Origin of the sequence: Streptomyces sp. NPDC006733 (assembly GCF_040636125.1) — a bacterium.
Taxonomy (GTDB): Bacteria; Actinomycetota; Actinomycetes; order Streptomycetales; family Streptomycetaceae; genus Actinacidiphila.
Window position 1 is genome coordinate 1 of the sequence record NZ_JBEYJD010000057.1, and the last position, 49,866, is coordinate 49,866.

General features: G+C 71.6%; 41 protein-coding genes and 9 tRNA genes. 28 read left to right on the forward strand and 22 right to left on the reverse strand.

Features of this window, described 5'->3' with window-relative positions:
• Positions 1–117: 117 nt before the first annotated feature.
• A complete protein-coding gene (locus ABZ721_RS35155; RefSeq protein WP_358792856.1) occupies positions 118–1,767 on the reverse strand; it encodes a serine/threonine-protein kinase in 1,650 nt (549 codons plus the stop codon).
• A gap of 199 nt (positions 1,768–1,966) precedes the next feature.
• On the opposite strand from ABZ721_RS35155, the gene ABZ721_RS35160 reads away from it, so the two are divergent.
• The 3 genes from ABZ721_RS35160 (at position 1,967) to ABZ721_RS35170 (ending at position 4,912) form a co-directional block, all read left to right on the forward strand.
• The gene (locus tag ABZ721_RS35160; protein ID WP_358792857.1) at positions 1,967–3,340 is read left to right on the forward strand and encodes an aspartate aminotransferase family protein; all 1,374 of its coding nucleotides are present in this window, start codon (positions 1,967–1,969) and stop codon (positions 3,338–3,340) included.
• Positions 3,341–3,519: 179 nt separating this feature from the next.
• Entirely contained in the window at positions 3,520–4,176 is a 657-nt protein-coding gene (locus ABZ721_RS35165) for a GntR family transcriptional regulator (protein WP_358792858.1), read from the forward strand.
• 85 nt (positions 4,177–4,261) lie between these two features.
• Positions 4,262–4,912 (forward strand): hypothetical protein, encoded by a 651-nt coding sequence (locus ABZ721_RS35170; RefSeq protein WP_358792859.1) that lies wholly within the window; start codon positions 4,262–4,264, stop codon positions 4,910–4,912.
• A gap of 28 nt (positions 4,913–4,940) precedes the next feature.
• Here the strand turns inward: ABZ721_RS35170 and ABZ721_RS35175 are convergent, their stop codons facing one another.
• Complete coding sequence (locus ABZ721_RS35175; protein ID WP_358792860.1) at positions 4,941–5,684, reverse strand: SLATT domain-containing protein; 744 nt, start codon at positions 5,682–5,684, stop codon at positions 4,941–4,943.
• 224 nt (positions 5,685–5,908) lie between these two features.
• Here ABZ721_RS35175 and purD point away from each other — a divergent pair, with 224 nt between their 5' ends.
• The 4 genes from purD (at position 5,909) to ABZ721_RS35195 (ending at position 11,846) form a co-directional block, all read left to right on the forward strand.
• Complete coding sequence (gene purD / locus ABZ721_RS35180) at positions 5,909–7,168, forward strand: phosphoribosylamine--glycine ligase (RefSeq protein ID WP_358792861.1); 1,260 nt, start codon at positions 5,909–5,911, stop codon at positions 7,166–7,168.
• Between the two features lie 228 nt (positions 7,169–7,396).
• Positions 7,397–9,136, forward strand: coding sequence for a hypothetical protein (locus tag ABZ721_RS35185; protein WP_358792862.1), 1,740 nt, complete (start codon positions 7,397–7,399; stop codon positions 9,134–9,136).
• Between the two features lie 167 nt (positions 9,137–9,303).
• Positions 9,304–10,842 carry a N,N-dimethylformamidase beta subunit family domain-containing protein gene (locus ABZ721_RS35190; protein WP_358792863.1) on the forward strand — a complete coding sequence of 513 codons (1,539 nt, stop codon included), beginning with the start codon at positions 9,304–9,306 and terminating at the stop codon, positions 10,840–10,842.
• Positions 10,843–10,946: 104 nt separating this feature from the next.
• Positions 10,947–11,846, forward strand: a complete 900-nt coding sequence (locus ABZ721_RS35195) for a phosphoribosylaminoimidazolesuccinocarboxamide synthase (RefSeq protein ID WP_358792864.1) — start codon at positions 10,947–10,949, stop codon at positions 11,844–11,846.
• 117 nt (positions 11,847–11,963) lie between these two features.
• Here ABZ721_RS35195 and ABZ721_RS35200 read toward each other — a convergent pair.
• The 8 genes from ABZ721_RS35200 to ABZ721_RS35235 form a co-directional block, all read right to left on the reverse strand.
• Positions 11,964–12,036 (reverse strand) — tRNA-Gly (locus ABZ721_RS35200).
• Positions 12,037–12,069: 33 nt separating this feature from the next.
• Positions 12,070–12,759 (reverse strand): response regulator transcription factor, encoded by a 690-nt coding sequence (locus tag ABZ721_RS35205; protein ID WP_358792865.1) that lies wholly within the window; start codon positions 12,757–12,759, stop codon positions 12,070–12,072.
• A complete protein-coding gene (locus ABZ721_RS35210) occupies positions 12,756–14,045 on the reverse strand; it encodes a histidine kinase (RefSeq protein WP_358792866.1) in 1,290 nt (429 codons plus the stop codon). The genes ABZ721_RS35205 and ABZ721_RS35210 overlap by 4 nt, the downstream gene beginning before the upstream one ends.
• 20 nt (positions 14,046–14,065) lie before the next feature.
• Positions 14,066–14,908, reverse strand: coding sequence for an ABC transporter permease (locus ABZ721_RS35215; RefSeq protein WP_358792867.1), 843 nt, complete (start codon positions 14,906–14,908; stop codon positions 14,066–14,068).
• Positions 14,905–15,831 carry an ABC transporter ATP-binding protein gene (locus tag ABZ721_RS35220; RefSeq protein ID WP_358792868.1) on the reverse strand — a complete coding sequence of 309 codons (927 nt, stop codon included), beginning with the start codon at positions 15,829–15,831 and terminating at the stop codon, positions 14,905–14,907. Before ABZ721_RS35220 ends, ABZ721_RS35215 begins: the two co-directional genes overlap by 4 nt.
• A gap of 151 nt (positions 15,832–15,982) precedes the next feature.
• Positions 15,983–16,055, reverse strand: a tRNA-Gly gene (locus ABZ721_RS35225).
• A gap of 58 nt (positions 16,056–16,113) precedes the next feature.
• A tRNA-Gly gene (locus ABZ721_RS35230) sits at positions 16,114–16,185 on the reverse strand.
• Positions 16,186–16,348: 163 nt separating this feature from the next.
• Positions 16,349–16,666 (reverse strand): Lsr2 family protein, encoded by a 318-nt coding sequence (locus ABZ721_RS35235; RefSeq protein WP_358792869.1) that lies wholly within the window; start codon positions 16,664–16,666, stop codon positions 16,349–16,351.
• Positions 16,667–17,019: 353 nt separating this feature from the next.
• Between ABZ721_RS35235 and purS the strand changes: the two genes are divergently transcribed.
• Genes purS through ABZ721_RS35255 form a run of 4 tightly spaced genes read left to right on the forward strand, consistent with a single transcriptional unit; the run spans position 17,020 to position 20,987 of the window.
• Positions 17,020–17,265: a phosphoribosylformylglycinamidine synthase subunit PurS gene (gene purS / locus ABZ721_RS35240; protein ID WP_358792870.1), complete on the forward strand. Its 246-nt coding sequence runs from the start codon at positions 17,020–17,022 to the stop codon at positions 17,263–17,265.
• On the forward strand, positions 17,262–17,942 hold the full coding sequence (gene purQ / locus ABZ721_RS35245) for a phosphoribosylformylglycinamidine synthase subunit PurQ (RefSeq protein WP_358792871.1): 681 nt from the start codon (positions 17,262–17,264) through the stop codon (positions 17,940–17,942). Before purS ends, purQ begins: the two co-directional genes overlap by 4 nt.
• Positions 17,939–20,188 carry a phosphoribosylformylglycinamidine synthase subunit PurL gene (gene purL / locus ABZ721_RS35250; RefSeq protein WP_358792872.1) on the forward strand — a complete coding sequence of 750 codons (2,250 nt, stop codon included), beginning with the start codon at positions 17,939–17,941 and terminating at the stop codon, positions 20,186–20,188. Before purQ ends, purL begins: the two co-directional genes overlap by 4 nt.
• A gap of 55 nt (positions 20,189–20,243) precedes the next feature.
• Positions 20,244–20,987, forward strand: a complete 744-nt coding sequence (locus ABZ721_RS35255) for a PIG-L family deacetylase (RefSeq protein ID WP_358792873.1) — start codon at positions 20,244–20,246, stop codon at positions 20,985–20,987.
• 209 nt (positions 20,988–21,196) lie between these two features.
• Here ABZ721_RS35255 and ABZ721_RS35260 read toward each other — a convergent pair whose 3' ends face one another.
• Complete coding sequence (locus tag ABZ721_RS35260) at positions 21,197–21,553, reverse strand: hypothetical protein (RefSeq protein ID WP_358792874.1); 357 nt, start codon at positions 21,551–21,553, stop codon at positions 21,197–21,199.
• A gap of 610 nt (positions 21,554–22,163) precedes the next feature.
• Positions 22,164–22,592, reverse strand: a complete 429-nt coding sequence (locus ABZ721_RS35265; protein ID WP_358792875.1) for an ATP-binding protein — start codon at positions 22,590–22,592, stop codon at positions 22,164–22,166.
• A gap of 244 nt (positions 22,593–22,836) precedes the next feature.
• Between ABZ721_RS35265 and ABZ721_RS35270 the strand changes: the two genes are divergently transcribed.
• From ABZ721_RS35270 to purM, 6 genes are all read left to right on the forward strand, one after another.
• Positions 22,837–23,697: a helix-turn-helix transcriptional regulator gene (locus ABZ721_RS35270; protein ID WP_358792876.1), complete on the forward strand. Its 861-nt coding sequence runs from the start codon at positions 22,837–22,839 to the stop codon at positions 23,695–23,697.
• A gap of 5 nt (positions 23,698–23,702) precedes the next feature.
• On the forward strand, positions 23,703–23,903 hold the full coding sequence (locus ABZ721_RS35275; protein WP_358792877.1) for a DUF397 domain-containing protein: 201 nt from the start codon (positions 23,703–23,705) through the stop codon (positions 23,901–23,903).
• A 64-nt stretch (positions 23,904–23,967) separates the two neighbouring features.
• The gene (locus tag ABZ721_RS35280; protein WP_269278912.1) at positions 23,968–24,171 is read left to right on the forward strand and encodes a DUF4177 domain-containing protein; all 204 of its coding nucleotides are present in this window, start codon (positions 23,968–23,970) and stop codon (positions 24,169–24,171) included.
• 50 nt (positions 24,172–24,221) lie between these two features.
• Positions 24,222–25,025 (forward strand): sterol carrier family protein, encoded by an 804-nt coding sequence (locus ABZ721_RS35285; RefSeq protein ID WP_358792878.1) that lies wholly within the window; start codon positions 24,222–24,224, stop codon positions 25,023–25,025.
• A 182-nt stretch (positions 25,026–25,207) separates the two neighbouring features.
• Positions 25,208–26,725 carry an amidophosphoribosyltransferase gene (purF, locus tag ABZ721_RS35290; RefSeq protein ID WP_358792879.1) on the forward strand — a complete coding sequence of 506 codons (1,518 nt, stop codon included), beginning with the start codon at positions 25,208–25,210 and terminating at the stop codon, positions 26,723–26,725.
• A 112-nt stretch (positions 26,726–26,837) separates the two neighbouring features.
• Positions 26,838–27,905, forward strand: a complete 1,068-nt coding sequence (purM, locus tag ABZ721_RS35295) for a phosphoribosylformylglycinamidine cyclo-ligase (protein WP_358792880.1) — start codon at positions 26,838–26,840, stop codon at positions 27,903–27,905.
• A 111-nt stretch (positions 27,906–28,016) separates the two neighbouring features.
• On the opposite strand, the gene ABZ721_RS35300 is transcribed toward purM, so the two are convergent.
• Together ABZ721_RS35300 and ABZ721_RS35305 are read right to left on the reverse strand one after the other, a co-directional pair.
• Positions 28,017–28,274 (reverse strand): DUF3073 domain-containing protein, encoded by a 258-nt coding sequence (locus tag ABZ721_RS35300; RefSeq protein ID WP_358792881.1) that lies wholly within the window; start codon positions 28,272–28,274, stop codon positions 28,017–28,019.
• Between the two features lie 384 nt (positions 28,275–28,658).
• Positions 28,659–29,771: a Glu/Leu/Phe/Val dehydrogenase dimerization domain-containing protein gene (locus tag ABZ721_RS35305; protein WP_358792882.1), complete on the reverse strand. Its 1,113-nt coding sequence runs from the start codon at positions 29,769–29,771 to the stop codon at positions 28,659–28,661.
• 319 nt (positions 29,772–30,090) lie between these two features.
• Here ABZ721_RS35305 and ABZ721_RS35310 point away from each other — a divergent pair, with 319 nt between their 5' ends.
• Positions 30,091–30,936: a hypothetical protein gene (locus ABZ721_RS35310; protein WP_358792883.1), complete on the forward strand. Its 846-nt coding sequence runs from the start codon at positions 30,091–30,093 to the stop codon at positions 30,934–30,936.
• 587 nt (positions 30,937–31,523) lie between these two features.
• The gene (gene bldC / locus ABZ721_RS35315) at positions 31,524–31,730 is read left to right on the forward strand and encodes a developmental transcriptional regulator BldC (protein WP_003949541.1); all 207 of its coding nucleotides are present in this window, start codon (positions 31,524–31,526) and stop codon (positions 31,728–31,730) included.
• 439 nt (positions 31,731–32,169) lie between these two features.
• Here bldC and ABZ721_RS35320 read toward each other — a convergent pair whose 3' ends face one another.
• The 6 genes from ABZ721_RS35320 to ABZ721_RS35345 form a co-directional block, all read right to left on the reverse strand.
• A complete protein-coding gene (locus tag ABZ721_RS35320; RefSeq protein WP_358792884.1) occupies positions 32,170–32,352 on the reverse strand; it encodes a DUF6274 family protein in 183 nt (60 codons plus the stop codon).
• A 166-nt stretch (positions 32,353–32,518) separates the two neighbouring features.
• Positions 32,519–32,593, reverse strand: a tRNA-Asp gene (locus ABZ721_RS35325).
• A gap of 195 nt (positions 32,594–32,788) precedes the next feature.
• On the reverse strand, positions 32,789–36,748 hold the full coding sequence (gene hrpA, locus ABZ721_RS35330; RefSeq protein ID WP_358792885.1) for an ATP-dependent RNA helicase HrpA: 3,960 nt from the start codon (positions 36,746–36,748) through the stop codon (positions 32,789–32,791).
• Between the two features lie 257 nt (positions 36,749–37,005).
• A tRNA-Phe gene (locus ABZ721_RS35335) sits at positions 37,006–37,079 on the reverse strand.
• A gap of 4 nt (positions 37,080–37,083) precedes the next feature.
• A tRNA-Asp gene (locus ABZ721_RS35340) sits at positions 37,084–37,158 on the reverse strand.
• 38 nt (positions 37,159–37,196) lie between these two features.
• Positions 37,197–37,269, reverse strand: a tRNA-Glu gene (locus ABZ721_RS35345).
• A gap of 242 nt (positions 37,270–37,511) precedes the next feature.
• Here ABZ721_RS35345 and ABZ721_RS35350 point away from each other — a divergent pair.
• The 9 genes from ABZ721_RS35350 (at position 37,512) to ABZ721_RS35390 (ending at position 47,680) form a co-directional block, all read left to right on the forward strand.
• The gene (locus tag ABZ721_RS35350) at positions 37,512–37,862 is read left to right on the forward strand and encodes a metallopeptidase family protein (RefSeq protein ID WP_358792894.1); all 351 of its coding nucleotides are present in this window, start codon (positions 37,512–37,514) and stop codon (positions 37,860–37,862) included.
• Positions 37,863–38,115: 253 nt separating this feature from the next.
• On the forward strand, positions 38,116–38,586 hold the full coding sequence (locus tag ABZ721_RS35355; protein ID WP_358792886.1) for a hypothetical protein: 471 nt from the start codon (positions 38,116–38,118) through the stop codon (positions 38,584–38,586).
• A 329-nt stretch (positions 38,587–38,915) separates the two neighbouring features.
• The gene (locus tag ABZ721_RS35360; protein WP_358792887.1) at positions 38,916–41,279 is read left to right on the forward strand and encodes a DEAD/DEAH box helicase; all 2,364 of its coding nucleotides are present in this window, start codon (positions 38,916–38,918) and stop codon (positions 41,277–41,279) included.
• A 215-nt stretch (positions 41,280–41,494) separates the two neighbouring features.
• Positions 41,495–44,533, forward strand: a complete 3,039-nt coding sequence (locus ABZ721_RS35365) for an FG-GAP-like repeat-containing protein (RefSeq protein ID WP_358792888.1) — start codon at positions 41,495–41,497, stop codon at positions 44,531–44,533.
• 83 nt (positions 44,534–44,616) lie between these two features.
• On the forward strand, positions 44,617–46,116 hold the full coding sequence (locus ABZ721_RS35370) for an amino acid permease (protein WP_358792889.1): 1,500 nt from the start codon (positions 44,617–44,619) through the stop codon (positions 46,114–46,116).
• Positions 46,117–46,254: 138 nt separating this feature from the next.
• A tRNA-Lys gene (locus tag ABZ721_RS35375) sits at positions 46,255–46,327 on the forward strand.
• Positions 46,328–46,542: 215 nt separating this feature from the next.
• Positions 46,543–46,615, forward strand: a tRNA-Lys gene (locus ABZ721_RS35380).
• Positions 46,616–46,744: 129 nt separating this feature from the next.
• The gene (locus ABZ721_RS35385) at positions 46,745–47,035 is read left to right on the forward strand and encodes a ribosomal protein L7/L12 (RefSeq protein WP_358792890.1); all 291 of its coding nucleotides are present in this window, start codon (positions 46,745–46,747) and stop codon (positions 47,033–47,035) included.
• A 147-nt stretch (positions 47,036–47,182) separates the two neighbouring features.
• Positions 47,183–47,680: a GtrA family protein gene (locus ABZ721_RS35390; protein WP_358792891.1), complete on the forward strand. Its 498-nt coding sequence runs from the start codon at positions 47,183–47,185 to the stop codon at positions 47,678–47,680.
• 7 nt (positions 47,681–47,687) lie between these two features.
• Here the strand turns inward: ABZ721_RS35390 and ABZ721_RS35395 are convergent, their stop codons facing one another.
• On the reverse strand, positions 47,688–49,136 hold the full coding sequence (locus ABZ721_RS35395; RefSeq protein ID WP_358792892.1) for a DHA2 family efflux MFS transporter permease subunit: 1,449 nt from the start codon (positions 49,134–49,136) through the stop codon (positions 47,688–47,690).
• 76 nt (positions 49,137–49,212) lie between these two features.
• The gene (locus ABZ721_RS35400; RefSeq protein WP_358792893.1) at positions 49,213–49,701 is read right to left on the reverse strand and encodes a MarR family winged helix-turn-helix transcriptional regulator; all 489 of its coding nucleotides are present in this window, start codon (positions 49,699–49,701) and stop codon (positions 49,213–49,215) included.
• Positions 49,702–49,866 lie beyond the last annotated feature (165 nt).

The window sequence follows — 49,866 nt, forward strand, 5'->3', positions numbered from 1 at the left end:
GAGCTCCACGCGTCCTACACCCACTGGCTCGCCCAGTCCGCTGCGATCTTCCTGGTCGGGGTGGTCCTCACCGCGGCCTTCCTGGCGCTGGTGCCACCGGGGCGCGCCGCGTCGTCGTCAGCCGATCTTCGTGTAGGTGAGCGGCGCCTTGCCCGCCTCGCGGGAGTCCCGCAGCAGGTGGGCGTCGTCGATCACGGTGAGGGTCGAGGAGACCCCCGGGTTGCAGGAGGCGGCGGGCACCGCGCTGGTCAGCAGCGAGGGGCTCAGCGCCAGCGGCGGCCCGGCCGACGTCATGTGCATCGTCCACGTGCACTCGTAGGTGGTTCCGGAGCCGGTCAGGGTGACGCTGCCGTTCCGCCGGATCGTCAGCGTCCGGGTGTTGGTGCCGTTGCTGTCGAACCCGGCCTGCCAGGTGCCGACGTACCGTTCCGGCACGTCGCCGGGCGCGGTCCCGGCGTCCTGCGCGGTCGAGGGCGAGGTGGACGGGGTGCCGGTCGCCGTTCCCCGCAGGCCGTCGAGGTTCCTGGTGTCCGTGCCGCTGTCCTTGCCCTTGCCGAAGTCGAGCGCGACGACGGCCGCCCCGGCGCCCGCGAGCACCGCGACCACCACGGCGGCGGCGATCAGCACGCCCTGCCGCCGGCCGCGCGGCGGCGGCCCCGGGTGCTGCGGCGCGGGAGCGTACCCGGGGTGCGGGTAGCCGTAGCCGCCGGGTGCGTACGGGGACGGCACCGGCGTGCCCGGCTCCACCACGGTCGGCCGGGCGGGCGCCGCCTGCGCGACCGGGACGGCAGCCGGGACCGGGACAGGCTGCGGGTCGGCTCCCGGTCGCAGCACGGTGGGCGCCGGGGCGGGGGCCTCGACGTGCGGGTTCTCGGCCTCCAGCAGCCGCACGGCGTGCCGGCCGAGCTGCGCGACGATCGCGCTGGGCAGCCAGGACCTGCCGTCCTGCGGCGGGTGGGCGGCGATCCGCTCCAGCACCGTGTCCAGGTCCGGCCGCTGGGCGGCCTCCTTGGCCAGGCACTCCGCGACCAGTTCGCGCAGCGCCGCCGGCAGTTCGTCCAGGTCCGGCGGCTCCTGCGCGATCCGGAACATCTGGGCGTGCACCCCGCTGCCCGCGGCGCCGAACGGCTGCTTCCCGGTCGCCGCGTACGCCAGCACCGAGCCCAGGCAGAAGATGTCGCAGGCCTGGGTGACGCGGTCGCCGCGCACCTGCTCGGGCGACATGAAGCCGGGGGAGCCGACGAGGGCACCGGTGCCGGTCAGGCCGCCGGTGACGGTCTCCAGGGCGCGCGCGATGCCGAAGTCGATGACCCGGGGGCCGTCGATCGTGATCATGACGTTCGACGGCTTCAGGTCGCGGTGGATCAGCCCGGCCGCGTGGATGTCCTGGAGGGCGTGGGCCAGCCCGGCCGCCAGCACCCACACCGAACGCTCCGGCAGCGGGCCGTGCTCCTTGGCGATGACGTGCTGCAGCGTCGGCCCGGCGATGTAGCCGGTGGCGACCCAGGGGATCTCGGTCTCGGTGTCCGCGTCGAGGACCGGCGCCGTCCACGTGCCGCCGACCCGGCGGGCTGCCTGGACCTCCTGCCGGAAGCGCGCCCGGAACTCGTCCTGCGCGGCCAGCTCGGCCCGCACCAGTTTCACCGCGACGGTCCTGCCGCGCTCCGAACGGGCCAGGTAGACCCGTCCCATGCCGCCGGTGCCGAGTCGGCCCAACAGCCGGTACGCGCCGATCCACTGCGGATCGTCGGATCTGAGTTCGTCCACGCCGCGCGCCTCCTCCCGGCCTGCCGGCCGCCCCGTAGGCGAAGAATAGTCCGACCGTTCGAGGATGATCCCGGCGCGGGCGGCAGCGGCCGATCAGGGGCGGGCGACCGGTCCCCGGTGACAGCCTGTCGGGGAACGTGCCGAGCCCCATACAAGGTGTCCGTGTCCCCGGCCCGCGGCTCTCCTTAGCCTTGGGCGCATGACCCCTCCTCTCGCCGCCGCCGCCGATCCCGCGACCGGAGCCGCCGTCAAGGCCGCCGACCGGGCACACGTCTTCCACTCGTGGTCCGCGCAGGCGGTCATCGATCCGATGGCCGTGGCCGGGGCCGAGGGCTCGTACTTCTGGGACTACGACGGCAACCGCTACCTGGACTTCTCCTCGCAGCTGGTGAACACCAACATCGGGCACCAGCACCCGAAGGTCGTCGCCGCGATCCAGGAGCAGGCCGGCCGGCTCTGCACCATCGCGCCCGGCTTCGCCGTCGACGTCCGCTCCGAGGCGGCCCGGCTGATCGCCGAGGTCACCCCCGGCGACCTCGACCAGGTCTTCTTCACCAACGGCGGCGCCGAGGCGGTCGAGAACGCCGTCCGCATGGCCCGGCTGCACACCGGCCGGCACAAGGTCTTCAGCGCCTACCGCTCGTACCACGGCTCCACCTCCACCGCGATCAACCTCACCGGCGACCCGCGCCGCTGGCCGTCGGACACCGGCTCGGCGGGCGTCGTGCACTTCTGGGGCCCGTACCTGTACCGCTCGCCGTTCCACGCGACGAGCGAGGAGCAGGAGTGCGAGCGCGCGCTGGAGCACCTGGAGCAGCTCGTCGCCTTCGAGGGCCCGCAGTCGGTGGCCGCGATCATCCTGGAGTCGGTGGTCGGCACCGCGGGCATCCTGGTGCCGCCGGCCGGCTACCTCGCCGGCGTCCGGGAGATCTGCGACCGGTACGGGATCGTCTTCATCCTCGACGAGGTCATGTCCGGCTTCGGCCGCACCGGCGCGTGGTTCGCCGCCGACCACTGGGGCGTCGTCCCGGACCTGCTGACCTTCGCCAAGGGCGTCAACTCCGGCTACGTGCCGCTCGGCGGCGTCGCCATCTCCCCGCAGATCGCCGCGACCTTCGCCACCCGCCCCTACCCGGGCGGACTCACCTACTCCGGCCACCCGCTGGCCTGCGCCTCCGCCGTCGCGACCATCACCGCGATGCGCGAGGAGCGGATCGTGGAGAACGCGGCCGCGATCGGCGAGCGGGTCATCGGCCCGGCGCTGCGCGACATCGCCGCCCGGCACGCCTCGGTGGGCGAGGTGCGCGGCCTCGGCGTCTTCTGGGCCCTGGACCTCGTCAAGGACAAGGCGACGCGCGAGCCCCTGGTGCCGTACAACGCGTCCGGCGCGGACAACGCGCCGATGGCCGAGTTCGCGGCGGCGTGCAGGAAGGGCGGCCTGTGGCCGTTCGTCAACATGAACCGCACGCACGTCGTCCCGCCGTGCACGGTGACCGAGGCCGAGGCCAAGGAGGGCTTGGCGGCGCTGGACGAGGCGCTGACCGTGGCCGACCGGTACGCCGTCAACGGATAGCGCTTGCCCCCGGCGGCGCGGGCAGTCCGGGGGGCGCTCGCGAAACGCACATAACCCCCACACGCTTCCCTCCCCGGACGTGCGGTTGATTCCCGAACCTTCGCTTATCGTGTGCGGAGTAATCGGAGTGAAACGTACGTTCGGGCGAGGGGGCGGCAGTGCTGGCGGACACCACACCGGTGAAGCGCAACAGCCTGCGGCAGCAGATCGCCGACGCGCTCCGCGACGAGGTGCTGACCGGCCGGCTCCCGGCCGGGCGGGACTTCACCGTCAAGGAGATAGCCGAGCTGTACGGGGTCTCCGCGACACCCGTGCGCGAGGCGCTGGTCGACCTGGCGGCGCAGGGGCTGCTCGACGTCGAGCAGCACCGCGGCTTCCAGGTCCGGCGCTTCACCCCCGACGACTTCGTCTCCATGGTCGAGGCCCGCAACCTGGTGACCGAGGGGATCTTCCGCCGCGTCGAGGGCGACGAGATGCGCGAGGTGCCGGCCGACGTCATCGCGTCGGTGCGCCGCCGGGGCGAGGCCGCGGCCCGGGCCGCCCGCTCGGGGATGCTCGACGTGCTCATCGGCTGCGACATCCGCTTCTGGCGCGAGGTCGCGGCGCTGTCGGGCAATCCGCACATCTGCGAGTTCCTCGACCGGATCCGCACCCAGACCTGGATGTACTCGATCCCGTACCTGCGCGCCCACCCGACGCTCGCCGGCGTCTGCTGGTCCGACCACGTCGCTCTCGTCGACGCCGTCCGGGACCGCGACCTGGCCGCGGCCCGCCGCGTCATCACCGACTACAACGAGCACACCCTCGCCCTGATGGCGAAACTGGCCCCCCGGTAGGGGCCGCAAACGGCACCACCTCCTGACGCCGACCCCGCCTCGCACTACGCTGGCCCGACGATTCGCTTGACGACTTGGAGCGCCTGTGGCCTGCGACTTGTGGCTGGTTCCGCTGGTGGATGTGCTCTGTCACAGCCCCGAAAACCCCTTCGCCGAGGAACTGGCCCGCTACGACAAGGCCTTGAACGACGCGGGCCTGCCGCCGGTACCCGTCCACACCTACATGCCGGGGCTCTCCGGCGACGTCGGCCCGGTCGCCGGGTTCGACTACGACGCGCTGCACTTCCTGCGCCGGGCCTTCCTGTTGAACCTGCAGGGCCTGGAGGTCACCCCGGTCGACGCGCTCGGCGGCGACTACGAGCAGCTGCTGGAGATGTTCGAGGCGACCGCCCAGCAGTCGCACCTCGTGTGGCACTACGACCACGCGGGCGCCTACGTCCCGCTGGACTTCCCGTTCCCCGTCGTCAACGACGAACTCCTCGAAGGCGGCGGCCCGCTGGGTTCCAGCCACGGCCTGCTGCGCGACCTCCAGTCCGTCGCCCCCGCGATCGGCATCGACGCGGCCAACCCGCCGCAGGCGCCGGCCCCGCCGGACCGGCCCACCGGACTGGAGGAGCCGGCCGCCCAGCCGTCGTACGATCCCAGCCCGTTCGCCCGCGAACGGCACGTCTGGCTCGGCCTGCACGCGGCGGCGACGCGCTCGCTGGCGCAGGGGTCGATGGTGGTCTTCAGCTGACGGCCCGGCCCCGCGGAAGGGGCGGCGCTCAGCGGGCCGGCCCCTCCGGGGGCCGCTGGCGCGGCATGCTCGGACGGCCGCCGGGCGCCATCGGGAAGCGGCCGGCGGCCGCGCCCTCGGTGCGCGCGGCCCACGGCACGGTCGCCTGCGCGCGCAGCGGAGCGCTGCGCGTGCCGAACTCCGCCATCCAGTCCGCCGTCTCCATCCTGACCAGGTCCGAGACGTCCTCGCAGAACCGGCGCAGCACCGCAAGACAGCGTTCGGCGGCCTCGGCCGCCGTGCCGTCGGTGGGGCCCAGTACCTCCCGGACGCACTCCGACGCCCAGTCGAAGCGCAGCGCCTCCAGCCGCCGCTGCACGGCCTGGGCGGTGGCGACGTCCCGCATCCAGCCGGACGTCAGCCCGAAGCAGCGGTCGAGGCCGAAGCAGACCGCGGCCAGGAGCAGCGCCACGTAGCCCCAGCGGGCGGCGCCGTCGGCGACCCCGGTCAGCTCGACCAGCGGCAGCGCCGCCCCGACGGTGCCGAAGAACGCGGTGGCCAGCCGCAGCCCGCGCGCCCCGTGCCGCTTCCAGACGCGGTCGGCGAGGTACCAGTCCGTGGTCTGCAGCGCCCCGGACTCGGCCCAGCGGTAGAGCTCCTCCAGCCGCTCGGCGGGCTCGCCCCAGTCCCCGAGCGGAAAAGGCAGCGCCCGCAGGTCCTCCTGGCTATGCAGAGCCCGCTGAACGGGCTCCTCCCGGGGAGCCTCCTCGGGATACATGTCCGGCTGGCTCACTGCGCGCTCCCTCGCATTCCGGCGCCCGACTTCCGCACCGATCGTCTTCCGACCCGACGAAGGTCCCTTCTTACCGCCGAACGGCTGACCATGGGGGCAGGATCTTTTGATTTCAGCCCTTAAAGGCCTCGTGGTCAGGTATAGGCCGAACATTCGTCCCACTCGAAAGAGTGAGGCGCAGCGCGCGGCGCGGGGCTCCGCACGCGGCCACTACCCTTGGGCACGTGAAGGTCCTTGTCATCGGCGGCGGCGCCCGCGAACACGCCCTGTGCCGCTCTCTGTCCCTCGATCCCGATGTCACCTCGCTGCACTGCGCCCCCGGCAACGCCGGGATCGCGGAAGCCGCCGAGCTGCACCCGGTCGACGCCCTCGACGGCGCCGCCGTCGCCGAACTCGCCGTCTCGATCGGCGCGGACTTCGTGATCGTCGGTCCGGAGGCCCCGCTGGTGGCGGGCGTCGCCGACGCGGTCCGGGCCCGCGGCATCGACTGCTTCGGCCCCTCCGCGGAGGCCGCGCAGTTGGAGGGCTCCAAGGCGTTCGCCAAGGAGATCATGGCGGGCGCGGGGGTGCCCACCGCCCGCTCGTACGTCTGCACCACCGCCGAGCAGATCGACGTGGCGCTGGACGCGTTCGGCGCCCCTTATGTCGTCAAGGACGACGGCCTGGCCGCCGGCAAGGGCGTCGTCGTCACCGACGACGTGGCCGTCGCCCGCGCGCACGCGCTGGCCTGCGACCGCGTCGTCATCGAGGAGTTCCTCGACGGCCCCGAGGTCTCGCTGTTCGCCGTCACCGACGGGGTGACGGTCGTCCCGCTGCAGCCCGCGCAGGACTTCAAGCGCGCGCTCGACGCCGACCAGGGCCCGAACACCGGCGGCATGGGCGCGTACTCCCCGCTCCCGTGGGCCGACCCCAAGCTGGTCGACGAGGTCGAGCGGACGGTCCTGCAGCCGACCGTGGACGAGCTGCGCCGCCGCGGCACCCCGTTCGCCGGGCTGCTCTACGCGGGGCTCGCGATGACCTCGCGGGGCGTGCGCGTCATCGAGTTCAACGCGCGCTTCGGCGACCCGGAGACCCAGGTCGTCCTCGCCCGCCTCAGGACCCCGCTGGCCGGCCTGCTGCGGGCCGCCGCGACGGGACGGCTGTCCGAGGTGGAGCCGCTGCGCTGGAGCGACGGCGCTGCCGTCACCGTCGTCATCGCCTCGCACAACTATCCGGACACCCCGCGCACCGGCGACGAGATCACCGGCCTGGCGGACGTCGCGGAGCAGGACGAGCACGCGTACGTGCTGCACGCCGGCACCCGGCTGGACGACGAGGGCCGCGTGGTGAGCGCGGGCGGCCGGGTGCTGTCCGTCACCGCCACCGGCACTGACCTGGCCGAAGCCCGGGAGCGGGCGTACCGCGCGGTCGCCCGGGTGGGCCTGGACGGCTCGCAGCACCGGACCGACATCGCCGCCGAGGCGGCGAAATCCGGCCAGTCCTGAAGCGGCCCATGGGGTGGCTTTACCCAAAGCCACCCCATGGAGTGATGGCTTCTCCATCCGGCTGACGTGGCAGCGGTCCCCAACTACTGTGCCCCGGAAGCGCACTCCCGGACGGTGCGGTGCTGTGCGGCAAGTAGCCGTACAGACATTGCGTTGTCCGCGGGCGGTGCGACAGTGGGGTAAGCCGCCGACGGCGGTCGTGACAGTGAGACGGGGGTGAGCCGCCCGATGGCCGGAGAAACAGGTGAGGGAGTCGCACGCTCCCGTGCGCTCGCAGTGCTGCGGATCCGCAGTGCCGCGCTCACCGTGGCGCTGCTGCCCGCCGCAGCCGCGGTGGTCCTGCTCGTGGGCGGCGCCACCGGGCGCGTCGGCGACAGCTGGGACGCGCTGCGCTGGTCGGTGGTGGGCGGAGCCCTGGTGGTGCTGGTGCTCGCGGGCGCCGTCGCCGCCGTGGTCGTCCGGGCCCGCCCCGCGGTCAGCCCGACGGTGCCGGTGGCCGAGTCGTCGGCCCCCGACCTGTACCGGATGGTCCACGACCTCGCGGTCCGGCTCCAGGTCCCGACCCCCTCCTCGATAGAACTCACCCCGGACTGCGACAGCTGGCTGGAGGACCGCCGCCCCGAGCGGGCGGGCGCGGGCCGCTGGGGCCGCCGCCGGGAGCCGGCCGCCCCCGTGCTGGTCATCGGCTCGCCCTTCATGTGGTGGATGCGCGTCGCCGAGCTGCGCGCCCTGCTCGCCCCCGTCGTCGCCGGCACCGGACCCTCCGCCGACCCGGACATAGCCGCGGCCCGGCGCTTCATCCGCGGTCTGGACGCGGCGGCGGGCGTCGCCGCGGCCCGCTCGCGCGGTGTCGCGCGGCCCGCGTACGCCTTCCTCGGCTGGGTCGCCCGGCTGCTGCTGCGCGGCTGCCGGGCGCATGCCGCCGAGATGGAGCGCGGGGTGGCCGCGTCCGCCTCGGAGCGCGCCCAGGCGGTGGACTACGGGCTGCGGATCGTCGCCCAGGAGCAGGTCGGCCTCGCCTACGCGGGCTGGGACCGGCTGCTGACGCGGGTCGCGCTGCCCGCCTGGCGGATGGGCCGCTGGCCGTCCCGGCTCGACGCCGGGGTGGTGGCCGCGCTCACCGAGCTGTCCCGCCGCGACCGGCTGGCCGAGGGCTTCGAGTCCCGGCTCGGCGAGCGCCCCGCCTGCGACCTGCTCGAAGAGCCCGGCAGCGTGGACGAGGCGGCTTCGCTGCTGGCCGCCCGGCTGTTCCACGGCGGCCCCGAGGACCACTGCCCCGACTGGTCGCCCGTCGACTGGGACTCGTACCCCGAGGAGGTCGTGGACCGCATCTGGCGCTCCGAGGCCGCCCTGCTGATCCGGGTGCTGGACGAGCCGGGCAGCGCCGTGCCGCGCCCCGAGCGCGACCGGCCCGCCGTCGTCACCGTCCGCCCCGCCGAGCACGCCGAGCACGCGGCCGGCGCGGAGGGCCGCCCCGGGGCCGGGCTGCTGATGGGCGGCCAGGCCGCCCGCCAGGCGGCCGCGACCGGCGCCGCGGACCTCCCGGACGAGCTGGGCCGGGCCACCATCGCCCGCGTCATCGACCGGCTCTCCCGGGGCGGCAGCGAGGAGCTGGCCGCCCGGATCACGGGCCATGTCGCCCGCGAGGAGGCGGCCAGGGAGGCCAACCGGAGCCCCGCCGCCGGCACCCCCCTCGCCCCGGTCTACCAACTGCTCCCGCCCCGCACGGGACGCGAGCTGCTCACCGAGCACGTCACGGCGATGGTCTGCTGCGCCGCCGTCGACACCGCGGGCGCGACGGCCGGCCTGGACTGGCTGGACGGCCCGGCCCTGCTCGTCAACGGTGTCCGCCGGGCGGACCTCGCGTGGCCGGTGCTCCGCCTCGTGGAGAACGGTGACGCTGCGCCGCTGCGCTCGTGGCTCACCGCCGTCGGGGTCCGGCTGGAGAAGCCCGTCCGCCTCGTCTGACCCGGCCGTCACGCGCCTTACCGGTGGTGACCGTTTCTGCCTCACTCGGAGCGAAACTGTTCCGATTATCCGCCACGAACAGTAACCATGAGAGTGCGTTATGTGATGTGCTGGGTTCGGGCGCGAAACACTCCGCGTGCGGGGCGTGGCGAGGAAGGGAGGCACACGTGGGGACGGAACAGATCCGGCGCTGGCAGTCGGGAGCGCACGCACATGGCGTGACCGACCCGTTCGGTCAGGGACCGCTGCCGTGGCTGCGCGGAGCCGAGCAGTATCTGGACGACGAGGGGAACGTCGTCCCCTGGTACGTGGACCTCTCCGTGAGCCGCGGTGAGGCGCCGGCCAGGCCCCATGTGCCGGGCCCGCGCACCGCCGACGACGTGAGATGCCAGGTCAAGGGCTTCGCGTCGGCCGGCGCGGTCGCCCCGGGCGCGGCCATCGACTTCCGGGTGACGGTCGACCCGCCCCAGCAGTTCACCGTCGACATCTACCGCATCGGCCACTACGGCGGTGACGGCGCCTGCCACATGACGGCCAGTCCGCGGCTGTCCGGCATCGTCCAGTCCGCCCCGCTCGCCGCGGGCCGCACGGTCTCCTGCCATCACTGGTGGCAGTCCTGGCGGCTGCAGGTGCCGGGGTACTGGAAGACCGGCGCGTACGTGGCGGTGCTCACCACGGCGGGCGGCTACCGCAGCCACATCCCGTTCACTGTCCGTGACGAACGGCCGCCGGTCCCGCGCCGCTACCCGTCCAAGGAGCCGCCGCGCGCCGCCGCGCTCGACGCGGACCTGCTGCTGCTGATGCCCGACGTCACGTGGCAGGCGTACAACCTGTATCCGGAGGACGGCAGGACCGGCGCCAGCCTGTACCACGCGTGGGATTCCGACGGCCGGCTGCTCGGCGAGGAGGAGGCCCCGACGACGGTCTCGTTCGACCGCCCGTACGCGGGCGCCGGACTGCCGCTGCACGTCGGCCACGCCTACGACTTCATCCGCTGGGCGGAGCGGTACGGCTACGACCTCGCCTTCGCGGACGCCCGCGACCTGCACGCGGGCCGCGTCGACCCCACCCGCTACCGCGGCCTGGTCTTCCCCGGCCACGACGAGTACTGGTCGATCCCGATGCGCCGCGCCGCCGAGGCCGCCAGGGACGGCGGGACCTCGCTGGTCTTCCTCTCCGCCAACTCCATGTACTGGCAGGTCGAACTGGGCCCCTCCCCGGCGGGCGAGCCCGACCGGCTGCTGTCCTGCCGCAAGCGGCGCGGCGACGCCCGCGGCCGCAGCGCCCTCTGGCGCGACCTGGGCGAACCGGAGCAGCTGCTGCTGGGCGTGCAGTACGCCGGCCGCGTCCCCGAACCCGCCCCGCTCGTCGTCCGCAACGCCGACCACTGGCTGTGGGAGGCGACCGGCGCGTCCGACGGGGACGGGATCGAGGGCCTGGTCGCGGGTGAGGCGGACCGCTACTTCCCGCGCACCGCGCTGCCCGAGTCCACCGACCGCATCCTGCTCGCGCACTCGCCGTACGTGGACGCGGCGGGCCGCCGCCGCCATCAGGAGACCTCGCTCTACCGGGCGCCGAGCGGCGCCTACGTCTTCGCCTCGGGCACCTTCGCCTGGTCCCCCGCGCTCGACCGGCCGCATTACGTGGACTCCCGGATCCAGCGCGCCACGGCCAACCTCCTGGACCGGATCTGCAAGCACGACTAGGTTCCGGCTGGACCCGTAGGTCCGCTCCGGCCGCACACCCTGTCGGATCGCACCCTCTTCCGTACGGGAGAATCGGGAGCTGAGCCACCGAGTGGGGAGGACCCATGTCCGGATTCGTCGAGAAACCTGAACCCGTCCAGGTACCGGGACTGGTGCATCTGCACACCGGAAAGGTCCGTGACCTGTACCAGAACGGGGCCGGTGAGCTGGTGATGGTGGCCAGCGACCGCACGTCCGTGTACGACTGGGTGGTGCCCACCGAGGTCCCCGACAAGGGCCGGATCCTCACCCAGCTGTCGCTGTGGTGGTTCGACCAGCTCGCCGACCTGGTTCCCAACCACGTCATCTCCACCGACGTGCCGGACGGCGCCCCCGCCGACTGGGCCGGCCGCACGATGATCTGCAAGTCGCTGCGGATGATCCCGGTCGAGTGCGTGGCCCGCGGGTACCTCACCGGCTCCGGCCTCGTCGAGTACGAGAAGCACCGCACGGTCTGCGGCCTCGCGCTGCCCGAGGGCCTGGTCGACGGCTCGGAGCTGCCCGCGCCGATCTTCACCCCCGCCACCAAGGCCGAGGTCGGCGAACACGACGAGAACGTCTCCTACGAGGAGGTCGCCCGCCAGGTCGGCGCCGAGACCGCCGCCCTGCTGCGGCAGACGACGCTCGCGGTCTACGGCCGGGCCCGCGACGTCGCCCGCGACCGCGGCATCATCCTGGCGGACACCAAGTTCGAGTTCGGCTTCGACGGTGACGAGCTCGTCATCGCCGACGAGGTGCTCACCCCGGACTCCTCGCGCTTCTGGCCGGCCGACCAGTGGGAGCCGGGCCACGCCCAGCCGTCCTTCGACAAGCAGTTCATCCGCGACTGGCTGACGTCCCCCGCCTCCGGCTGGGACAAGAACAGCGAACTGCCCCCGCCGCCGCTGCCCGCCGAGATCATCGAGCAGTCCCGCGCCAAGTACGTCGAGGCCTACGAGCGCCTCACCGGCACGACCTGGTCCTGATGTCCGGGGTGCCCGGCCCTCCGCGGCCGGGCACCCACCAGGACACCGGCACGGGCACAGGAACCGCACACGACGAAGGCCCCGGCGGAGAAATCCACCGGGGCCTTCGTGCTGACGAGCGGACGACCAGGTTCGAACTGGCGACCTCAACCTTGGCAAGGTTGCGCTCTACCAACTGAGCTACGTCCGCGCCGCGCCCGCAGTGTGCCGGGCGCGAGAGCCACTATACCCAACCGCGCTCCCGGGCGATGCGCGCGGCCTCGTGCCGGTTCTCCGCGGAGAGTTTCGCGGCGGCGGAGGAGAGGTAGTTGCGCACCGTTCCCTGGGACAGCGCGGCCCGCCGGGCGATCTCGGCGATCGGCGCCCCGTCGCCCGCCAGCTCGAGGACCTCGGCCTCGCGGACGGTCAGCGGGGAGTCCCCGGCGCTGATCGCGTCGGCCGCCAACTCCGGGTCCACGTACCGCCCTCCGGCGTGCACGGTGCGGATGATCTCCGCGAGCCGCTGCGCCGAGACGGTCTTGGGGACAAACCCCCTGACCCCCGCCGTGAGGGCCCGCTTGAGGTGCCCCGGACGCCCGTGGCCGGTCACGATCATCGTCCGGCAGTCGGGCAGTTCGGCCCGCAGGGATGTGGCGACCGCCACACCGTCGGCGCCCGGCATCTCCAGGTCCAGCACCGCGACGTCCGGCCGGTGGGCCCGCGCCATGGCGAGCGCCTCGGGTCCGGAGGCGGCCTCGGCGACGACGAGGATGTCGTCCTCGTAGGAGAGCAGCGCGGCGAGCGCGCCCCGGATGAGGTGCTCGTCGTCGGCGAGCAGCACGCGCACGCGCGGCTCACCGCTCCCGGCGGGTCCGGCGGCTCCGGCGGGGCCATGAGCTGCGGCAGCGCTGGCGGCTCCGGTTCGTTGCGTCATGCGGCGCCTTCCGTGTTCCGCGGACCAGTGGCGTGGGCGTTCCGGGTGCCGGGGGAGCCCGGGGAGCCGGCGGCGCGCTGCGGCGGCACGCACGCCGTCAGCCGGAAGACCCCGCCCGCGTCCGGCTCGGCCGTGAGCGTGCCGCCCAGCGCGCCGACGCGCTCGCGCAGCCCGGTCAGCCCGGTCCCCGGCGCTGCCGGGGCCGCCGCGGCGGTGACGGCCGCGGCCCCGTCGTTCTCCATGGTCAGCACGGTGGGGCCGGACGGCGGGGCCAGCAGCCGGATGACGCAGCTGCGGGCGTCCCCGTGCCGCAGCACGTTGGTGGTGCCCTCGCGGACCACCCAGGCGATCACCGACTGGACGGCGGGCGACAGGCTCGCCCCGTCGTCGCCCTCGGCCCGGCAGTCGACGCCCGCGGCGCGCAGCACCGACAGCGCGCCCGCCAACTCGACCTGCAGATCCGCCGAACGGTAGCCGCGGACGACCTCGCGCACCTCGCGCTGCGACTCCCGGGCGATGCGCTGCACCTCCACCATCTGCTCGACGGCCTCCGGCCGCCCCCGCTGGGCGAGTTGCACGGCGAGCTCGCTCTTGAGCGCGATCACCGACAGGTTGCGCCCCATCACGTCGTGCAGGTCCCGTCCGAACCGCAGCCGCTCCTCCGCCACCGCCAGCCGGGACTGCGCCTCGCGCGCCGCGTCCAGCTCCCACACGACGACCAGGATCCACGCGGAGCCGCGGTAGGTGAACGCCATGCCCGCGCAGCCCGCCGCCACGGCGATGACGTACCCCAGGGTCTCGGACCCCGGCAGCCCGGCCACCGCGGAGAACGCCGCCACCAGCGCGGCCGTACCCGCGATGAGCAGCAGGATCCACCGCGGGCGGCGGATGTTCAGCACCGCGGGGCCGATCGCGAAGCTGGTGAACCCGATGATGATCTGGACCGCCTCACCGTCGGCGGTCATGGTGCCCCGCGCCCGCAGGACCACGACGAACAGGACCGCGAGGGTCGTCACCCCGGCGAGGACGGCCAGCAGGACGGTCGGCCGCTCGCGGCGGCCCAGCGCCCAGTCCAGCACCCGCGCGACCAGCACCGCGCACAGCACGGACTGCCCCAGCAGCGCCCACAGGACGACGCGCGCACTCGTCGGGCTGCCGGAGCGCTCGACCGCGCCGAGCACGAGCAGGATCTCGATCGCCGCGAAGGAGTACAGCGACCACCGCGTGTAGAGCTCGAAGCGGGCAGGGTCGCTGCGCCGCTCCCACCATCCCGTCAGCTTCGGCACGGTCTTCCCCCTGGCCCTGGTCAGCGGCGCGGTTCCCAGCGGAACCACCGGCGTACAGCAAACACCGCGAGGGCCGTCCAGGCCACCGCGAGCCCGAGCGTGCGGAGCACCTCGCCCGCCCCGGCGCCGCCCAGCCAGCCGAACCGCACCAGGTCGGTGACGGCCGTCACGGGCAGCAGCCGGCACAGGTCGGCGACGCGGTCGGGCAGCAGCTCCACCGGGACGAAGAGCCCGGACCCGATGATCGAGATCATGAACAGCGGCAGCGTGGTCAGCTGCGCCACCTCCACGCTCCGGGTGAAGACGGTCGAGGCCGCCGCCAGCGCCGCCAGCAGGAGCACCCCCGCCAGCACGCCCGCGACCAGCAGTTCGGGCCGCTGGGGAGCCGGCAGGTCCAGCAGCACCGCACCCGCCGCGACCAGCACCGCGCACTGCGCGAGCGCCACGGCCGCCGCCGGGAGCGCCGTCCCGGCCAGGATCTCCAGATCCGACACCTCCCCGGTCCGCAGCCGCTTGAGCACCAGCTCCTCGCGCCGCGCCACGTACGCCGTCACCAGGTTGTAGTAGACGACGAAGAGCAGGACGACGCCGATGCCGCCGCTCATCGTCTGGGCGTTGCGGGTCAGCCCGGCCTCCTCGAGGTCGGCGGTCGGGATCACCGAGCGCGTCGCCCAGACCATGGCGACCGGCAGCAGCAGCGCGGTGTACAGCGCCGTCCGGTTGCGCCACAGGAGGGTGAGTTCGGCCCGCCCGAGCGCCAGCAGCCGTGTGCGGCTCCCGCTCCCGCCGCCCGCCGCCCGCCGCGTGCCCGCCCCGGCCTCCAGCGTGCCCGCGCCCGCACCCGTGTCCGTCCCCGTGCTCATCGTGCGTCCCCCTTCGCGATGTCCATGAACGCCTCTTCCAGCGACGCGGTCCGCGCGTCGAGTCCGAGGAGCTGTACGTCCCTGTCGCGCGCCCAGGTCAGCAGTTCCAGCAGGTCCTCCTGGAGCCGCTGCGTCCGCACCTCGATCCGCCGCCCGTCGGCGGCCGACGGGACGGAGAGCGGCAACCGGTCCGGCGTCACGCCCGCCGGCAGGGTGAAGTGGATCCGGGCCGGCCGGGCCGCCGTCACCTCGGCGGGGGTGCCGGTCGCGACGATCTGCCCGTCGCGCATGATCGCCAGCCGGTCGGCGAGGCCCTCGGCCTCCTCCAGGTAGTGCGTGGTGAGCAGGACGGTCGTGCCCTGGTCCCGCAGTTCGCGCACCAGGCGCTGGGTCTCGTGGCGGGCCTCCGCGTCCAGTCCCGTGGTCGGTTCGTCCAGGAAGAGCACCTCGGGGCGGCCGAGCAGCGCCATCGACAGGTCCAGCCGCCGCCGTTCGCCGCCCGACAGTTGCTTGACGCGCACCTTGTGCCGGCCCCCGAGGCCGACCATGTCCAGTGCCTCCCCGACGGGCCGCGCCCCGGACGTGCACCCCGCCCACATGCGCGCGGTCTCGGCCACCGTCAGGTCGGAGGGGAAGCCACCCTCCTGGAGCATCACGCCCACCCGCGGCCGTACCAGCGCCCGCTCCTGGTACGGATCGTGCCCCAGCACCCGGACCTGGCCGCCGCTCGGCCGCGCCAGCCCCTCCAGCACCTCGACGGTGGAGGTCTTGCCCGCCCCGTTGGTCCCCAGCAGCGCGAAGAGCTCGCCGCGCGCCACCGTGAACGTCACTCCGCGCACCGCCTCGAATTGGCCGCCATATCGGCGGCGCAATCCGGCGACATCGATCACCTTCTCGTGCGGGTCCCCGCTGTACGTGTCCATATATCCAGCGTTCCGCCGGGCGGGACAGGTCGGCAGTGCGCGCTGTCATCGGCATTGATGACGAATGTCATGAAGGGCCGACGGCGATGGAGGGAAGGGGAAAACAATGAAGTCCCCGGTCGAGGATCCGACCGGGGACTTCATCGAACTGAGCGGACGACCAGGTTCGAACTGGCGACCTCAACCTTGGCAAGGTTGCGCTCTACCAACTGAGCTACGTCCGCACCGCGCTGTTGCGCAGGACTACTCTACCCGATCCATTGGACCGGTCAGAACAGTCAGAGCGGGTGACAGGGATCGCACACTGCGCCTCCCCCCTGGAAGGGGGGCGCTCTACTACTGAGCTACACCCGCGTGACTATCGATGGCCTGGTCTTTCGACCCTGCCCTCGGCGTGCTCCAAACACTAGCGGAACACAGGGGGTGCCTGTCCAGTCGGTAGGGCCGCAGCGCGCGGAAGATCGTCCGCGGGCGCGTGGAAGACCGGCCGCCGACCCGTGGGCGGCGGCCGCCGTCCTCAACTCGCTTCGTTGAACGCCTCGTAGACCTTCTTGGGGATGCGGCCGCGCGGCGGCACGTCGAACCCGTTCGAACGGGCCCACGCGCGCACCGCCGCGGGGTCGGGCGCGACGGCCGTGCGCGAGTAGACCTTTCCGGAGCGGGCGTGCTTCCGGCCGGCCACGACATACGGCGACAGGGCGCTCCGCAGCTTGTCGGCATTGACGGCCGACAGGTCGATCTCGAAGGACTTTCCGTCGATCCCGAACACGATCGTCTCCGCTGCCTCGCCACCGTCGAGATCGTCGGAGAGGCTGACCACTACGCGCTGCGCCATGGGTGTCGGTCCTTTCGTGCGGAATCGGCTTCCGGCGGTTCCTTGCTCCTGCTGATCATCGACTGATCAACGGTTGAGCTGGGCCGATGCGATGAAGCCGACATGTCGGGGACAATAAGTTTTCATTTGTACGATGCCATGCATTACGCCGGGAAGCCGGAGGATTATTCCTCCGCGTGTCCTGCCGCAATCGGACCCTACGTTTCTTGAAACGCATCCCCTAGAGAATCGGACGGCCGATACTTAAACGTGATGAGCGTCAACCGTCGGAGAACGGTATATCTACCCGCGTAGATTTTTGTGGCGGGTACGCTGAAGTCACTTCACGCACCACCACAACACCGGGAGTGCCAGTGGCACGCGTCGTAGTCGACGTCATGCTCAAGCCGGAGATCCTCGACCCCCAGGGCCAGGCGGTGCATCGTGCACTGCCGCGTCTCGGGTTCGAAGGGATCGCGGACGTCCGCCAGGGAAAGCGCTTCGAACTGGAGGTGGAGGGGCCGGTCGACGACGCCGTCCTCGCCCGCATCCGGGAGATGGCCGAAACCTTCCTTGCCAATACCGTCATCGAGGACTTCGACGTGAAGGTGGAGTCGTGACCGCACGCGTCGGCGTCGTCACCTTCCCCGGAACGCTCGACGACCGCGACACCCAGCGCGCGGTCCGCGTCGCCGGTGCCGAGCCGGTGCCCCTGTGGCACCGCGACAAGGACCTGCACCAGGTCGACGCGGTCGTCCTGCCCGGCGGCTTCTCCTACGGCGACTACCTGCGGGCGGGCGCGATCTCGCGTTTCTCCCCCGTCATGGAGTCGATCATCGCGGGCGCCAAGGACGGTCTTCCGGTCCTCGGCATCTGCAACGGCTTCCAGGTGCTGACCGAGTCGCACCTGCTGCCCGGCGCGATGCTCCGCAACAACCACCTGCACTTCATCTGCCGTGACCAGAAGCTGCGGGTGGAGAACGCGGACACCGCCTGGACCGCCGACTACGCGGCCGGCCAGGAGATCTCCATCCCGCTGAAGAACATCGACGGCCGCTACGTGGCCGACGAGCGGACGCTGGACGAGCTGGAAGCGGAGGGCCGCGTGGTCTTCCGCTACCTGGACGTCAACCCGAACGGCTCGCTGCGCGACATCGCCGGCATCTCCAACGCCGCCGGCAACGTCGTCGGCCTCATGCCGCACCCCGAGCACGCCGTCGAGCCGCTGATCGGCACCGGTCGCACCGACGGTCTCGGATTCTTCACCTCGATCCTGAAGAAGCTGGTCAACGCATGACTCTCGATACCGTCACTAACGCCGAGAAGACGCCCGAGGCCGAGCAGCCCTGGGCCGAACTCGGCCTCAAGCCCGACGAGTACGCGCGCATCCGCGAGATCCTCGGCCGCCGCCCGACCGGCGCCGAGCTGGCGATGTACTCCGTCATGTGGTCCGAGCACTGCTCGTACAAGAGCAGCAAGGTCCACCTGAAGCAGTTCGGCGAGAAGGCCCCCGAGAACGACGCCATGCTCGTCGGCATCGGCGAGAACGCCGGCGTCGTCGACGTCGGCCAGGGGTACGCGGTCACCTTCAAGGTCGAGTCGCACAACCACCCCTCGTACATCGAGCCCCACCAGGGCGCGGCCACCGGCATCGGCGGCATCGTCCGCGACATCCTCGCAATGGGTGCCCGGCCGATCGCGGTCATGGACCCGCTGCGCTTCGGTGCCGCGGACCACCCCGACACCAAGCGCGTGCTGCCCGGCGTCGTCTCCGGCATCGGCAGCTACGGCAACTGCCTGGGCCTGCCGAACATCGGCGGCGAGGTCGTCTTCGACGCCTGCTACCAGGGCAACCCGCTGGTCAACGCGCTCTGCGTGGGCGTGATGAAGCACGAGGACATCCACCTCGCCAAGGCGTCCGGCGCCGGCAACAAGGTCATCCTCTACGGTGCCCGCACCGGCGGCGACGGCATCGGCGGCGTCTCGGTCCTCGCGTCCGAGACCTTCGACGACGCCAAGCCCAGCAAGCGCCCCGCGGTCCAGGTCGGCGACCCGTTCCAGGAGAAGCTCCTCATCGAGTGCACCCTGGAGATCTTCAAGGCCGACCTCGTCGACGGCATCCAGGACCTCGGCGGCGCGGGCCTGTCCTGCGCCACCTCCGAGCTGGCCTCGGCCGGCTCCGGCGGGATGCGCGTCGAGCTCGACACCGTCCACCTGCGCGACTCCTCCCTCTCGCCCGAGGAAATCCTCATGAGCGAGTCCCAGGAGCGCATGTGCGCGATCGTCGAGCCGGCGAAGGTCGCCCGCTTCCTGGAGATCTGCGAGAAGTGGGACGTCATCGCGACCGTCATCGGTGAGGTCACCGAGGGCGAGCGGCTGGAGATCTTCTGGCACGGCGAGCAGATCGTGGACGTGCCGCCGCGCACGGTCGCCCACGAGGGCCCGGTCTACGACCGCCCGTTCGCCCGCCCCTCCTGGCAGGACGCCCTCCAGGCGGACGACGCCAACAAGCTGCCGCGCCCGTCGACCGGCGACGAGCTGCGCCGCCAGGTGCTGGCTCTCGTCTCGTCGCCGAACCAGGCGTCGAAGTCCTGGATCACCGACCAGTACGACCGGTTCGTGCAGGGCAACACCGTGCTGTCGCACCCCGAGGACTCGGGCATGGTCCGCATCGACGAGGAGACCAACCTCGGCGTCGCGATCGCCACCGACGGCAACGGCCGCTTCGCCAAGCTCGACCCGTACACCGGCGCGCAGCTCGCCCTGGCGGAGGCGTACCGCAACGTCGCCGCCACCGGCGCCAAGCCGCTCGCCATCTCGGACTGCCTCAACTTCGGCTCCCCCGAGGACCCGGACGTCATGTGGCAGTTCGCCGAGGCCACCCGCGGTCTCGCCGACGGCTGCCTGATCCTGGGCACCCCGGTCACCGGCGGCAACGTCTCGCTCTACAACCAGACCGGCGACGTCGCCATCCACCCGACCCCGGTGGTCGCGGTGCTCGGCGTCATCGACGACGTCAACCGCCGTACGCCGATGGCGTTCGCGGAGGAGGGCCAGCTGCTGTACCTCCTCGGCGACACGGCCGAGGAGCTCGGCGGCTCGGCCTGGTCCGAGGTCGTCCACGGCCACCTCGGCGGACTGCCGCCCAAGGTGGACCTGGAGCGCGAGCGGCTGCTCGGCGAGATCCTCATCTCCGGCTCCCGCGACGGCATGATCGACGCCGCGCACGACCTCTCGGACGGCGGCCTCATCCAGGCCGTCACCGAGTCGTGCCTGCGCGGCGGCAAGGGCGCGCGGATCGTCGTCCCCGAGGGCGTCGACCCGTTCGTCCTGCTCTTCAGCGAGTCGGCCGGCCGCGCGGTCGTGGCCGTCCCGCGCAGCGAGGAGCTCCGCTTCAACGACATGTGCGGCGCGCGGGGCCTGCCGGCCGCGCGCATCGGTGTCGTGGACGGCGAGACGATCGAGGTCCAGGACCAGTTCACGATCCCGCTGAGTGAGCTGAAGCAGGCGCACGAGGCGACGATCCCGGCTCTGCTGGCCTGAGGACGTCCCCGATGACGGGCCCCGGCTCTCTTCCGAGGAGCCGGGGCCTGCGAGGATGACGACGGTCATCGCCTTCCACGCCCACCCGGACGACGAGGCCATCCTCACCGGCGGCACCCTGGCGCGGCTGGCCGCGGAGGGCCACCGGGTGGTCGTGGCCGTCGCGTGCGACGGCATGGGCGGGGCCGCTTCCGGACGCCTGGACGAACTGCGGGCGAGCGCCGCCCTGCTGGGCGTGGCCCGCGTGGTGCACCTCGGCTACGCCGACAGCGGCCACGGCCCGCTCCTCTTCCCCGACCCGCCGAACCGCGTCCGCTTCGCCCGCGCGGACCCGGCCGAGGCGGCGGCGAAGCTCGCCGCGCTGCTCCGCGAGGAGCGCGCCGGCCTCCTCCTCAGCTACGACGCCCAGGGCGGCTACGGCCACCGCGACCACGTGAAGGTCCACGAGGTCGGCGCGGCGGCGGCCCGCCTGACGGGCACCCGCGTCCTGGAGGCAACGCGCCCGAGGGAGCCGATCGCGCGCCTGGCGCGCCTGCTGAGCCTGGCCGGCTACGACGCCGAAGCGCTGCGCGCGGCCTACACCCCGACGGCGCAGATCACCCACCGCATCGACGTCCGCCGCTACGCCCCCCAGAAACAGGCAGCCCTGGCCGCCCACCGATCCCAAGTCGCAACGGGCAAAGGCCGAGCATCAGCTCTCTTCCGCCTCCTGACCCGCCTACCGCCCCGCCTCTTCGGCCTCCTGCTGGGCACGGAATGGTTCAGGGAACCGGGTTCCGACGGGTCTACCAGCAGGTGATCTGCAGGATGTAGACGCGTTGGTGCCGAGGAATGATCTGGCAGAGGAACATGCCGCCGGGTACGAGGACGCTCTCACCCTTGGGGGAGGCGCCTTGGTGGGTTGTGCCACGGATCAACTCGTCCGAGCGCTTCCCCGAAGCAGCAATCAGGGCGGGCGGCGCCCCACTGATGACGTGTTCTTCGTTCGGGTCGTATCCCCGGACCAACTCATCCGGCTACTGCCGCTCGGGCCTCATCGGTCACGGCGACGATCTCGTCCATGGCTGCACGCCAGGCCGGATCTTCTTTAGACAGGTTCTGAGCTGCCCGTTCCGCGTTGCGCCGCCGTTCGGACAGGTCAGGGCGCCGCTCGATCTCGACCTCGCCGGACCAGATCAGCAGCCACATCCGGATGGGTCCGAGCGTGTCGTGCTGGGCGGCCATGGAGAACGCTTCGTTCTTCTGCCGCTCCATCTCTTCCAGCCGGTGCGGTGCGATGCGGGCGAGAGCGACCCGCAGAGCGTCGGGGGTGCGCTCGGGCCTGGGTGTCAGCCCTCCACGAGGGTGCTCGGGCCGCGTACTCATGCTCCTGTCCCTCGGGTCGCACCAGCCACGGTACGCCAGCCAGAATCGCCGGAGCCGGTGAAATCGACGTCCCCACACGGGGCAGCAGATTCCCAGGTTGTACCGGTCGCGCTCGGGCCGCCGCACGATCTTCGATGACGTTCGCCCGTACGAGCTCGCCAACGGGGGCGAGGGGTGGAGCTTTGAGCTGCTCTTCGTCCCGAAAGGTGGGGCGGTTGTGACGTCCGTGGCCCTGTGGGAACAATGAGGCGGCCTTGCGGCAGATGTGGATCACTAAGGACGCACAGAACTCCACCTGACGAGGCTCCGCGCACACATGCTGATCGTCCGAGCGTCCGCTCCACCGGCCACGGCCAGGGAAGCGCAGCGGACCGCCCCACTGCCGCGCCCACCCACCCGCAGCGCACCCCGGTCGAACCACCCCGACCTCGCCAGGGGAGCGCAGCGCCCCAGCCCGCTTCGGGCTGGGCCGCGCAGCGGACCTGATCGCTGCCAGGCGCGCAGCGCCGGGGCCCTCCCCTCCGCCCGGTCAAGGTGCGCAGCGCCGCAGAAGCACCACTCCGCACTGCACGGACCGCAACCACCCGACCCCCGTCCCCCGGCCCCCGGTTCACGCGGCGGACGGCTCCGCCGCGATGTCCGCCCACACGAGTTTCCCGGTGAGCCCGAAGGGCTCCTCTGCGACCAGGTGGAACCCCCACGCCGCCGCGAGCCCGGTGACGAGCCACATCCCGCGCCCGTGTTCGGCCTCGTCGGTGACGGTCAGGAACTCCGGCTTCTCGGGGCTGGTGTCCCACACCCCGAGCCGGAGCCTTCTTCCTCCCCAGTGCAGCCGCATGCTCACCGGCCCGCTGGAGTGCTCCAGCGCGTTCGCGACGAGCTCGGCCGCGACGAGCTGCGCCACGTCGATGATCGGCGCCAGCCCGTACGCCGTGAGCACCGCTCTGAGCGTGCAGCGCGCGATGCCGGCGCCGCGCAGGTCGGGCGGGATCTGGAGCGAGTAGTCCCACGCGTCGTCGGGTTCGACCTTCGCACTCATGCGGCTCTCCGAACGGTTCTGGGTAACGCCCCCACGCGGTGGCCTGTCGCCCAACCCGTGCCGGAGGCATGGGTGTAGCGATGCGCTGCCGTCTTGCTGCGAGCGTGCGCCGTGTAATGGCTGCGTCACCGACGGTAGGGGGCATGTATGCTCCGTGGCAAGTTTTTGGGCGAGTGGTCAAGTGTTCTGGTGGCAGGTCGACTTGGCCGCGCGGGAGACTTGGCCGACTGGAGAGGCAGGTGCCATGCCCGCAAGGGACGTCCCCACCGCACGTCAGGTGCGGCTCGGAACCGAGCTCCGCAGGATGCGCGACCGCGCGGGCAAGACCGCGCGGGAATCAGCCGGTCTGCTCGGCAACGACCAGGCGAAGATCTCGCACATCGAATCCGGCCGCATCGGCATCAGTGAGGAGCGGATCCGCCGCCTGGCCGCGTTCTACTCGTGCGACGACGCGACGCTGATCGACGCGCTCTGCGCGATCGCCGCGGAACACCGCGGTCAGGGCTGGTGGGACGAGTACCGGGGCGTCCTGCCGCCGGGCTTCCTGGACATAGCGGAACTGGAACACCACGCCACGTACCTGCGGTCGCTCCAGGCGCTCACACTGCCGGGGCTTTTCCAGACCGAGGAGTACGCGCGTGCCATTTTCGCCGGCGGCATTCCGCGGATGCCAGAAGCAGAAGTGGCGGTACGAGCGGAACACCGTTTGCGGCGCAAGGCGATCTTTCAGCGCGCCTCCCCGCCCGCGTACGAGGCGATCATTCACGAAGCCGCACTGCGCATGAGATTTGGCGGCGCGCAGATCACGCGTGCGCAGCTGGAGCACCTTCTGGAGGTCGCACACTGGCCAATGGTGACGGTTCGGGTCATCCCGTTCACCAACGAGACGTTCATCGAAGCGACGCAGACCGTGCTGTATGCGGGCGGGATCGTCGCCGAGCTCGACACCGTGCAGATCGACAGCCCCTTCGGCGGGTACTTCCTGGACTCGGAAGCCCAACTCGACAAATATCGGGCTTTCTTCAACGCTGGCGAGAAGGCGTCCCTCGGCCCGAAGGAGTCGATCTCGTTCATCCGACAGATTGCACAGCAACTGCCAGACTGACGGCCATGACCTCATCGTTGCAGTGGCAGAAATCCTCCTTCTCGGGAGCGGGCGGCGAGAACTGCGTAGAGCTGGCGGCAGCCGCCGGCTCGGTCCTCATCCGCGAGAGCGACGACCCCGGGGTCGTCCTCCGGACCACCCCCGACCGTCTCGCGGCCTTCCTCGACCGCCTCAAGGCCGATGGATCGGCGGCCGCCGCCCCGTAACCCCAGGGGAGCGTGGTTGGCTGGCGGCCGACGGAAACCGTACGGACGTACAAGGGGCTGGGCCATGTTCGAGTACAAGGTTGTTTCGTTCCGCGAATCGCTGATCGGGGACGCGCTGGACGGCGACAAGCTGGAGAAGACGCTCAACAAGCACGCCGGTGACGGCTGGGCGCTCAAGGCGATCACCGCTGCCGACGTGAAGGGCCGCATAGGCCCCGGCGCCGTCGAGGGTCTGCTCCTGACCTTCGAGCGCCCCCGCCAGGGCTGAGCCGCCTCCCCTATGGGGCTCCCCTGGGGGAGCCCCATAGGCTCGGCTCCATGACGTCTGCCGGTCGCCGTGCTCGTAGTTATGACCCTGCCAGGACGCGGGCCGCGTTGCTTGCCGAGGTGGGGGCCGTGCGGGATGTCGTGCGGGCGCTTACCGCTGAGCAGCTGGCGTTGCCGTCCGGGTTGCCCGGGTGGGATGTGCGGTTGCTGGTGGCGCATGTGGTGCGGCAGATCGATGCGGTCGGGGTGCTGCTGGGGGAGGCGGAGCCGGATCCGGTGCCGCCGGTGACCGGGCTTTCGGTGTGGGCGGTGTCCACCGCCGCCATCGCGGAGCGGCTGGACGCCTCGACGCGGGAGACCGCCGCCGGGATGGGGGATCCGGTCGCGGCCATCGACGCCGCCGCCGAGCGGCTGGAGCCGTGGATGGACGAGGCCGTGCGGGCGGATCGGATTGTTCCGCATGTGTTCGGGGCGATGCGGGCGCTGGACATGACCGTCACCCGGCTCGTGGAGCTCGTCGTCCACGGGGACGACCTCGCGCGCGCCACCGGCGTCGAGGTGGCGCACGACCGGCAGGCCGTCGCGGCCGTCACCCGGCTGCTGGCCGACGCGCTGGCAGTCAAGGCGCCCGGGAACTCCGTCGAGGTGCGGATCCCGCCCTACGCGGCCGTCCAGTGCGTGGAGGGCCCCCGGCACACCCGGGGGACGCCGCCGAACGTCGTCGAGACCGATCCCATGACGTGGATCCGGCTCGCCACCGGCCGGCTGGAGTGGAGGGACGCCCTCGAGGCCGCCGCCGTCTCCGCGAGCGGCGAGCGGGCCGATCTCGGGCCCTACCTCCCCGTCCTGGGCTGAATCTCCCCGCGCTGGGCCGACCTGCCCGTAGCCGTCCGCTCACACCCTGTCCGCCCTGCGGGCGCAAAGCACGTGATCCTCGCCTCACCTGCGGTGAGACACCCCCGGTCACACCCGTGATCACGGGGTCCGTGGTGCGTCCCCCGTTCGGACGCGGGTCGAATCTGCCCTAGACTCGTGGTGTGCCTCGTGGTGATGGACGACTCAACCACGACCTGCTCCCCGGCGAGAAGGGCCCCCAGGACGCTTGCGGCGTCTTCGGTGTCTGGGCCCCCGGCGAAGAGGTCTCCAAGCTCACCTATTTCGGTCTGTACGCCCTGCAGCACCGCGGACAGGAGTCCGCGGGCATCGCTGTGAGCAACGGCTCCCAGATCCTGGTCTTCAAGGACATGGGACTTGTCTCCCAGGTCTTCGACGAGACCTCTCTCGGCTCTCTGACCGGCCATATCGCCGTCGGTCACGCCCGCTACTCGACCACCGGTGCCTCGGTGTGGGAGAACGCCCAGCCCACGTTCCGTGCCACCGCCAACGGGTCGATCGCGCTCGGTCACAACGGCAACCTGGTCAACACGGCGGAACTCGCCGAGCTGGTCGCCGACCTGCCCCAGGGCAATGGCCGGGCCACGCGGGTGGCCGCTACCAACGACACCGATCTGGTGACGGCGCTGCTGGCCGGCCAGGTCGACGAGGACGGCAAGCCGCTCTCCGTCGAACTCGCCGCCGGCAAGGTGCTGCCCCAGGTCAAGGGCGCTTTCAGCCTCGTCTTCATGGACGAGCACACGCTGTACGCGGCGCGTGACCCGCAGGGCATCCGCCCGCTGGTGCTGGGGCGGCTGGAGCGCGGCTGGGTCGTCGCGTCCGAGTCCGCGGCCCTCGACATCTGCGGTGCCAGCTTCGTCCGGGAGATCGAGCCCGGCGAGCTGATCGCGATCGACGAGAACGGCCTGCGGACCACGCGTTTCGCGGAGGCCAAGCCCAAGGGCTGCATCTTCGAGTACGTGTACCTGGCGCGCCCCGACACCGACATCGCGGGGCGGAACGTCTACCTGTCCCGCGTCGAGATGGGCCGCAAGCTGGCCGCCGAGGCCCCCGTCGAAGCCGATCTGGTGATACCGACTCCGGAGTCCGGCACGCCGGCCGCCGTCGGCTACGCCGAGGCGAGCGGGATCCCGTACGGCACCGGCCTGGTCAAGAACTCGTACGTCGGCCGGACGTTCATCCAGCCGTCGCAGACCATCCGGCAGCTGGGTATCCGGCTCAAGCTGAACCCGCTCAAGGACGTCATCCGCGGCAAGCGGCTGATCGTCGTGGACGACTCGATCGTCCGCGGCAACACGCAGCGCGCCCTGGTGCGGATGCTCCGTGAGGCGGGGGCCGCCGAGGTCCACATCCGGATCTCGTCGCCGCCGGTCAAGTGGCCGTGCTTCTTCGGCATCGACTTCGCGACCCGCGCCGAGCTGATCGCCAACGGCATGTCCGTCGAGGAGATCGGCAAGTCGCTGGGGGCGGACTCGCTCGCGTACATCTCGCTGGACGCCATGGTCGAGGCGACCACGATCGCGAAGCCGAACCTGTGCCGCGCGTGCTTCGACGGTGTCTACCCGATGGACCTGCCCGACCCCGAGCTGCTCGGCAAGCAGCTCCTGGAGACCGAGCTGGCCGGTGGCGCGGACGCCGCCGACGCGCTGCGCCGTCCCTAGCCGTCTCCCATCGGGCACTCTGAAGGCATTACCCCCGAGCGTGCACCCGGCTCCCTGATCGCCGCCCCGGTGATCGCCCCGCACCTATTCGACGACGTGAAGGTTCCCAGCCATGCCTGAGAATACCGGCGCCAGTTACGCCTCCGCCGGCGTGGACATCGAAGCGGGCGACCGCGCCGTTGACCTGATGAAGGAATGGGTCAGGAAGGCCAGCCGGCCCGAGGTCGTCGGCGGCCTCGGCGGGTTCGCCGGGCTCTTCGACGCCTCCGCCCTCAAGCGCTACGAGCGGCCGCTGCTCGCCTCCGCCACGGACGGCGTCGGCACCAAGGTCGACATCGCCCGCAAGATGGGCGTCTACGACACGATCGGCCACGACCTCGTCGGCATGGTCGTGGACGACCTGGTCGTGTGCGGCGCCGAGCCGCTCTTCATGACCGACTACATCTGCGTCGGCAAGGTCTTCCCAGAGCGCGTCGCGGCGATCGTCAAGGGCATCGCTGAGGGGTGTGTCCTGGCCGGCTGCGCGCTGGTCGGCGGCGAGACCGCCGAGCACCCGGGGCTGCTGGGCCCGGACGACTTCGACGTCGCGGGCGCCGGCACCGGCGTGGTCGAGGCCGACCAGGTGCTGGGCGCGGATCGTATCCGTTCGGGTGACGCGGTGATCGCGATCGAGTCCTCCGGACTTCACTCCAACGGGTACTCGCTGGTGCGCCACGTCTTCTTCGACCGGGCCGGCTGGGAGCTGGACCGGGACGTTCCGGAGTTCGGCCGGACCCTCGGCGAGGAGCTGCTGGAGCCGACCAAGATCTACTCGCTGGACTGCCTGGCGCTCACCCGGCTCGCCCCGGTGCACGCGTTCTCGCACATCACCGGCGGCGGCCTGGCCAACAACCTGGGCCGCGTGATCCCGGACCACCTGCACGCCACCGTCGACCGTTCGACCTGGCGGCCGGACCCGGTCTTCACCACCGTCGGTGAACTCGGCGGTGTGGAGCGGCTGGAGTTGGAGAAGACGCTGAACATGGGCGTCGGCATGATCGCGGTCGTGCCGCAGGAGTCGGTGGACGTGGCGCTGGCCACACTCGCCGACCGCGGCGTCGAGGCATGGGTGAGCGGCGAGGTCGTCGAACGCGGTGACCACGCCGAAGCCGTGACCCTGACCGGGGACTACGCGAAGTAGCCGACGGGGCGGGCTCCCGGGGTCAGTCCTTCGGACCGGCTCCGGGCGCCGTGGGCCACGACGAAACCCGGTCCGGGGCGGGCCCCGGACCGGGTCTGTAGAAGTGCAGCGTCAAGAGTGGCGACGTTGCGGCGAGGGTTCGGAGTCCTCGTCCTCGTCGTCATCGTTGTAACGACTCGCGTACTGTGCGTACGGATCGTCGTCGTCGTTCTCGTCGTCATCGTCCACAACAGGCTCCGGCGGAAGTACCGGAAGTGGTGACGATGCGCCCAGCTCGTCGGCCAGACGTGTGAGATCTGTTCCGCCGCTGTTGTACTTCAGCTGGCGGGCGACCTTCGTCTGCTTGGCCTTGGCCCGGCCGCGCCCCATGGCTCGACCCCCTCAACGGCGGGGCTCGATGGCCCCGAGTCTTGACACGCGTTCATGAATCGGAGCGGTCCCTCAGTTGAGAGACCGGTCCGTAGGGCTTCAACGGTACCTGCTTCCGGAGCCGCACGGTACGTCGCCCGCACGACGCGCGTCGGAGCGGGAGCCGATGAGGGCCCTGTCCTGGCTGGTCAGCCGTGATTTTACCCGGTTCTAGCGCGAACTTGCTATCGCTTCGTGCGTTCGGTCACCCAGGGCGTCGGCGGGTGGACCGCCGGGCGGCCCCGCGGAAGATCGACTCGTCCGCGGAGGGCGCCTGCCCCGGACAGGCGGCCACCCGCCGCACAGCAGGTGAGCGGCGGGTGACCAGTGGAGAAGTGGCTGGATTCAGCCTGCCTCGGGACGCAGCCAGTCGGCGGCCGGGGTGCGGTCGGCGATGCGCTGCTCGGCCAGCCGGTCCGCGGCGGCGGCCGGCGGGATGCCGTCGGTCCGCGCCCGGTCGAAAATGGCGGCGGTCGTGTCAAAAATCTTGGTCGCCTTGGCCTTGGCCCGGTCGAAGTCGAAGCCGTGCAGCTCATCCGCGACCTGGATCACGCCACCGGCGTTCACCACGTAGTCGGGCGCGTAGAGGATCCCGCGGTCGGCGAGGTCCTTCTCGACGCCCGGGTGGGCGAGCTGGTTGTTGGCCGCGCCGCACACGATGGTGGCGGTGAGGGCCGGCACGGTCTCGTCGTTCAGCGCGCCGCCCAGCGCGCAGGGCGCGTAGACGTCGAGCGGGGTGCGGATCAGGACATCGGCGTCGGAGACGGCGCTGATCTGCGGGTGGCGGGCGCGGATCCTGTCGACGGCCTCGGCGCGGACGTCGGTGATCACGACCTCGGCACCGTCCTCGATCAGGTGCTCCACCAGGTGGTGGCCGACCTTGCCGACGCCGGCGATGCCGACCCGGCGGCCGCGCAGCGTCGGCTCGCCCCACTGGCTGCGGGCGGCGGCGCGCATGCCCTGGAAGACGCCGAAGGCGGTGAGCACGGAGGAGTCGCCCGCGCCGCCGTTCTCGGGGGAGCGGCCGGTCGTCCAGCGGTTCTCGCGGGCGACGACGTCCATGTCGGCCACGTAGGTGCCGACGTCGCAGGCGGTGACGTAACGACCGCCGAGCGAAGCCACGAAGCGACCGTAGGCGAGCAGCAGTTCTTCGCTCTTGATCGTCTCCGGGTCACCGATGATCACGGCCTTGCCGCCACCGTGGTCCAGACCGGCCAGAGCGTTCTTGTACGACATGCCGCGGGAGAGGTTGAGGGCGTCGAGCGCGGCCTCTTCGTCGGTCGCGTAGTCGTAGAAGCGGGTACCGCCGAGGGCCGGGCCCAGGGCGGTGGAGTGGAGCGCGATGACGGCCTTGAGGCCGCTGGAACGGTCCTGGCAGAAGACGACTTGCTCGTGTCCGCCCTGTTCCGACCGGAACAGTTTGGAGACGACGCTGGAAGTCTGAAGAACGTCGGTCACGGTGGTGACTCCTGCAGTCCAGAGGTTGCCCTCCGTACGGGTGGGGAGGGCCGGTTGGCGCAAGCGTATTGCCCGCAGGCGACCCGCACGGCCGTAGGGCCGGACCGGTTGATCGCGAACGGCCTCCGCTGCGCACCGTACGTCCTGTTCGGGTCGCCGGCGGCGGGCCACGACCCGTGGAACGAGTCGGTCCGCCCGGCCGGAACGCATCGGTCCGCGGGGAGGGAACAAGCCGCTCGCGGACAGTGCTGTGGATCACCCCCGCCGCGGGCCGGAGCGTGGGACGATGCGGTTGAGAGCCGGTCACGAGGGAGCGGGTGTGGGCTTGTCGTCGGTGCTGGTCCCGTACGCGGCGTATCTGCGGGTCTACGAGCCGCTGGCGGCGTTCCCCGACCCCGAACGCACCCACTGGAACCGCTACGCGGCCGCGGGCGAGGTGCGGACCGCACAGGACGAGTTGCGGCAGTCGCTCGCCGACCTGCTGCCGGTCCCGCCGGTGGCCGTCCCCGTGCACGAGAGCCGCGACGCGTTCGTGGCCGTCGTCAACGGCGTGACGCACATCTGCCCCTGGCGTACCCGGCTGCGCGGCTGGCTGGCGCTGGACGCCCTCGCCGAGGAACTTCCCGAGGTCCTGCTGGACGCGGTGCTGCCCGCTGTGGTGCGCGCCCAGGCCGAGGCGGACCACGAGGCGTGGCGGGAGCGCAACCCGGACGCCCGGCCCTGGATCCGCTCCGCGACCTGGCACGTGCCGATGCGCTGGTTCGCCCTGTTCGGCGACGACGAGCGCGAGTACGAGCCGGCCGGGATCGACGAGGCCAAGGAGCCGCTGATGCGGTACCGGACGCCGATGGTGCAGGCCCGCCGCCGGGTGGCGCGCGGGCTGCGGGTGCTCAAGGACGCCCTGGAGGAGGGCCCGCTGATCGACGGCCTGATCGACGTGGGCCGCTGGCTGGAGGAGTTCCACCCGCGCTCCCTCGTCGAGCTGGACTACGGCGGCCTGGTGCACGCCATCCCCGAGGCGGACCTCGCGGAGGACCGCTCGGCCGCCGACGTGGCCGAGGGCCTCGCCGCGCTCAAGGACGGCTCGGGGGCCGCGGCCTCCGAGGCGTACGAGCGCCTCACCGAGCGCTGGCGGACCATCCGCGAACTGCAGTTCGCGAGCTGACCCCGGCGGCTGATTCCGGCGGCTGATCCCAGCGGCTCGTTCCGGGCGGCTGCCGACGCGTTGGCGCCCTGCCGGCGCCGTGCCACCGACGGGCTGCCGACACGCCGGTGGAGCGATCCCGAAGCGATCCCGGAGGGTGCCGGGACGATGGTCCCGATCCGGGCCATTGGCTCAAGCGTGACGGAGAGCACGTAAGGGGACTCTTGCGGACATGCCCACCAGTCGTGCCAATATGGGACAACGAGTCCTGGAAGAGCTGGTTCCGTCCAGCAATGAGAGGGTTGTCCGGTATTGCATATCTTGAGGGTGGGGATGGGGCTGGTGATCCAGCTGTGACTGATCGTCACTCCGGAGTGACTGTCCGTTATGGCATGGTCCATCGGCTTCCGTAGAGCTTGAACCCCTGAGAGGGCAATTCCATCGGTTTGGCCGACGAGGCTGGACGGATGGTGTAGTTGTAGTGCCGAGGACAAGCCGTTCGTCCTATTACCGACTCGGCCCGCGTCCGCCATTTCGGGCAACACGGGTCAAGGTGCAGAATTTAGAGGTAGAACCGCGCTGGTTCGGTTCTCTCGAGGAGGCCGCTCATGACCGCTCGCACCCCTGATGCCGAGCCGCTGCTGACCCCCGCTGAGGTCGCCACGATGTTCCGCGTGGACCCGAAGACGGTCACACGGTGGGCCAAGGCTGGGAAGCTCACGTCCATCCGCACGCTCGGCGGGCACCGCCGCTACCGCGAGGCGGAGGTCCGCGCACTGCTGGCGGGCATTCCGCAGCAGCGCAGCGAGGCCTGACAAGCCCTTACATGCCCTTTAGGGCCGACTTTTGGGGCCCCCACCCCATACGTCACCTGCTCCACCCGCTCCACGGGCTCCCTGCCCCCATCGGGGACGCCACCAGGACACTGAAGATCGCATCGGACTCCGCCGGGTCCGATGCGATCTTTTTTGTGCCCCCAGGGGCCCGTGAGGAGGCGTTCACGGGGCGCTGAGGGGGCGTTGCGGAACGTTGCGGGGCTTTCGGGGGCAGTTGCGGTGGCGGCCCGCCGGCGTCGCGCGAGCGTCTGTGTGGGGTGAGCTGTGGAGTCTTGTGGGCATCTTGCGCGGACCTGTCGATGCCGTCCGGTGCGCATCGCGGGCAACTCGGGCACGGGTGCAATTGCACATATTAAATTGACACCCCCCGGAAGGGGGTCGAGTTCCCCACGTCTTGGAAATCTTTGGGTGACGCCCGTCACATGCACGGGTCTTGTGGCTGCTCAGATCCTTGCGGTAATGGGGGATCGGGTCTCAGGAGGGCAAGGCGCAGCAGGCGGTGGCAGGTGACGCAGTGTCGGGTGAGGTGCCTGGTCCCCGACGCGGCCGCCAGGTGGGCGCGGAGCAGCGCCCTCGTCTCGTGCCTGGGAGTCGACGTCATACCGCAAGGCGTACCGGCGGCCGCCCGGAGCCGTCAAGACGGCGCACAGGGGCGGACGGAGGGCCGGACGGGGTCGGAGCGGGAGTCGTGGTGGTGGCGGGGCGGCAGGGGCCGGCGGCAACGCGAAAGGCCCGGATCCACCAGGGATCCGGGCCTTTCGATTGTGCGGTCCTGACGGGATTTGAACCCGCGGCCTCCACCTTGACAGGGTGGCGAGCACTCCAAACTGCTCCACAGGACCAAGCTTTGCGGCGCCGAACCTTCCTGCGCTGCGAGTGAGACTGTACAGCAGGTCAGGGGGTGGGGTCGAACCCGTTCGGCGGCACCGCCGGTCCACGGGTCCGGTGCGGCCCCGGACCCGCGGACCGGCCGGGCGCCGGCCCCCGGCGGAGCGTCCCCCCGGCCGGCCGCGGGGCCGTCCCCGCGGCCGGGCCCGTCAGCCCCAGGCCTCGTCCAGCACCTTGAAGATGCGCTTGTCGGAGACGGGCTGCGAGGTGCCCAGCGCGTGCGCGAAGTAGCTGACGCGCAGCTCCTCGATCATCCAGCGAATGTCCCGAACCTTGTCCGGAACCGGGCGCCCGGCCGGCCGCGACGCCAGCAGCTCCGCGTACTCACGCTGGATCTCCAGCACCTTCTCCATGCGCATGGTGTCCCGCTGGACGTTGGTGGGCATCTGCTGGAGCCGGCGGTCGACCGCCACCAGGTACCGCATCAGGTCCGGCAGCCGCCGCAGCCCGGTGGCCGTGACGAAGCCGGCCGGCACGAGGGCCGCCAGCTGCTCCTTGACGTCCTGGAGGTTGGCGATGAGGACGAGGCTCGTGGTGGCCTTCAGGCGGCGCTCACAGGCCTGCCAGGCGGCCAGCACCTGCTGGACCCGGCTCACGGTCTTCACCGTCACGTCGACCAGGTCCGTGCGGACCTTGTCGAAGAGCTTGCGGAACGACTCCTCGTCCCACGCCGGGCCGCCGTGGTCGGCGATCAGCTGGTCGGCGGCGGCGGTCACGCAGTCGTCGAAGAGCGCCTGGATGCTGCCGTGCGGATTGCGCGAGAGCGCCAGCTTGGCCTCGTTGTTCAGCCGGCCCTGGGCGAACTTCGCCGGGTTCGTGGCGATGTTGAGCAGGATCAGCCGCCGGGTGCCGCGCCACATCGCGGCGCTCTGCTCGGCCTCGGTGTCGAAAAGCCGCACGGCGACGCTCGCGCCCTCGTCGACCAGCGCGGGGTACGCCTTCACGGGCTGGCCGCCGCGCCGGGTCTCGAAGGTGCGCGGCAGGCTCCCGACGGTCCACTGGGTGAGGCCGGTGCGCTGCTCGATGCCGATGGCGTCGGCGGCCTTGGAGATCACCTCGCGCGTCTTCGGCTTGAGCCGCAGCGTGAGCGCCTCCAGGTCCTTGTCCTCGGCGAGCTTGCGGCCGCGCTCGTCGGTCACCCGGAAGGTGATCTTGAGGTGGTCGGGCACCCTGCCGAGGTCGAAGTCCTCCACGTCCATCCGGACGCCGACCATCCGCTGCAGCTCGCGGGCGAGCGTGTCGGGCAGCGGCTCCTGGACGGGCACCACCCGGTCGAGGAACGCCTTCGCGTAGTTCGGCGCGGGGACGTAGTGCCGGCGGATCGGCTTGGGGAGCGAGCGGATCAGCTCGGTGACGACCTCTTCGCGCAGGCCCGGGATCTGCCAGTCGAAGCCCTCGGGGGTGACCTGGTTGAGCACCTGGAGCGGGATGTGGACGGTCACGCCGTCCGCGTCCGCGCCCGGCTCGAACTGGTACGTCACCTTGAACTTGAGCCGCCCCTGGCGCCACGAGTCCGGGTAGTCGTCCTTGGTGACGGTCTGGGCGGCCTCGTTGATCAGCATCGACTGCTCGAAGTTGAGCAGTTCGGGTTCGTCCCGGCGTTTCTGCTTCCACCAGGAGTCGAAGTGGGCGCCGGATACGATGTCTTGTGGCAGCTTTTGGTCGTAGAAGTCGAAGAGCGTCTCGTCGTCGACCATGATGTCCCGGCGGCGGGCCCGGTGTTCGAGCTCCTCCACCTCACCGAGCAGCTTGCGGTTGTCCTGGAAGAACTGGTGGTGGGTACGCCAGTCGCCCTCGACGAGCGCGTTGCGGATGAACAGATCCCGTGAGACCTCTGCGTCGATCCGTCCGTAATTCACCTTGCGCTGCGCGACAATCGGCACGCCGTAGAGCGTCACCCGCTCGAACGCCATCACCGCGGCCTGGTCCTTCTCCCAGTGCGGCTCGCTGTACGTGCGCTTCACCAGGTGCTGCGCCAGCGGCTCGACCCACTCCGGCTCGATCTTCGCGTTGACCCGCGCCCACAGCCGCGAGGTCTCCACCAGCTCGGCCGACATGATCCAGCGCGGCGGCTTCTTGAAGAGCGCAGAGCCGGGGAAGATCGCGAACTTGGCGCTGCGGGCGCCCAGGTACTCGTTCTTGTCGGTGTCCTTCAGACCCAGGTGCGACAGCAACCCGGCCAGCAGCGACGAGTGCAGCCGCTGGGAGTCGGGAGCCGCGTCGCTCTCCTTCTCCTCCAGGTGGATGCCCATGGTCTTGGCGACCGAGCGCAGCTGGCTGTAGATGTCCTGCCACTCGCGGATCCGCAGGTAGTTCAGGAACTCCGAGCGGCACATCCGGCGGAACGCCGAGGACGACAGCTCCCGCTGCTGCTCGCGCACGTAGCGCCACAGGTTCAGGTACGCCAGGAAGTCGCTGGTCTCGTCGGCGAACCGGCGGTGCTTCTCGTCCGACTGCTGCTTCTTCTCCGCGGGCCGCTCGCGCGGGTCCTGGATCGACAGCGCCGCCGCGATCACCATGACCTCGCGGACACAGCCGTTGCGGTCGGCCTCCAGCACCATCCTGGCGAGCCGGGGGTCGACGGGCAGCTGCGCCAGCTTGCGGCCCAGCGGCGTCAGCCGCTTCTGGTGGTCCTTCTCCTTCGGATCGAGCGCGCCGAGCTCCTCCAGGAGCTGGACGCCGTCCTTGATGTGGCGGCTGTCCGGCGGATCGATGAAGGGGAACTTCGCGATGTCGCCGAGGCCGGCCGCCGTCATCTGGAGGATGACGGACGCCAGGTTGGTCCGGAGGATCTCCGCGTCGGTGAACTCCGGGCGGGACTCGAAGTCCTCCTCGGAATACAGCCGCACGCAGATGCCGTCCGAGGTACGCCCGCAACGGCCCTTGCGCTGGTTGGCGCTGGCCTGCGAGATCGCCTCGATCGGCAGCCGCTGGACCTTGGTGCGGTGGCTGTAGCGGGAGATGCGGGCGTTGCCGGGGTCGATGACGTACCGGATGCCGGGCACGGTCAGCGACGTCTCGGCGACGTTCGTGGCCAGCACGATGCGGCGCCCGGCGTGCTTCTGGAATACACGGTGCTGCTCGGCGGAGGAGAGCCGCGCGTACAGCGGCAGCACCTCGGTGGAGCGCAGGTTCAGCTTGGTGAGCGCGTCCGCGGTGTCGCGGATCTCCCGCTCGCCGGAGAGGAAGACCAGGATGTCGCCCGGACCCTCGCGCTGCAGTTCCTCCGCCGCCTCGCAGATCGCGGTGACCTGGTCGCGGTCCTCGTCGTCGCCCTCTTCGGCGAGCAGCGGACGGTAGCGGACCTCCACTGGGAACGTCCGCCCGCTCACCTCGACGACCGGCGCGTCCCCGAAGTGCCGGGAGAAGCGCGCGGGGTCGATGGTGGCCGAGGTGATGATCACCTTGAGGTCGGGGCGCCGGGGGAGCAGCTGGGCGAGGTAGCCCAGGATGAAGTCGATGTTGAGGCTGCGCTCGTGCGCCTCGTCGATGATGATCGTGTCGTACTGGAGCAGCTCGCGGTCGGTCTGGATCTCCGCGAGCATGATGCCGTCGGTCATCAGCTTGACCAGCGTGCGGTCGCCGACCTGGTCGGTGAAGCGGACCTTCCAGCCGACGGCCTCGCCGAGCGGGGTGTCCAGCTCCTCCGCGACCCGGTCCGCGACGGTGCGGGCCGCGATCCGGCGGGGCTGGGTGTGCCCGATGAGGCCGCGCACGCCGCGCCCCAGCTCCAGGCAGATCTTGGGGATCTGGGTGGTCTTGCCGGAGCCGGTCTCCCCGGCGACGATCACGACCTGGTGGTCGCGGACGGCCGCCAGGATCTCGTCCTTCTTCTGGCTGACCGGCAGCTGCTCGGGATAGCTGATCCTGGGCACGGCGGCGCGCCGGCGCTCCACCCGCGCTTCGCCCTGCTCGATCTGGCCGGCGATCTCCGCCAGCACCGCCGCGCGGGCTTCGGTCTTGCGGATCCGGCGGGCGCCTTCGAGACGGCGGCCGAGCCGCACCTCGTCGCGGAGCGACAGGGCGGAGAGACGGGATCCGAGGTCGGAGAGGGTCGCGGGGCCGGGCCGGCCGGCGGCACTGGAGGCGGAAGCAGGCTGCGTAGACATACGGCCTCCAGGATCGCACCCGGCCCGAAGAGTCGGCGAATCATTTCGCCGCGCTACGAGCGTCCACGAGCCGGACTCGACCGGACGCAGGCGGGGGCGGGGTGGAGTGAACAGGCGAAAGTCGTTGAATCCGGGTCTATCCGCGGGGGTGCCGGGCGCCGGCCCGGGGCGGGGGAGTGTGACGCATCGGACACCGGTCCGGGGGCGGCGGGGGAACGACGAAGGCCCCGTCCGGAGACGGGGCCTTCGTCGTGCGGTGGCTGGGGCCGGGGTCGAACCGGCGACCTACCGCTTTTCAGGCGGTCGCTCGTACCAACTGAGCTACCCAGCCGCAGCGGTCCTGACGGGATTTGAACCCGCGGCCTCCACCTTGACAGGGTGGCGAGCACTCCAAACTGCTCCACAGGACCTAGCTATGTGTAAGACGAGTCTCACACACGGTAAAGCGTACCCCCAACGGGATTCGAACCCGTGCTACCGCCTTGAAAGGGCGGCGTCCTGGGCCACTAGACGATGAGGGCTAATTGGCCCGCCTCGAGCGCTTCTCGGCGCCGTCGGGGACGTGAGAAGCATATGGGATGCCGCCGGGTATCGCCAAAACGGTTTACCCGCCGGTCGCGGGGGCGGGCCGGGGGCGGGCCCCGGCGCGGCGCGGGGGTGGTGCGGGAGCGGCGCGGGGGCGGCGGGGCGGCCGTCCGGAAGGGCCGTCCGGAAGTGGTGCCGCGCGCCGGGAAAACGACCGTCCATGACCGACAATGGGCGGGTGCTGGAGATGACGCGCGAGGAGTTCGAGGAACTGGTCGGCGAAGCGCTCGACCGGATTCCCGCCGAGCTGACACGGCTGATGGACAACGTCGCCGTATTCGTCGAGGACGAACCCGACCCCAAGGACCCCGATCTGCTCGGCCTCTACGAGGGGACACCCCTGACCGAGCGGGGCGAGTGGTACGCCGGCGTCCTGCCGGACCGGATCACCATCTACCGGGGTCCGACGCTGCGGATGTGCGACAACCGGGAGGACGTCGTCGCGGAGACCGAGGTGACGGTCGTGCACGAGATCGCCCACCACTTCGGCATCGACGACGAGCGGCTGCACGCGCTCGGCTACGGGTGACGGGCCGGGCGGGTCGGGCGGACGGGTCGGGCGGGCCGGGCTGACCGGGCTGACCGGGCTGACGCGGCGGAGGGACGAGCGGAGGGGCGGATCGGGAGCGGCCGGGAGCGGGCGGCTCCGGGCGGGCGAGGGGGCGCGCGCGGAACCCGGCGGGCGGATGACGTGACGGGTGGGGCGTGTCCTGGGGGGCCGCGCGGGCGTTGGGCACCAGAGATCCTGCCCGCAGCGTCCTGACTCCCCGAGGTGCATGCACGTGCCCCCTTCCTCATCCCGCGCCGCCGCGCGGACCGTCGGAGCCCTACTCGCCGCCACGGCCGTCCTGCTGACGGCCGGCTGCATGAGCACCGGGGACTCGCGGGACGACCCGCGGCCGCAGGGAGCCTCGCCGTCGCCGCGGGTCGACGCCGGACCGGACGGAACGCGGCCGGACGGCGGCAGGCCGACAACCGGAGGGCACAAGGCCAAGCCGAACGGTTCCCCGTCCGCGTCCGCCTCCGCCAGCGGGGTGCCGCCGCTGGGCGGCGCGCCGGCGGCCGTGAAGCCGACGCCGTCCCCGGGCGCGGGCAAGCCGACCGCGGGACCGGGCGGGACCGCCCCCTCCGCCCCGGCGACCAGCCCGGCGCCGTCCGCCACGGTTCCGGCGACGACCGAGCCCCCGGCGCCGGTCACGACCCCGCCGCCGTCGCCGCCGGAGTCGCCCGCGGAGTCGGCGCCCGCCGCGTGATCGCCCGCTGCGCCGGGTGAACGCCCGGCGCCCGCCGGGCAGTCCGTGCTCCGGGTGTAACCGGCATCACGGCCCGGGACCGGCGAATCCGCCGTATCCGGTGTAAAGTAGGAGGCCAGCAGCGTGCTCCCGGCCCGACCTGAGCTCGATTGGTCAAGCGGGCCGGAGATGCGTATGCTGGTAGATCGTTTGATCCTAATGCCCGGCGCCGAATCCGAAGAGCGCCGCGTGGCGCGTTCCTTTTCTCCAGGCTGCTGACCGCATTGAGGCGGTTGTATGCGAACCCCGGAGCTGGCGCGTGCCGAGTCTCCGAGAGGTTCAGCTTTAGCATGCCCATTAACACCGCCGACCGTACCGCCATGTCCACGGACGACTCCGTGACTGACGACACCACGATCGACACCACGGCCGGGACGACCGCCGTCGAGTCCGCCGAGACCGACGCCGTCCAGGCCGACACCACCGCCGACACCACCCCCTCCACCGAGGCAGTGGACGCCACGGACAGCGTGGACACCGACACGGACGCCGTGGACACGGACGCCGTCGACACGGAGATCGTGGCCGAGGCCGAAGAGGCCGAGGAAGAGGAGTACACGGGCGTCACCTTCGGTGAGCTCGGTCTCGCCGAGGCCATCGTCCGCAAGCTCGCGCAGAACGGCGTCACCAAGCCGTTCCCGATCCAGGCCGCGACCATCCCGGACGCCCTGGACGGCAAGGACATCCTCGGCCGCGGCCGCACCGGCTCCGGCAAGACGCTCTCCTTCGGCCTCCCGCTGCTGACGCTGCTCGCCGGCGGCCACACCGAGAAGAAGCGCCCGCGCGGCATCATCCTGACGCCGACCCGTGAGCTCGCCATGCAGGTCGCCGACGCGCTGCAGCCGTACGGCGACGTTCTCGGCCTCAAGATGAAGGTCGTCTGCGGCGGTACCTCGATGTCCAACCAGATCTACGCGCTGGAGCGCGGTGTCGACATCCTCGTCGCCACCCCGGGCCGGCTGCGCGACCTGATGAACCGTGGCGCCGCTTCGCTCGACAAGATCCAGATCGCGGTCCTCGACGAGGCCGACCAGATGGCCGACATGGGCTTCCTGCCCGAGGTCACCGAGATCCTCGACCAGGTCCCGGTCGGCGGCCAGCGTCTGCTCTTCTCCGCCACGCTGGAGAACGAGATCGACTCCCTGGTGAAGCGCTACCTGAAGAACCCGGTCACGCACGAGGTCGACGCGGCGCAGGGCGCGGTCACCACGATGACCCACCACGTGCTCGTCGTGAAGCCGAAGGACAAGGCGCCGGTCACGGCCGCCATTGCCGCCCGCAAGGGCCGCACGATCATCTTCGTCCGCACCCAGATGGGCGCCGACCGCGTCGCCGAGCAGCTCATCGAGTCGGGCGTCAAGGCCGACGCGCTGCACGGCGGTATGACCCAGGGCGCGCGTACCCGCGTGCTGGAGGACTTCAAGGGCGGTCTCGTCAACGTCCTCGTCGCGACCGACGTGGCCGCGCGCGGTATCCACGTGGACGGCATCGGCCTGGTGCTGAACGTCGACCCGGCCGCCGACCACAAGGACTACCTGCACCGCTCGGGCCGTACCGCCCGCGCCGGTGAGTCCGGCACGGTCGTGTCGCTGGCGCTTCCGCACCAGCGCAAGACCATCTTCCGTCTGATGGAGGACGCGGGCGTCGACGCCTCGCGCCACATCATCGGTGGCTCGGGCGTCTTCGACGAGGAGGTCGCCACGATCACCGGCGCCCGCTCGATGACCGACGTCCAGGCCGACTCCGTCCAGAACGCCGCGGCCCAGGCCGAGCGTGAGGTCGCCGAGATGACCCGCGAGCTGGAGAAGCTGCAGCGCCGGGCCACGGAGCTGCGCGAGGAGGCCGACCGCCTCACCATGCGCTCCGCCCGCGAGCGCGGCGAGGACCCGGACGAGGCCGTCGCCGCCAAGGCGCTGGAGCTCGCCGAGGCCGTCGCCGCCGAGGCGGCCCGCGTCGCGGCCATCCCCGCCCAGCCCGAGCCGCAGCGTCGTGACGACCGGGGCAACTACGGCCGTCGTGACGACCGTCAGGGTTCCGGTGGCTACCAGGGCCGCGACCGTCGTGACGAGCGTCCGTCCTCCGGTGGCTACCAGGGCCGTCGTGACGACCGTCCGTCCTCGGGCGGCTTCCGCTCCGGCGGCGACCGTCCGGCGTCCGGTGGCTACCAGGGCCGTCGTGACGACCGCCCGTCCTCCGGTGGCTTCCGCTCCGGTGGCGACCGTCCGACCGGTGGCCGTTCCTTCGAGCGCCGCGACGAGCGTCCGGCCTCGGGTGGTTACCAGGGCCGTCGTGACGACCGTCCGGCGACCGGTGGCTACCAGGGCCGTCGCGACGAGCGTCCCGCCTCGGGCGGCTTCCGCTCCGGTGGCGACCGCCCGGCCTCCGGTGGTTACCAGGGCCGTCGCGACGACCGTCCGGCGACCGGTGGCGGCTTCCGCTCCGGCGGCGACCGTCCGGCCTCCGGCGGCCGCTCCTTCGAGCGCCGCGACGAGCGTCCGGCCACCGGCGGTGCCCACCGCACCGGTGACCGCCCGTTCAACCGCGACCGCCGCGACGAGCGCCCCGCGGGCCGCACCTTCGAGCGCCGTGACAGCCGCCCCGGCCAGACCGGCACCGGCTCGATCGACCGCAAGCCCCGCTGGAAGGCCAACTGACCAGGCCTGACCCCGCTTGACTGAACGGGCCCGGACGATGCGACCGCATCGTCCGGGCCCGTTTTTTGCTTCTGTTGCCTGTGAGGTCACTGTTAAGATCCACTGACTTGCATGGGGGGACGTAAGCCGGGGGGCTTTCACACCATCGTTGCGCCGACGCGGCATTCCTGCCGCGGTGCCACCATGCCTTCTTCTCGGATCACCAGGAGGTACGGGTGGCCCATCAGGCCCTCGTCCGCGGCAGCATCGCCGCAGTTGCAGCACTCGCTCTCTCCACCGGTCTCGGTGCGCTGACCCTCCCCACGGCAGTGGCGGCAGACGGTCCGGCCGACGCCGAGGTCGTCTTCCCGGCGGGCGTCCGTCCGCTCCCACTGACCGAGGACCTCCAGTCGGCGGGGGAGGGCGGATACCTCCACTACCAGGAGGGGCACAGCGTCCGGCAGTGGACCGACCTGGCGTCGGGCGAGAGCCGCGACGTTCCGCGCGCCGATCCGGAGAACATCCACTCCGGTCTGAGCGCGGTCCAGACGGTCACCCCGCGGGCGGTCCAGGTCGAGAACCTCACCACCGGGGCGAAGACGTCGATCGACCTGCCCCTCGGCTACCGCTGGATGCCGCTGTTCAACCCGACGGTCACGCTGGCCATCGAGCACTTCCGGGACCCCGACAACCCGCAGATCCTGCACCTGCTGCGGAAGACGGACGCCGGGACCACCGACCAGGTCATCGACGGGCTGCCCGCCGGGACCATCTCCCCGTACGCCGACGCCCAGGACGCCAGGGGCGCGGTGTTCACCGTGCGGGTCTCGGCGACCGAGTCCCACCGGTTCCTCGTCGACTTCGCTCAAGGGACCGTCCAGGAAGTCTTCGCCGGCCGGACCGGTACCGGCAGCGTCGTCCTCGGCACGGACCAGGTCCTCGGCTACGCGCCGGGAGAGCGGGACGTCTACACCGTTCCCCGCGCCACCCCCGGGGCGACGCCGGTGCGTACGACGCTCCCCGAACCGCCCGCCGGTTCCCCGCCCTTCGCCAAGTTCGGGACGGTCGGCGACTGGGTCGTCTTCAACCGCAACCTGTCACCCGAGATGCACGACTACCAGCCGGGCGACCGGCTGGAGGCCATCCCCATCGGCGGCGGCGAGGTGAAGACGCTGCTGCGGTACACCAGCGACTCCCTCACCCACGGCCCCGACGGGAGCGTGGTCGTCGCGGGTGGCAGCGGTCCCCGGGACTGGGCGATCCGCAAGGTCACCGCCGAGCCCGGCGCGGAGCCGGTGGTGTCCACCCTGCGGGTGCTGCCGCCGGTGACCGCGGCCGTCGAGGGGCTGTCGCTGGGCGGCGGGCGCCTCCAGCTGATCAGCCTGGCGGACGGCAGCCCGCTCAAGGGCCTGTACTCCTACGACCTGGCGCCGGCCGGCAGCCCGGTGGCGGGCGAGCGGCGGCTCGACTACCGGCTGCTCAACGAGTACCCCAGCCTGGTCTCCCGGGGCGACGGGCACTCCGCGTACCTCTCCGGCAACGGGGTGGTCTCGCCGCTCGCGACGGACCGCCTGCAGGCGAACGACCTCCCGGCGTCCGGCACCTCCCTGGTCTCCGCCTCGGAGCAGTACTTCGTCGCCAACGCCTCGAACGGCCGGCAGTACGTCGGGGACTTCGAGAACCCGGGGACGAACGGCATCGTGCTCACCCGGAACATCACCGGGGCGGCGCTGCGGGGCAAGACCCTGTGGAAGGCCGGCACGGTCGCCGGCACCGTCGACTCCTACGACCTGAAGGCGAAGACGACCTCCGCCGCGGTCAACATCGGCTCCGGATGCGTCCCGCAGGAGCTCCAGGTCGTCAGCCACTGGCTCTACTGGAACTGCGAGCCCGCCAATCCCGCGGCCAAGGCCGGGGTCTGGGACCTGACGGCCGGGAAGAACGTGGCCGTCGTGCAGGGCGAGGCGCTGCTCGGGGACGGGTTCGTCGTCCGGCGCGACAGCGCGGCGGGCAAGCTCTTCCTCACCGACCTCGGCACGGCGACGACCACCGAGCTGGCGTCCGTCGCGGCCAACGTCGGCGACGACCGGCAGCGGACGTGGACGGTCGACGCCTACGGCGGCCACGTGGCCTATGTGGACGCCGGGAAGCTCGTGCACATCAAGCCCGTGACGATCCCGCGTTCCCCGCTCACGTCGCTCGACGCCCGGATCGGCGGCGACGTCGACCTCGCCTCCGCCGAGGAGAGCGTGAACACCTGGCACGGCACCTGGCAGCTGTCCCGCCCGGCGGCGAGCTGGAGCCTGACGGTCAGGAACGTGCGCGGCGCGGTGGTCGCCACCCGGGCCGGCACCGACCGCAGCGGCACCCGGCTCAGCACGGGCTGGGACGGCAAGGACACCGCCGGCCGCACCGTCCCGAACGGTTCCTACAGCTGGACGCTGACCGCCCAGCCGGCGGACGGCACCGGCCCTGCGCTGGTCGTCTCGGGGGCGACCCGGCTCAGGGGCAGCACACCCGTGCTGCGGGACTACGACGGCGACGGACGGCCGGACCTCTTCGGCCGTAACGCCGCCACGCCGACGGACGTCCGGATGCACATGGGTGCCAACGGCGGCACCTACGGCGGAGCGGTCATCACCGGCGGCTGGCCGGCCGACTCGCTCCTGATCCCGGCGGGCGACCTCAACGGCGACCACGTCAACGACCTGCTGGTGCGTACCTCGGCGGGCGAACTGCGCCGCTACGGCTCGCCGAACCCGGCGGCGGGGTACCAGACGCTGACCGCGGGCTGGCAGGTCTACAACACCCTCATGGCCGCGGGGGACCTCAACGGTGACGGGAAGTTCGACATCGTGGGCCGGGACGCGACCGGCGTGATGTGGCGCCATGACGGCGACGGCAAGGGCGGCTTCCTGGCGGCGCGGACCAGGATCAGTGCCGGATGGCAGGGATACACCTGGCTGGGGACGCCCGGCGACCTGACCGGCGACGGGATTCCCGAGCTGCTGGGCCGCGACGCGGCCGGCGTGATGTGGCGCTTCGACGGCAACGGCACGGGCGGCTTCCTGGTCCCGGTCAAGCTCACCGGCGGGTGGCAGGGCTACAACATGATCCTGGGCGTCGGCGACCTGAACGGCGACGGCAGGAACGATGTCATCGGCCGGGACGCGTCCGGGTTCCTGTGGCGCTACGACGGCACGGCCCAGGGCAGCTTCACCGCGACCGGCGTCAAGATCGGCTCCGGCTACAACATGTACAGGACCATCGGCTGACGCGTCGCCGGCTGCCGTGAACCTGCGGCACCTGCCGCGCATGTCGTGCCCCCGGCGAGGGAATCGCTGGGGGCATGACAACTATGCGTACGGATCAGCCGCCGGAGCCCGTCGAGGGGTCCGACGAGGAGCGGTTGCGGCAGATGGGGTACACCCAGGTGCTGGCGCGGCGGATGTCGGCGTTCTCGAACTTCGCGGTGTCGTTCACGATCATCTCGGTGCTCTCCGGGTGTCTGACGCTCTACCTGTTCGGCATGAACACCGGCGGCCCCGCGGTCATCATGTGGGGCTGGGTGGGCGTCGGGCTGATGACGCTCGTGGTCGGGCTGGCGATGGCGGAGGTCTGCTCCGCGTACCCGACCTCCGCCGGGCTGTACTACTGGGCGCGGGCGCTGGCGCCCGAGGGCAGCGCCGCCGCCTGGGCGTGGTTCACGGGCTGGTTCAACGTGCTGGGGCAGGTCGCGGTCACCGCCGGCATCGACTTCGGGGCGGCGAGCTTCCTCAACGCCTACCTGACGCTGCAGTTCGACTGGCCGGCCACCCCCGGGCACACGATGATCCTGTTCGCCGCGATCCTCGTGCTGCACGGCGTGCTCAACACCTTCGGGGTGCGCATCGTCGCCCTGCTGAACGACATCAGCGTGTGGTGGCACGTGATCGGCGTGGCCGTCATCGTCGGGGCGCTCGCGATCGTCCCCGACAGCCACCAGTCGGCGTCCTTCGTCTTCACCGAGTTCGTCAACAACACCGGGTGGAACAGCAGCCTGTACGTGGTGCTGCTCGGCCTGCTGATGGCGCAGTACACCTTCACCGGCTACGACGCCTCCGCCCACATGACCGAGGAGACGCACGACGCGTCCGTCGCGGGGCCGCGGGGCATCGTCCGGTCGATCTGGACGTCCTGGATCGCCGGGTTCGTGCTGCTGCTCGGGTTCACCTTCTCCATCCACAGCTACAGCGGGGCCCTGGAGAGCGACACGGGCGTGCCGCCCGCGCAGATCCTCATCGACGGGCTCGGCGCGACCGGCGGCAAGGCGCTGCTGCTCGTCGTGATCGTCGCCCAGCTCTTCTGCGGCATGGCGTCCGTCACGGCCAACAGCCGGATGATCTACGCGTTCTCGCGTGACGGCGCCCTTCCGTTCTCCCGGGTCTGGCACCGCATCAACGAGCGGACCCGCACGCCCACCAACGCCGTCTGGCTCGCCGCCATGGGGGCGCTGCTGCTCGGCCTGCCGTACCTGATCAACCCCACCGCCTACGCGGCCGTGACGTCGATCGCCGTGATCGGCCTCTACATCGCCTACGTCATCCCGACGTTCCTGCGGCTGCGCAAGGGCGACGCCTTCGAGCGCGGGCCGTGGCACCTGGGGCGCTGGAGCCGGCCGATCGGATGGCTCGCGATGGGGTGGGTGGCGCTGATCACCGTGCTGTTCATGCTGCCGCAGGTGAGTCCCGTCACGGCGAAGAGCTTCAACTACGCGCCCGTGGCGGTCCTCGTCGTCCTCGGATTCGCCGCCACCTGGTGGCTGGTCTCCGCCCGTCACTGGTTCCTCAAACCGGCCACCGGGAAGTCCACCGACTGAGCGGGGGCGCACCGGGCAGGCTGAGGGGTGCGGCAGGTGTGGGGGCAGGGGTGGCGCCCTGCCCTGCCGCGGGCACAGATCATCCGCAGCCGATAAGACTCGGACCTGCGCCCCTCGCCGGGCTATGCTGCGGGTTGCGGGCCATTAGCTCAATTGGCAGAGCAGTGGACTTTTAATCCATTGGTTGTCGGTTCGAGTCCGACATGGCCCACCGTGAGAGCCGCAGGTCGTCCCCGGATGACCTGCGGTTTCTCTGTCTGCGGGGTGGCTGGATCCGGCCCTGCGGGCCGCTCGCGACCGTCGGGTCCGCGCCCCCGGCCACGCCCCCCGCCGCCTGCCCCGCTCCGGCGACGCCGTTCCCGCGGCTGACCGGCAGCGATGCGGAGCGGAGCCGTCCGGCGCCCGGCTATGCTGGGCGGGAACAGCGGGCCGTTAGCTCAATGGTCAGAGCAGTGGACTTTTAATCCATTGGTTGTGGGTTCGAGTCCCACATGGCCTACCCGCAGGCGTACCGGTCTCGCCACCGGCGTCCTGCGAGAGCGCCCCGGTCGGGTTTCCCGACCGGGGCGCGCCTCTGTCCCCGTCCGGTCGGCCGGGGGATCCGGGCGCTTCGGTAGGGTCGCCCGGTATGACGTACATAGTGGTGTTGATCGCGCTGGTCGGCTTCGGGGCATTGTTCTCCGCGCTGGAGCGGAAGGTCGACCGGGTCGAGCGCCGGATCAAGCTCATGGAGCGCCGTCAGGAGCTGATCCTGACGCACCTCGGCGTCGAGGATCCGCTCTCCCCGGACCTGCGGCCGATCGACGAACTGCTGCGCCAGGGCAAGAAGATCCAGGCGATCAAGGTCTACCGCGAGCTGACGGGCGCCGGGCTGCAAGAGGCCAAGGAAGCCGTCGAACGGCTGCCCGGCAACGTCTGACCCGACCGGCGGCGCAGGCCCCGTCAGGGGTTCCCCTGGGGGGCGGGGTAGGGATAACCCCCAGGAGTTATGGGGCATGAGCCGGATGGGCCGGGGGAGGCCGGTGCGGCAGAGTCAGTGACACCCGCCGCTGACAAGGAGTTCGACATGGCCGCCACCCCGGTAGAAGCCCCGGCCCCCACCGGGCCGCTGGCGGCGTTCGTGCGCTTCGTCGTCTGCGGAGGGGGAGTTGGGCTGCTGTCCAGCGGGGCGATGCTGCTGGCCTCCGGCCATGCGCCGATCGCGCTGGCGAACGCGGTGGTGACCGTCCTGTCCACCCTGCTCGCCACCGAGCTGCACGGCCGCTTCACCTTCCGGGCGGGGCACGCCCGGCTGGCCGACCACCTCAAGTCCGGCCTCACCGCCACCATTTGCTACCTCTTCACCACCGCCGCCCTGCTCGTCCTGCACGCGGTCCACCCGAACCCCGGGCCGCTGCTGGAGCAGGGCGTCTACCTCTCGGCGTCCGGCCTGGCGGGCGTCGGGCGCTTCGTGGTCCTGCGGGTCGTGGTCTTCGCGACCGGCGCCAGGGCCGCGACGGCCGGCACCCGGCCGGTCGGCAGGAAGCCCCTGCTGACCCGCCGGGCGGTCACCGTCGCCGCGTAGCGGCGGCTCAGGCCGGGCGGCGGGCCGGGAGGGTCGTCGCGGCGAGGAGCAGGGCCGCCGCGATCAGCCCGGCGCCGACGGCGAAGGCGAGGTGGTAGCCGGCGGTCAGCGCCTCGGGGGCGGGCCGCCCGGCGCTCAGCAGGTGGTCGGTGCGGGACGTGGCGAGGGTGTTGAGGAGCGCGAGGCCGAGCGCCCCGCCGATCTGCTGGGTCGTGTTGAACAGGCCGGAGGCGACCCCCGCGTCCCGCTCGGTGGCGCCGGACATGCCCAGCCCGGTCAGCGCCGGGATGGCGAGGCCGAAACCGGCCAGGGACAGCATCACGGGCAGCAGGTCGGCGGCGTAACCGCCGTGCACGGGGACCCGGCTGAGCAGCAGGAGCCCGGCGAGCAGCAGCGCCAGCCCGGAGACGACCATGGTGCGTTCACCGAACCGGCCGGTCAGGCGGGCGGAGAAGCCGAGCGAGACGATCCCGATCACGACGGCGGACGGGAGCATGGCCAGCCCGCTGCGCGCGGCGCCGTAGCCGAGGACGTGCTGCATGTAGAGGACGACGAGCACCTGGAAGCCGAACAGCGCGGCGATCATCAGGACCTGGATCGCGTTGGCCCCCGACACCTGGCGGGAGCGGAACACCCGCAGCGGCAGCAGCGGCGCGGCGGCCTTCGCCTGGCGGAGGACGAATCCGGCGAGCAGGGCGGCCGCCAGGGCGCCGAGCCCGAGGGTGCGGGCCGAGCCCCAGCCGTGCTGGCCGGCCTGGACGATCGTGTAGACGCCGAGCATCAGGCCGGCGGTGACGAGCGCCGCCCCCGCCGCGTCGGCTCCGGAGCGCAGGCCGAGGCCGCGGTCGGGGACGAGGGTGCGGGCGGCCAGCACGCCGGCGGCGACGCCGATCGGCAGGTTGATGAAGAAGATCCAGTGCCAGCTCGCGGACTGGGTGAGCACGCCGCCCAGCACCAGGCCGATCGAGGCCCCGGCGGCGCCGACGAAGCTGAACGCGCCGATCGCCCTGGCCCGCTCCCGCGGTTCGGGGAAGAGCGTCACGATCATGCCCAGGCTCACGGCCGAGGCCATCGCGCCGCCGACCCCCTGGACGAACCGGCCGGCGATCAGCAGCGCGGGGGAGCCGGCCACCCCGCACAGCAGCGAGGCGGCGGTGAACAGGGTGATGCCCGCCAGGAACATGCGCCGGCGGCCGATCAGGTCGCCCAGCCGGCCGGCGAGGAGCAGCAGGCCGCCGAACGCGATCAGGTAGGCGTTGACGACCCAGGCGAGGTCGGGCTGCGAGAAGCCGAGGTCGCTCTGGATGGCGGGCAGCGCCACGGTCACGATGCTGCCGTCCAGGATGACCATCAGCATCCCCGCGCAGAGGATCGCGAGCGCCAGCCAGCGGGACCGGTCGGGGGCCGGGACCGGCGGACGCGGTCGGGTGGGCGTGATGGATCTCGTCGGCGACATGGGCGTCTCCCTGCTCGGCGGGGCCAGTAAGAAAGACGCTAGCAGATAGTTTTGTTGTAGACGATATTCTTCGGAACTAGATTCGCGCCTCCCGGGCCCGCCGGACCGGACGCGGTGATTCCACGGGGGTGGCCAGCCGTCCCTCGGTCAGCCGCTGCAAAGCGCTGGCGAAGACCTTCCGCTCGCCCTCCGGGAGTGTGCCGAGCACCTCGCCGTGGATGCGGTCGATGATCGCCAGGCCGTCGGTGATGTGCTGGACGCCGGCCTCGGTGACGTGGATGATCCGCGCCCGGCGGTCGGTGCTCGACGGGCGGCGCTCCGCGAGCCCGGCCTTCTCCAGCTCGTCCATCGTCACGACCATCGTGGTCTTGTCGAGGTCGGCCAGCTCCGCCACCTGGGCCTGGGTCAGCTCGCCGGGCAGCGCGTGGGCCAGCACGCAGTGCAGCCGCGGCGAGCTGTCGATCTCGGCGAGCGCCGCCGTCAGCTCGGTGGTGAGCACGTGCGCGATGTGCTTCAACTGGAAGGTGAGGTCCGGGACGCTGCGTACGGGCGGGGTGGATGCCATGCCGCGAGGGTAACAAAACTCGTCCTGTACGGGATCGTCCCGTATAGGACGATCGACGCGGCCAGGTCACGGCCTAGGGAGTGTCTTCACATCGGCGTCGTCCGCCCGGAGGGCGGGGTCGGCGGGGTCTGGTGCGTGCGATCGCAAGGCGGAGGAGGGAGTCCA

Excerpts from the sequence above, each read along its gene's own strand:
- ABZ721_RS35160 (WP_358792857.1), top strand. The coding sequence starts at position 1,967 with ATGACCCCTCCTCTCGCCGCCGCCGCCGATCCCGCGACCGGAGCCGCC.
- ABZ721_RS35185 (WP_358792862.1), top strand. The coding sequence starts at position 7,397 with ATGGCCGGAGAAACAGGTGAGGGAGTCGCACGCTCCCGTGCGCTCGCA.
- ABZ721_RS35195 (WP_358792864.1), top strand. The coding sequence starts at position 10,947 with ATGTCCGGATTCGTCGAGAAACCTGAACCCGTCCAGGTACCGGGACTG.
- ABZ721_RS35205 (WP_358792865.1), bottom strand. The coding sequence starts at position 12,759 with ATGACGCAACGAACCGGAGCCGCCAGCGCTGCCGCAGCTCATGGCCCC.
- ABZ721_RS35215 (WP_358792867.1), bottom strand. The coding sequence starts at position 14,908 with ATGAGCACGGGGACGGACACGGGTGCGGGCGCGGGCACGCTGGAGGCC.
- ABZ721_RS35220 (WP_358792868.1), bottom strand. The coding sequence starts at position 15,831 with ATGGACACGTACAGCGGGGACCCGCACGAGAAGGTGATCGATGTCGCC.
- ABZ721_RS35235 (WP_358792869.1), bottom strand. The coding sequence starts at position 16,666 with ATGGCGCAGCGCGTAGTGGTCAGCCTCTCCGACGATCTCGACGGTGGC.
- purL (WP_358792872.1), top strand. The coding sequence starts at position 17,939 with ATGACTCTCGATACCGTCACTAACGCCGAGAAGACGCCCGAGGCCGAG.
- ABZ721_RS35255 (WP_358792873.1), top strand. The coding sequence starts at position 20,244 with ATGACGACGGTCATCGCCTTCCACGCCCACCCGGACGACGAGGCCATC.
- ABZ721_RS35260 (WP_358792874.1), bottom strand. The coding sequence starts at position 21,553 with ATGAGTACGCGGCCCGAGCACCCTCGTGGAGGGCTGACACCCAGGCCC.
- ABZ721_RS35265 (WP_358792875.1), bottom strand. The coding sequence starts at position 22,592 with ATGAGTGCGAAGGTCGAACCCGACGACGCGTGGGACTACTCGCTCCAG.
- ABZ721_RS35270 (WP_358792876.1), top strand. The coding sequence starts at position 22,837 with ATGCCCGCAAGGGACGTCCCCACCGCACGTCAGGTGCGGCTCGGAACC.
- ABZ721_RS35275 (WP_358792877.1), top strand. The coding sequence starts at position 23,703 with ATGACCTCATCGTTGCAGTGGCAGAAATCCTCCTTCTCGGGAGCGGGC.
- ABZ721_RS35280 (WP_269278912.1), top strand. The coding sequence starts at position 23,968 with ATGTTCGAGTACAAGGTTGTTTCGTTCCGCGAATCGCTGATCGGGGAC.
- ABZ721_RS35285 (WP_358792878.1), top strand. The coding sequence starts at position 24,222 with ATGACGTCTGCCGGTCGCCGTGCTCGTAGTTATGACCCTGCCAGGACG.
- purM (WP_358792880.1), top strand. The coding sequence starts at position 26,838 with ATGCCTGAGAATACCGGCGCCAGTTACGCCTCCGCCGGCGTGGACATC.
- ABZ721_RS35300 (WP_358792881.1), bottom strand. The coding sequence starts at position 28,274 with ATGGGGCGCGGCCGGGCCAAGGCCAAGCAGACGAAGGTCGCCCGCCAG.
- bldC (WP_003949541.1), top strand. The coding sequence starts at position 31,524 with ATGACCGCTCGCACCCCTGATGCCGAGCCGCTGCTGACCCCCGCTGAG.
- ABZ721_RS35320 (WP_358792884.1), bottom strand. The coding sequence starts at position 32,352 with ATGACGTCGACTCCCAGGCACGAGACGAGGGCGCTGCTCCGCGCCCAC.
- hrpA (WP_358792885.1), bottom strand. The coding sequence starts at position 36,748 with ATGTCTACGCAGCCTGCTTCCGCCTCCAGTGCCGCCGGCCGGCCCGGC.
- ABZ721_RS35360 (WP_358792887.1), top strand. The coding sequence starts at position 38,916 with ATGCCCATTAACACCGCCGACCGTACCGCCATGTCCACGGACGACTCC.
- ABZ721_RS35370 (WP_358792889.1), top strand. The coding sequence starts at position 44,617 with ATGCGTACGGATCAGCCGCCGGAGCCCGTCGAGGGGTCCGACGAGGAG.
- ABZ721_RS35385 (WP_358792890.1), top strand. The coding sequence starts at position 46,745 with ATGACGTACATAGTGGTGTTGATCGCGCTGGTCGGCTTCGGGGCATTG.
- ABZ721_RS35390 (WP_358792891.1), top strand. The coding sequence starts at position 47,183 with ATGGCCGCCACCCCGGTAGAAGCCCCGGCCCCCACCGGGCCGCTGGCG.
- ABZ721_RS35395 (WP_358792892.1), bottom strand. The coding sequence starts at position 49,136 with ATGTCGCCGACGAGATCCATCACGCCCACCCGACCGCGTCCGCCGGTC.
- ABZ721_RS35400 (WP_358792893.1), bottom strand. The coding sequence starts at position 49,701 with ATGGCATCCACCCCGCCCGTACGCAGCGTCCCGGACCTCACCTTCCAG.